This is a genomic window from Sinorhizobium sp. 6-70 (genome assembly GCF_030124375.1).
Classification (GTDB): domain Bacteria; phylum Pseudomonadota; class Alphaproteobacteria; order Rhizobiales; family Rhizobiaceae; genus Sinorhizobium.
Map to the genome: position 1 here is coordinate 227642 of NZ_JASKLS010000010.1, position 40719 is coordinate 268360.

The 40719-nt window shown below is 59.4% G+C and carries 42 protein-coding genes, 1 tRNA gene and 1 pseudogene (1 of these 44 running past the window's edge); 16 read left to right on the forward strand and 28 right to left on the reverse strand.

Annotated features, from left to right (window positions below; translation table 11 throughout):
* The 10 genes from deoC to ccoN all read right to left on the reverse strand — a co-directional run.
* Window positions 1-639, reverse strand: the 5' portion of a protein-coding gene (gene deoC, locus QN222_RS20190) for a deoxyribose-phosphate aldolase (protein ID WP_283962742.1). It extends 21 nt beyond the left edge of the window; only the first 639 of its 660 coding nucleotides appear in the window; it begins with the start codon at window positions 637-639; its stop codon lies beyond the left edge, outside the window.
* A gap of 77 nt (window positions 640-716) precedes the next feature.
* A complete protein-coding gene (locus QN222_RS20195) occupies window positions 717-1136 on the reverse strand; it encodes a hypothetical protein (RefSeq protein WP_283962743.1) in 420 nt (139 codons plus the stop codon).
* Complete coding sequence (gene ccoS, locus QN222_RS20200; protein ID WP_283962744.1) at window positions 1126-1290, reverse strand: cbb3-type cytochrome oxidase assembly protein CcoS; 165 nt, start codon at window positions 1288-1290, stop codon at window positions 1126-1128. The genes QN222_RS20195 and ccoS overlap by 11 nt, the downstream gene beginning before the upstream one ends.
* Window positions 1287-3506 carry a cation-translocating P-type ATPase gene (locus QN222_RS20205; RefSeq protein ID WP_283962745.1) on the reverse strand — a complete coding sequence of 740 codons (2220 nt, stop codon included), beginning with the start codon at window positions 3504-3506 and terminating at the stop codon, window positions 1287-1289. The genes ccoS and QN222_RS20205 overlap by 4 nt, the downstream gene beginning before the upstream one ends.
* Window positions 3503-4000 (reverse strand): FixH family protein, encoded by a 498-nt coding sequence (locus tag QN222_RS20210; protein ID WP_283962746.1) that lies wholly within the window; start codon window positions 3998-4000, stop codon window positions 3503-3505. Before QN222_RS20210 ends, QN222_RS20205 begins: the two co-directional genes overlap by 4 nt.
* Window positions 3997-5442 carry a cytochrome c oxidase accessory protein CcoG gene (gene ccoG, locus QN222_RS20215; RefSeq protein ID WP_283962747.1) on the reverse strand — a complete coding sequence of 482 codons (1446 nt, stop codon included), beginning with the start codon at window positions 5440-5442 and terminating at the stop codon, window positions 3997-3999. Before ccoG ends, QN222_RS20210 begins: the two co-directional genes overlap by 4 nt.
* Window positions 5442-6311, reverse strand: coding sequence for a cytochrome-c oxidase, cbb3-type subunit III (gene ccoP, locus QN222_RS20220; RefSeq protein WP_283962748.1), 870 nt, complete (start codon window positions 6309-6311; stop codon window positions 5442-5444). The genes ccoG and ccoP overlap by 1 nt, the downstream gene beginning before the upstream one ends.
* On the reverse strand, window positions 6308-6466 hold the full coding sequence (locus tag QN222_RS20225) for a cbb3-type cytochrome c oxidase subunit 3 (RefSeq protein ID WP_283962749.1): 159 nt from the start codon (window positions 6464-6466) through the stop codon (window positions 6308-6310). Before QN222_RS20225 ends, ccoP begins: the two co-directional genes overlap by 4 nt.
* A gap of 3 nt (window positions 6467-6469) precedes the next feature.
* Window positions 6470-7210 carry a cytochrome-c oxidase, cbb3-type subunit II gene (gene ccoO, locus QN222_RS20230; protein ID WP_283962750.1) on the reverse strand — a complete coding sequence of 247 codons (741 nt, stop codon included), beginning with the start codon at window positions 7208-7210 and terminating at the stop codon, window positions 6470-6472.
* A 40-nt stretch (window positions 7211-7250) separates the two neighbouring features.
* Window positions 7251-8744: a cytochrome-c oxidase, cbb3-type subunit I gene (gene ccoN / locus QN222_RS20235; RefSeq protein WP_283962751.1), complete on the reverse strand. Its 1494-nt coding sequence runs from the start codon at window positions 8742-8744 to the stop codon at window positions 7251-7253.
* A 198-nt stretch (window positions 8745-8942) separates the two neighbouring features.
* Between ccoN and QN222_RS20240 the strand changes: the two genes are divergently transcribed.
* From QN222_RS20240 to QN222_RS20255, 4 genes are all read left to right on the forward strand, one after another.
* Window positions 8943-9629 (forward strand): 2-dehydro-3-deoxy-6-phosphogalactonate aldolase, encoded by a 687-nt coding sequence (locus tag QN222_RS20240; RefSeq protein WP_284005567.1) that lies wholly within the window; start codon window positions 8943-8945, stop codon window positions 9627-9629.
* A 269-nt stretch (window positions 9630-9898) separates the two neighbouring features.
* A complete protein-coding gene (gene hemA / locus QN222_RS20245; protein ID WP_283964132.1) occupies window positions 9899-11122 on the forward strand; it encodes a 5-aminolevulinate synthase in 1224 nt (407 codons plus the stop codon).
* A 25-nt stretch (window positions 11123-11147) separates the two neighbouring features.
* The gene (locus tag QN222_RS20250) at window positions 11148-13160 is read left to right on the forward strand and encodes a DUF2849 domain-containing protein (protein ID WP_283964131.1); all 2013 of its coding nucleotides are present in this window, start codon (window positions 11148-11150) and stop codon (window positions 13158-13160) included.
* The gene (locus QN222_RS20255) at window positions 13144-13656 is read left to right on the forward strand and encodes a DUF934 domain-containing protein (RefSeq protein ID WP_283964130.1); all 513 of its coding nucleotides are present in this window, start codon (window positions 13144-13146) and stop codon (window positions 13654-13656) included. Before QN222_RS20250 ends, QN222_RS20255 begins: the two co-directional genes overlap by 17 nt.
* A gap of 152 nt (window positions 13657-13808) precedes the next feature.
* On the opposite strand, the gene QN222_RS20260 is transcribed toward QN222_RS20255, so the two are convergent.
* From QN222_RS20260 to QN222_RS20270, 3 genes are all read right to left on the reverse strand, one after another.
* Window positions 13809-14612: an isochorismatase family cysteine hydrolase gene (locus tag QN222_RS20260; RefSeq protein WP_283964129.1), complete on the reverse strand. Its 804-nt coding sequence runs from the start codon at window positions 14610-14612 to the stop codon at window positions 13809-13811.
* Window positions 14613-15269: 657 nt separating this feature from the next.
* On the reverse strand, window positions 15270-17852 hold the full coding sequence (locus tag QN222_RS20265; RefSeq protein ID WP_283964128.1) for an MASE1 domain-containing protein: 2583 nt from the start codon (window positions 17850-17852) through the stop codon (window positions 15270-15272).
* A 529-nt stretch (window positions 17853-18381) separates the two neighbouring features.
* Entirely contained in the window at window positions 18382-19347 is a 966-nt protein-coding gene (locus tag QN222_RS20270; RefSeq protein ID WP_283964127.1) for a GlxA family transcriptional regulator, read from the reverse strand.
* Between the two features lie 243 nt (window positions 19348-19590).
* On the opposite strand from QN222_RS20270, the gene QN222_RS20275 reads away from it, so the two are divergent.
* Window positions 19591-20427, forward strand: a complete 837-nt coding sequence (locus QN222_RS20275) for an alpha/beta hydrolase (protein WP_283964135.1) — start codon at window positions 19591-19593, stop codon at window positions 20425-20427.
* A gap of 60 nt (window positions 20428-20487) precedes the next feature.
* Entirely contained in the window at window positions 20488-21306 is an 819-nt protein-coding gene (locus tag QN222_RS20280) for an isochorismatase family cysteine hydrolase (protein ID WP_283964126.1), read from the forward strand.
* Between the two features lie 252 nt (window positions 21307-21558).
* Here QN222_RS20280 and QN222_RS20285 read toward each other — a convergent pair whose 3' ends face one another.
* The 6 genes from QN222_RS20285 to QN222_RS20310 form a co-directional block, all read right to left on the reverse strand.
* Window positions 21559-22773 (reverse strand): GGDEF domain-containing protein, encoded by a 1215-nt coding sequence (locus tag QN222_RS20285; protein WP_283964125.1) that lies wholly within the window; start codon window positions 22771-22773, stop codon window positions 21559-21561.
* A 471-nt stretch (window positions 22774-23244) separates the two neighbouring features.
* The gene (locus QN222_RS20290; protein ID WP_283964124.1) at window positions 23245-23544 is read right to left on the reverse strand and encodes a Dabb family protein; all 300 of its coding nucleotides are present in this window, start codon (window positions 23542-23544) and stop codon (window positions 23245-23247) included.
* Window positions 23545-23745: 201 nt separating this feature from the next.
* On the reverse strand, window positions 23746-24600 hold the full coding sequence (locus tag QN222_RS20295) for an intradiol ring-cleavage dioxygenase (RefSeq protein ID WP_283964134.1): 855 nt from the start codon (window positions 24598-24600) through the stop codon (window positions 23746-23748).
* Window positions 24601-24714: 114 nt separating this feature from the next.
* Window positions 24715-26316, reverse strand: a complete 1602-nt coding sequence (locus tag QN222_RS20300; RefSeq protein ID WP_283964123.1) for a 4-hydroxyphenylacetate 3-hydroxylase N-terminal domain-containing protein — start codon at window positions 26314-26316, stop codon at window positions 24715-24717.
* A complete protein-coding gene (locus tag QN222_RS20305) occupies window positions 26313-26747 on the reverse strand; it encodes an ester cyclase (protein WP_283964122.1) in 435 nt (144 codons plus the stop codon). The genes QN222_RS20300 and QN222_RS20305 overlap by 4 nt, the downstream gene beginning before the upstream one ends.
* Window positions 26747-27334, reverse strand: a complete 588-nt coding sequence (locus QN222_RS20310) for a flavin reductase family protein (protein WP_283964121.1) — start codon at window positions 27332-27334, stop codon at window positions 26747-26749. Before QN222_RS20310 ends, QN222_RS20305 begins: the two co-directional genes overlap by 1 nt.
* Window positions 27335-27546: 212 nt before the next feature.
* Here QN222_RS20310 and QN222_RS20315 point away from each other — a divergent pair, with 212 nt between their 5' ends.
* The 6 genes and pseudogenes from QN222_RS20315 to QN222_RS20340 all read left to right on the forward strand — a co-directional run.
* Window positions 27547-28500, forward strand: coding sequence for a LysR family transcriptional regulator (locus QN222_RS20315; protein WP_283964120.1), 954 nt, complete (start codon window positions 27547-27549; stop codon window positions 28498-28500).
* A 194-nt stretch (window positions 28501-28694) separates the two neighbouring features.
* Window positions 28695-29144 (forward strand): hypothetical protein, encoded by a 450-nt coding sequence (locus QN222_RS20320; RefSeq protein WP_283964119.1) that lies wholly within the window; start codon window positions 28695-28697, stop codon window positions 29142-29144.
* A gap of 43 nt (window positions 29145-29187) precedes the next feature.
* Complete coding sequence (locus QN222_RS20325) at window positions 29188-29784, forward strand: hypothetical protein (protein ID WP_283964118.1); 597 nt, start codon at window positions 29188-29190, stop codon at window positions 29782-29784.
* A complete protein-coding gene (locus QN222_RS20330) occupies window positions 29777-29968 on the forward strand; it encodes a hypothetical protein (RefSeq protein ID WP_283964117.1) in 192 nt (63 codons plus the stop codon). Before QN222_RS20325 ends, QN222_RS20330 begins: the two co-directional genes overlap by 8 nt.
* The gene (locus QN222_RS20335) at window positions 29946-30266 is read left to right on the forward strand and encodes a hypothetical protein (RefSeq protein ID WP_283964116.1); all 321 of its coding nucleotides are present in this window, start codon (window positions 29946-29948) and stop codon (window positions 30264-30266) included. Before QN222_RS20330 ends, QN222_RS20335 begins: the two co-directional genes overlap by 23 nt.
* A pseudogene (locus QN222_RS20340) lies at window positions 30232-30866 on the forward strand (SOS response-associated peptidase); the annotation flags it as partial. The gene QN222_RS20335 and the pseudogene QN222_RS20340, both read left to right, overlap by 35 nt.
* Before the next feature lie 24 nt (window positions 30867-30890).
* On the opposite strand, the gene QN222_RS20345 reads toward QN222_RS20340, so the two are convergent.
* The 7 genes from QN222_RS20345 to QN222_RS20375 all read right to left on the reverse strand — a co-directional run bounded on the left by QN222_RS20345 (window position 30891) and on the right by QN222_RS20375 (window position 36036).
* A complete protein-coding gene (locus QN222_RS20345; RefSeq protein ID WP_283964136.1) occupies window positions 30891-31109 on the reverse strand; it encodes a hypothetical protein in 219 nt (72 codons plus the stop codon).
* Complete coding sequence (locus QN222_RS20350) at window positions 31102-31806, reverse strand: hypothetical protein (RefSeq protein ID WP_283964115.1); 705 nt, start codon at window positions 31804-31806, stop codon at window positions 31102-31104. The genes QN222_RS20345 and QN222_RS20350 overlap by 8 nt, the downstream gene beginning before the upstream one ends.
* 139 nt (window positions 31807-31945) lie before the next feature.
* Complete coding sequence (locus QN222_RS20355; protein WP_283964114.1) at window positions 31946-32824, reverse strand: hypothetical protein; 879 nt, start codon at window positions 32822-32824, stop codon at window positions 31946-31948.
* A complete protein-coding gene (locus tag QN222_RS20360) occupies window positions 32821-33336 on the reverse strand; it encodes a hypothetical protein (protein WP_283964113.1) in 516 nt (171 codons plus the stop codon). Before QN222_RS20360 ends, QN222_RS20355 begins: the two co-directional genes overlap by 4 nt.
* The gene (locus QN222_RS20365) at window positions 33333-33734 is read right to left on the reverse strand and encodes a hypothetical protein (RefSeq protein ID WP_283964112.1); all 402 of its coding nucleotides are present in this window, start codon (window positions 33732-33734) and stop codon (window positions 33333-33335) included. The genes QN222_RS20360 and QN222_RS20365 overlap by 4 nt, the downstream gene beginning before the upstream one ends.
* A 156-nt stretch (window positions 33735-33890) precedes the next feature.
* Window positions 33891-35735, reverse strand: a complete 1845-nt coding sequence (locus QN222_RS20370; protein WP_283964111.1) for an AAA family ATPase — start codon at window positions 35733-35735, stop codon at window positions 33891-33893.
* Between the two features lies 1 nt (window position 35736).
* On the reverse strand, window positions 35737-36036 hold the full coding sequence (locus QN222_RS20375; RefSeq protein WP_283964110.1) for a DUF6634 family protein: 300 nt from the start codon (window positions 36034-36036) through the stop codon (window positions 35737-35739).
* A gap of 177 nt (window positions 36037-36213) precedes the next feature.
* Here QN222_RS20375 and QN222_RS30410 point away from each other — a divergent pair, with 177 nt between their 5' ends.
* Complete coding sequence (locus tag QN222_RS30410; RefSeq protein ID WP_369292080.1) at window positions 36214-36483, forward strand: helix-turn-helix transcriptional regulator; 270 nt, start codon at window positions 36214-36216, stop codon at window positions 36481-36483.
* Between the two features lie 860 nt (window positions 36484-37343).
* Here the strand turns inward: QN222_RS30410 and QN222_RS20380 are convergent.
* Window positions 37344-37428: transfer RNA gene (locus QN222_RS20380), tRNA-Leu, on the reverse strand.
* A gap of 193 nt (window positions 37429-37621) precedes the next feature.
* Between QN222_RS20380 and lipB the strand changes: the two genes are divergently transcribed.
* Window positions 37622-38368 carry a lipoyl(octanoyl) transferase LipB gene (lipB, locus tag QN222_RS20385; protein WP_283964109.1) on the forward strand — a complete coding sequence of 249 codons (747 nt, stop codon included), beginning with the start codon at window positions 37622-37624 and terminating at the stop codon, window positions 38366-38368.
* 51 nt (window positions 38369-38419) lie between these two features.
* On the opposite strand, the gene QN222_RS20390 is transcribed toward lipB, so the two are convergent.
* Window positions 38420-39313, reverse strand: coding sequence for a DMT family transporter (locus QN222_RS20390; protein WP_283964133.1), 894 nt, complete (start codon window positions 39311-39313; stop codon window positions 38420-38422).
* Between the two features lie 277 nt (window positions 39314-39590).
* Between QN222_RS20390 and QN222_RS20395 the strand changes: the two genes are divergently transcribed.
* Both QN222_RS20395 and QN222_RS20400 read left to right on the forward strand, forming a co-directional pair.
* Window positions 39591-39998, forward strand: coding sequence for a helix-turn-helix domain-containing protein (locus QN222_RS20395; protein WP_284005568.1), 408 nt, complete (start codon window positions 39591-39593; stop codon window positions 39996-39998).
* A 148-nt stretch (window positions 39999-40146) separates the two neighbouring features.
* Window positions 40147-40719 (forward strand): alcohol dehydrogenase catalytic domain-containing protein (locus QN222_RS20400; protein WP_284005569.1); only part of this gene is annotated, 573 nt, incomplete at its 3' end.

The following is a 40719-nucleotide window of genomic DNA, read 5'->3' on the forward strand; positions in this document are numbered from 1 at the left end:
GCCGGCGCTTGTGCCGATACGGGTGGCGCCAGCGTCGAGCATCTGAAGGGCAACTGATCGGGTCCGGATGCCGCCTGATGCCTTGACACCGATATTCGGACCGACTGTTCTGCGAATGAGGGCTACGTCTTCGACGGTGGCACCTCCGGTCGAAGACCCGGTCGATGTCTTGATGAAATCGGCGCCAACCGCAGCGGCGATGCTCGAGGCAGCAATCTTGCCCTCATCGGTAAGGAGGCAGGCCTCGATGATGACCTTTAGGATTTTGCCGGCGGATATTTTGCGAACTTCTGAAAGCTCGGTCTCAACATCCTTATAACGTCCGTCTGCCATTGCCCCGAGATCTATGACGACGTCGATCTCGTCGGCGCCTTGCCGTAGAGCAACGTCCGTCTCTTGGGTCTTGAGCGACGTGAGGTTCGCGCCAAGCGGGAATCCGATCACCGTCGCTGTTCGAATCCTTGTTCCTTGAAGCGCCCCTGCGACTCGCGCGACGTGGATCGGATTGACCACGACCGAACAGAATCCATGGGTAATCGCCTCACAGCAGTATCGTTCGATGTCCTCTGTCCGAGCATTCGCACTCAGGATGGTATGATCTATCAGGGAGGCAATTTCCCTGTTCGTGCCGGATTCCATTGCCGATCTTTCTCTGCTTTACTATGAACTTCATTCATGTTGGACGTTGTGGCTCCCGTCTGCAGGAGCCACGCGATTTACTTGCCGTCGGGCGCTTGAGAGTTGACCCTTGCGGGCAGCGGAATCGGCTCCGCTTCGACGTCCGGCTCCATGACTGTGACGATCAGCGTAAGGACGACGATTGGCACGCCGATCAGCGCCGCGTAAAACGCGACGGCGATGCCGAACTGCATGCTGCCGACGAGGATTGCGAGAACGACATTGACCATCGTCCACGGCAGTTGCTGCGGGACGAAGAAGTTGCGGTAGATGAAGCCCAAGGGCCGCATTCCGGTCGTGCGCGGCAGCACGACGAAGGCAATCCAGGCCGCGAAGGCCCAGAATGCCCCGGCCAGCCCCGCATAGAGCCACCCGAAGACTGCGGCGAGGCCGGTCGTCAGAAACAGCGCGAAGGCCTTGCGCCTTTTTGCCGATCGAATGAATTCCTCATGCGCCATGAAATGTCTCCGGTTTGTCATTGTCGAGGAAGATCCGCTCGGCGGCACCATCGAGATCGTCGTATTGGCCGTTACGGAGGGACCATAGGAATGCCAGGACACCGAGCGAGCCGAGTGTCAGGGCTATGGGAATGAGGAACAGAAGCGGGCTCATCGCACGGTTCCGATACGGGGTGGCTGCGCGCGAAGCGCGTTCAAGGTTACGACGATCGAACTGGCCGACATGGCGGCAGCGGCAATCAGCGGAGAGGCCAGGCCCAGCACAGCGATCGGGATGAGCGCAAGGTTATAGGCCGCAGCAAAGATGAGGTTCTGCCGGACGATGCCCGCTGCTTTCAAGGCTGTGCGGTGCGCGACGATCATCGAAGACAGCGTTTCAGCCGGAAGCACGAAGTCGGCCGCCACCTGCGTTGCCGGCACACCATGACCGAAGCTGGCGGAGACGTGAGCCGCGGCGAGCGCCGGTGCGTCGTTGAGGCCATCGCCGACCATGAGAGGCCTTGCCCCCTTTACCTTCCAGTCGGTCAGCAAGGCTGCCTTCTCGGCAGGCTTCAGCCCGCCACGGCGATCCTCTATGGCGAGTTCATCGGCGCATCGCTCGACCGCGCTAATACGATCCCCGGAGAGAATACTGATCGGAAGGCCGACCCTGCGGAAATGGTCGAGGGTTTCGATTGCATCGACGCGAACCTTGTCGGCGAAAGCGAATCTCGCCGGTGCGTTGGATCGGGAAGCCACCCAGACCTCGCTCGCTCCATCGGCCGCCTCATTTTGGATGCCGCAGAAGACGGCGCTGCCGAGCCGAGCCGGCTCGCCATCGACGAAACCGGAGACGCCGGCTCCGGGCGTTTCAACCGGGTTTTCGACTGGGGTGCCCCGTCCCAACCGGCGTGATATCGCCCGCGCAAAGGGATGCATACTCACCCAGGCCAGTGCAGCGGCGAGATGCCGAGCAGCAGGATCCGCGGGAATGGACACAAGATCCGGCCGCCCGTCGGTCAATGTGCCGGTCTTGTCAACGACGACGCGATCGATCGTTGCCAGCCTGTCGAGCGCGTCGCCCGAGCGAACGAGTATGCCGCGCCGAAGCAATCCGCCGATCGCGGCAACCTGCACCGCTGGAATGGCGAGCCCGATCGCACAGGGGCAGGCAATGATCAGGACCGTGACCGCATGCAACAACGCGGTCGGCGGGTCGGCCCCGATGAGCCACCAGCCCAACAGGGTCAGGAACGCGACCACATGGACGAGCGGTGTCCAAAGTGCGGCCAGCCGATCGGCCATTGTGGCGGCGCGTCCCTTCTGAAGCTGCGCCTGCTCGACCAGACGGAGGATTTCCGAAAGGTAGCTCTCGGCAACGGGCTTGACGGCCCGGATGTGTAGAGGGGTCGGACCATTGATACTACCTGCCAGAACGTCATCTCCCGGACCGACCTGCTCCGGCAGCGTTTCCCCCGTCACGGCGGATCGGTCGAGCGTCGTCTCCCCGCTCACGACCCGGCCATCCACAGGCACCGTTTCACCGGCCTCTACGACCACCAGCATTCCCGGCTCGACCGAAGCAGCGGGCACGACAGCCGATTGTCCATCCGCGCGCAGGATCTTGGCGTGCTCGGTCCGCATCATGGCGAGGCGCTCAATCGCTTCCCGTGACCTCGCCCGGACACGGAAATCGAGATAGCGGCCGATCAGAAGGACGAAGAGGAGCATTGACGCGCTGTCGAAATAGACATGCGCATTGTGCCGGAAGAGCTCCATCAGGCTGATTGCGGTTGCGAGCACGAGAGCGGCGACGATCGGGACGTCGATATTGGTGAGGCCGGCCTTCAGTGCCGCGAAAGCAGAGCGGTAGAACGGGCGACCAGCAACAGCGAGCGCGGGTACGGCGACCAGGGCGGACAACCAATTGAAGAACGCTTGTGTGCTTGCCGACATGCCTTGCGCCTGACCGGCCCATACCGCCCAGGCGAGCATCATGACGTTCGAGGACGCGAATCCCGCAATCGCCAGGCAACGCAGAAGCTCGCGACCGGTTCGATGGTGAGAGGCACTCAGCGACCCGGCGTCGTAGGGTGCGACTGCATAGCCGAGATCGCGAACGGTCTTGCCGATGACTTCGGCATGGTCGGGGCCCCCGACCCATTCGACGGAAAGGCGCCGCAGGGTGAGGTTGACGCGGGCGCGGGTGATCGCCGGGTCGCTCGCCAGACGCGTTTCAATCTTACGAATGCAATTCGCACAATGAACGCCCTCGACAAGAAGATCGAGTTGCTGTGCACTTCCCGTTCTCGACGCGGCGAGCGCTGACAGAAGTGCCGGCGGCGGCGTTGGCGGCATGCTGTTCAGTGCAATGTTTGGTCGCGCGGTCATGGACGGACATCGACCTCTTCAATGATGTGAACCGTCTGTCCGCCACGCGCGATCCGCGCCCGGATGAACCAGCGGCCTGCCAGCGGGACCGAGAGATCGGCGACATAGTCACCATTCGGTTGACGGTCGTACTGGACGGCTTGAATCTGCGGGAACCGGCTCATCCGTTCGGCAGTCGCGCGCACCTCGTCGGCGATTAGAAGCTGTCCGTCCGCGTCGTGGACGCGCAGCGTCAGCCGGCCACCCAGCTTTTCTCCCTCGTCGAAGGAAAGCGTGGTCTTCCAGCCGAGGCGCTTTTCTGCTTCGCGCTGTGCCAGAACCTCATTGTAGTTCAATCCGATGGCGTAGGCGTTGTCCGTGACCACGCCGGTGAAACTCCTGTTTGCCAGAGCGACAAACCACACCTCAAACCCAGCAAGGAGGATGAAGAAAAAAATGAAACAGCCGGGTATCCAGAGATCCTTCCTACCGGAGACGAACGTCCTTGGTATCATCGCGCTGGCCCCCAGAAGTAGGTTTCGACTTCTTCGAGTGTCGCCCCGTTCGCCGCATTGGTAACGACGATGCGGATGTTCGTGCGCCCCGAAGGGCCCCGTCTGGGTGCTGCCGTGATGAACAGCCGGTCACTGATCCGGCGGTTTCCCGGCACGGCCAGATGGACCGCTTCATGTCCGGTTTGCGCGTCGGCAAAGCGTAGCGTCGCTCCAGGAAGTCCCTCGGCGTGAATGGCAATGCGATCCAGCGTGGGAAGACGATGGGCGAGCCGGAAACTGAAATCGTTACGCACAGAGCCATCCGACAACTGCACGAAGGGCTGGCCACGTTGCGGATCGATATCGACAAGCACACTTTTCATGCGAAGGGTCCCGAATACGCTCGATCCGAGCGCGACCAGGCACAGGATGGCGTAAAGGAGGGTCTTGGGCCGAAGGAATCGAACCGTCGGCTTTTGAAACGATCCGGCACTGTCGGAACCTTCGACGTCGAAACGAATTAGCCCGGCCGGCCGGCCGATCCTGGCCATCACATCGTCGCAGGCGTCGATGCAGAGCCCGCAGCCAATGCACCCCATCTGCAAACCGTCACGAATATCGATCCCCGTCGGGCAGACATTGACGCAGCGCTGGCAGTCGATGCAGTCCCCTCGCCCGGCGTCGAACGAGCTGGCCTCGCGCACAAGTGCGGAGAGATCCGTCAGCGTCGAGCGCAACGGCACCTTCTTCTTGCCACGCGGCTCGCCCCGCCATCTCTGATAGGTAACGACGAGGCTGTCCTTGTCGAGCAGCGCGGCCTGAAAGCGGGGCCACGGGCACATGTGCAGGCACACCCGTTCCTTGGCGTAGGCCGCAAACAGCCACGTGGTGAGTGTCAGGACCCCAACGGCTATGTAGGCTCCCATCGGCGCTGCGCCGGTGACCAGAGCGTGAGGAAAGGTCAGCGCATCGTTGAAGTACGCGGCAAAACCGATCGCGGTCGCGATGGCGAGCGTGACCTGCACAATGGCCTTTGCCACGTTCGACAGAAGCGTATCCTTGCCGAACAGGCGCTCGCAGAGCCGTTCGATCGTGAAGAAGAGGTCGGTCCAGACCGTCTGCGGGCAGGTGAATCCGCACCACACGCGACCGGCAAGCGTCGTCGCGCCGAACAGGCCAAAGGCGCCGAGGATGAGAACGCCGACGGCGATCGGCAGGTCCTGCGGCCAGAACTCCAGTCCGAAGAGGAACAGCCGCCTTCCGGGAAGATCGAACAGGACCGCCTGATCGGGCAACTGCGGCCCGCGATCCCATCGGATCCAGGGCGTGACGAAGTAGAACGTCAGCAAAATAGCGGCCACGACGGTCTTGATCGTGCGGTAACGGCCGCGCACGGTTTGCGGGATAGCCAAGCGCGCCGGCTTGCGCGGGGAAACGGTGTCGAGGATCGTCGTGGTCGCCATTACTTTTCTCCGCCACCGAGTGTGTGGACATAGACGGCGAGCATCCGGATGGTTCCTTCGTCCAGGCGGCTCTCCCATGTGGGCATCTGGCCCATTTTCGGCTGCGTGATCTGACGAATGACGGCGTCACGCGTTCCGCCATAGAGCCAGATCGCATCGTTCAATCGCGGAGCGCCGAACTCACGGTTCCCTTCACCACCCGCACCGTGGCAGGACTCGCAATTGTCCGCGAAAAGCGCCGCTCCCGGCATGCTCGCCCTCATGGCGTCAAGGCTGCGATCGGAGAGGCTGAGCACGTAGTCGGCCGTCGCGACAATTTCTTCACCGGTCATAACGTCGCCGAACGCAGGCATCTCACTTGCCCGCGCATCGTCGCTTGCGGTGCGAATTCCATGCCGGATGGTCGTGTGGATGTCTGTGATCGTGCCGCCCCAAAGCCAGTCGTCATCGATCAGCGATGGAAACTGGCCGATTTGTCCGACGGCTCCCACCCCGTGGCAGGCTGCGCAATTCTCGTTGAAGGCGGCCACCCCACCCGCAACGGCGAACCGGCGCAACTCTTCATTGTCCTCAATCTGCTCCAGGGGCGTGGCGAGGATCTGGTTGCGCCACGCGGATTGCATATCGCGGGCCTGCTGCGTCGCCTCGCTCAAGTCGTTCCTGCTGGACCATCCGAGGATGCCCGGGGCATAGCTCTTCGTCGTCGCGAAGGACGGATACAGCACCAGGTATCCGATCGACAGAACCCATGTGACGATGAAGGTGATCAGCCACCAGTTCGGGATGGGGGTTCTGAGTTCCTTGATCCCATCCCATTCGTGTCCTGTCGTGACCTGGCCGGTCAGCGGATCGCGCTCCTGAACGCTCATCGTGTGCCTCCTTCATCCTTGAACGGGATACGGGCGTGCCGTTCCATTTGAGATCGAGCAGACGGGCTGAAGGCGTTCCAGACGATCGCGGTGAACAGGAAGCAGGCGATGACGAGCCAGCCATCGACAACTATGCTGATGATGAACTGCGACATGCGTTACTCCTTCGGCTTGTCCAGGCGGACATCCGAGAAGTCGACCATGGTGCCGAGCACCTGCAGATAGGCGATCAGGGCATCCATCTCCGTGGTGCGGTCGGGCCGGCCGTCGAAGTCGCCAAGCTTGGCGCCTGGATAGCGGGCGAGAAGCCCTTCGGTGCCCTCCCCCGTCGCCTGCGCGCGGATGTCATCGGCAGCGTCGATGATCCCCTCGCTCGAGTAGGGCACGTCGACCTTACGGAGCGCCCGCAGGTGATCCGAGATATCGTCGTATTTGAGATCGCGGTCCCACAGGAACGGGTAAGCGGGCATGACCGACACCGGCACGACGTCGCGCGGATTGATGATGTGCGCCACATGCCAGGCGTTGGAATATTTGCCGCCGACCCGCGCAAGATCGGGTCCGGTGCGCTTCGAGCCCCAGAGGAAGGGATGGTCGTACATGCTCTCGGCGGCGATCGAATAATGCCCGTAACGCTCGACCTCGTCACGGAAGGGCCGGACCTGCTGGCTGTGACAGGTGTAGCACCCCTCGCGCGTATAGATGTTGCGGCCGAGTTGCTCGAGCGGCGTGTAGGGGCGAACCCCCGTTACCGGCTTGATAGTTTCATCAAGACGGAAGAGCGGCACGACCTCGACCAGGCCGCCGATCGCGACGACCAGAAAACTCAGGACGAACAGCAATGTCGTCGAGCGTTCGATCGTTCCGTGGGTGACTTTTGTTTCAGGTGCATTTGCCATTGCGAAGCGACGTCTTTCAGCTTGAACAGAGGGGGCGGGCTTAACCTTCCGAAACGGAAGGGCGCATTGAATCGATACCGGGCCGCTCAGACTGGCGGAGATTTGCGCGTCGGCTCCTGGAGGCGGCGATTGTCATGAAGACGTTGAAGGCCATCAGCAGAGCGCCGAGCAGGTAGAGCAATCCACCAAGTGCGCGCACGAGATAATAGGGGTGCAGCATCGCGACGCTGTCGGCGAAGGAATATTGAAGGAAGCCGAACTGGTCGTAGGCCCGCCACATCAGACCCTGCGCGATACCGGCCACCCACATCGCGGTGATGTAGAGAACGATGCCGATCGTCGCGATCCAGAAATGCCACTCGACGAGCCGGTGCGACCAAAGTGGCGAGCGCCAAAGGCGCGGCACCAGATAATAGATCGAGCCGAAGACCATGAAGGCCACCCAGCCGAGCGCGCCGGAATGAACATGACCGACCGTCCAGTCCGTATAGTGACTGAGCGCATTGACGGCCTTGATGGACATCAGCGGCCCCTCGAAAGTCGCCATGCCATAGAAGGCGACCGCGACGACGAGGAAGCGCAGGATCGGGTCGCTGCGCAGCTTTCCCCACGCACCCGACAGGGTCATGATGCCGTTGATCATGCCGCCCCAGGAAGGGATCCAAAGCATGATCGAAAACGCCATGCCCAGCGTCTGCGCCCAATCGGGCAGTGCGCTGTAGTGGAGGTGATGCGGGCCAGCCCAGATATAGAGGAAGATCAGTGCCCAGAAGTGCACGATCGAGAGTCGATAGGAATAGATCGGCCGCTCTGCCTGCTTCGGAACGAAATAGTACATCATCCCGATGAAGCCGGCCGTCAGGAAGAAGCCGATCATGTTGTGGCCGTACCACCACTGGATCAGCGCATCCTGGACCCCGGCAAATTGCGAATAGCTCTTGGTTCCGACGAAGGAGACCGGAATAGCCAGGTTGTTGACGATGTGCAGGACTGCGACAGTGATGATGAAGGCGAGATAGAACCAGTTCGCCACATAGATGTGCGGTTCACGGCGCCGAGCGAGTGTGCCGGTAAAGATTGCAAGATAGGTCAGCCATACAGCGAGAAGCAGCAGGTCGGCATACCATTCCGGCTCGGCATATTCCTTGCTCTGTGTGATGCCAAGTGGATAGCCAGTCAATGCCAGGACGAGGACGAGCTGGTAGCCAAAGAACAGGAGCATCGAGAGCTGGCGACCGCCCCACAGCCCGACCTGGCACGTCCTTTGGACGACATAGAGAGAAGTCGCGAGCAGCGCATTGCCGGCGAAAGCGAGCACGACACCCGACACGTGAACCGGACGGAGCCGCCCGAAGGTCGCGTATTCCGAGAAGTTTAAGGACGGGAACGTCAACTGGAGGGCAACCAGAAGCCCTGCCGACAGGCCGACGAGCGCCCAAATGACCGTAGCCAACGTGAACCAGCGGACGATCTGCTCGTCGTAGCCTGGAATGACGACTGCCTGTCGCTCGTCCTGCGTTATTATCCCATGCATTCCGAACTCGCTTCCGTTGAGACTCTGGACAAAGACATATCCGTCTTTTAAGTATGGCCAATCGCCATACAATATGCGGTGCGTTGAATCCAGAAATATAGGCAAACTGCGACGAAATGTGCCGCGTGTGATGCCTAGGAGGCAGCGATTGGCCCAAGCTCGAAACATCTGTATGGCAGGATCGGAAGGAACCATACAATGCCCGAACACCTAACGACAGCGGCTGAGCCCCTCACGCTTGCATCGGCTCTCGAAGCGTGTCCGCTGATCGCAGTGCTGCGCTGGATCACGCCGGAAGAGATTGAGGATGTCACCGCCGTGCTCGTTGAGGCCGGTTTTCGCCTGATCGAGGTCCCGCTTAACTCGCCGGACCCGCTTAACAGCATCGAGCGCATCGCGCGGCGCTTCGGAGACGAGGCTCTCATTGGAGCCGGAACCGTCATGAAGCCTGCCGATGTCGCCCGCGTTCGCGACGCGGGCGGAAGGCTGATTGTCATGCCTCACGCGGATACCGCCGTAGTGCGATCGGCACGCGAACACAAAATGGCCTGTTTTCCTGGCGTATTCACCCCCACGGAAGGCTTTGCGGCGCTTGAAGCTGGTGCCGACGGCTTGAAAGTATTCCCCGCCGAAGCGATCTCGCCGCCGGTTCTGAAGGCATGGCGTGCCGTGTTTGCCGACACGATCCCGTTGCTGCCGACAGGCGGCATCACGCCTGACGTCGTGGCGGGCTGGGTCGCCGCAGGCGCAAGCGGCTTTGGGATTGGGGGCAATCTCTACAGGCCCGGACGAAACCCGCGAGAAATACGCGACATCGCTGCAGCCTTCGTGGCGGCATGGAGGGCAGCGGCACCCTCGATTCGAGAAAACCTGGACAAAGGCTAGCGAAATAGAGCGCCCCGATAAGGCTGGTGTGGTCGCACATCCGCTCCAAGGGCGATGATGCGCCGAAAACCGAGCTTTTCTGACCCGGTGAAGGTCGAATTCAGCGGGGCGAAGCCTCCTGGCCGGGTCAAGAGATATCGCGGTATAGCGTGGTGTGTTTTTGGAGCCGTCCTGGCAACTCTTGTAATGTATGGATCATAGACATACATTGATGAAACATGTACGGCAATATCCGGCTCTCCATCCCGGACAACTCAGGTGTGCGCCCCATGGATTATAACGAGAGATTCCACGCCCTTCTTTCGGAAATGAAGCTCGATGGTCGCTATCGGACGTTCGCGGAGCTCGAGCGCATTGCAGGTGAATTCCCGACAGCGCTGCGCCATCGGCCTGATGGCACAACGCAGCGGGTGACAGTTTGGTGCAGCAATGACTATCTGGGCATGGGCCAGCACCCTGATGTCTTGCACGCCATGCACAGTGCAATCGATCTATCAGGGGCCGGCACAGGCGGTACGCGCAACATTTCCGGGACCAATCGCCAGCACGTCGCCCTTGAGACTGAGCTTGCTGACCTGCATGGCAAGGAAGCCGCGCTGATCTTCACCTCAGGCTGGATCTCCAATCTTGCTGCCCTGGGTACGCTTGGCCGCGTTTTGCCGGACTGCGCCATTTTTTCCGACGCTCTGAACCATAACTCGATGATCGCAGGCATCCGCCGATCAGGCGCAGAGCGCTTCATCTTCCGACACAACGATGTCGCGCATCTGGACGAGCTGATGAGCGCCGTTGATCCGAACCGCCCGAAGATCGTCGCTTTCGAGAGCGTCTACAGCATGGACGGCGACATCGCTCCGATTGCGGCGATCTGCGACGTCGCTGAGAAGCACGGTGCCATCACCTATCTTGATGAAGTGCACGCAGTTGGCCTCTATGGTCCGGATGGCGGCGGCATTGCCGATCGAGAGGGACTCGCCCATCGTCTCACGGTGATCGAAGGAACGCTTGCCAAGGCGTTCGGCGTTATCGGCGGTTACGTCGCCGGCCCCGCACTCCTGATCGATATCATCCGCAGCATGGCGGACAGTTTCATTTTCACGACTTCGCTCTGCCCTCATCTGGCAGCAGGTGCCCTGGCCGCTATTCAGCACGTCAGGGCGCATCCGGAAGACCGGGCAAAGCAAGCTGCGAATGCCGGGAAATTGAAGGCGATGCTCGTCGACGGCGGGCTGCCGCTGCTCGACAGCCCGAGTCACATCCTTCCGGTGATCGTCGGTGACGCGCACCTGTGCCGCCGGATCAGTGAACGCTTGCTGGATGAACACAGCATTTACGTTCAGCCGATCAACTACCCGACGGTCGCGCGCGGACAAGAGCGACTGCGCATCACGCCCACTCCCTTTCATAGCGAAAACCACATGCGAGCCCTTGTTGCCGCGCTTCTCGACGTCGGCGGCGATCTCGGCTGGGTCGCTGTCAAGAAGGTTGCCTGATGTCCGGACAGTTCAGGAGTAGTCAATGCCTCGAAGTGTAATCACAGCAAATCGCTTAACCGATGGCGTCGTTGTCTGGCATACTTCAAATGGAGGCTGGAGCGAACGGCTCGACAATGCTGCGGTCCTTTCGGATGAGGACATTTGTGGCCAGGTTGACAAGCTGCAGAACAGCGCCCGCAGTGTGGCGGTCGATATCAGGTCGATCCCCGTCAATGAGGTCGGAGGTAAGCCCGTTCTGGTGGCCAGACGTGAGCGATTGAGGGAGATTGGCCCGAGCGTGCGAGCCGACCTTGCTGCCACGCCCCCGCAGGAGCGATGGGCTCCCCGGCCATTGCCAGAGCCGCCTTCAACCACATCGAGATCGCCCTTTGCCGGGATCTATCGCTATGACGAATATGATCGGCAGTTCCTGCGGGATCGGGCCGAGCAATTCCGGCGGCAGGTTCAGCGGCGTATCAGCGGGGAACTTACCGAAGAGGAATTCAAGCCGCTCCGGCTGATGAACGGCCTCTATCTCCAACTCCACGGCTATATGCTGCGGGTTGCCCTTCCCTACGGCGTTCTCAGCGCATCGCAAATGCGTCAGCTCGCCTATATAGCGCGCTACTACGACCGGGGTTACGGACATTTCACCACACGCCAGAACATCCAGTTCAATTGGGCTCGACTCGCCGACGCGCCAGAAATTCTGGCTGTTCTCGCTGAAGCGGATTTGCATGCGATCCAGACTAGCGGCAACTGCGTCCGCAACGTGACAACAGACCATTTCGCAGGGGCGGCCGCCGAGGAAGTGGTTGATCCTCGGCTATTTGCAGAGATCCTTCGGCAATGGTCGACCGATCATCCTGAATTCACGTATCTCCCGCGCAAATTCAAGATTGCCATTACTGGCAGCCCGCAAGATCGGGCGGCGGTACGGGTCCATGACATCGGGATTCTTGCTAGTCGCAGCCGGACGGGCGAACCGGGCTTTACGATTTATGCTGGCGGCGGTCTGGGCCGCACGCCTGTTGTCGGCACCAAAGTCCGTGACTGGCTGCCGGTGCGCGAGTTGTTGCGATATGTCGAAGCCATTTTGCGGGTCTATAACGCCCTCGGCCGACGCGACAATATCTACAAGGCGCGCGTCAAGATTTTACTTCGCGAGATGAAGCCCGAAAACTTCATCAGCATGATCGAGGACGAGTTCGCCGGTATGGCAAACAACTACAATGTTCTCGAGGAAGACGTCATCTCGACGATAGCCGCTCGTTTCAGCGAGCCGCCTTTCGAGCCGTTGCCGTTGACGAGTCCCGTGCTTGAGAACGCAAAGCGTATAGATCGCGCCTTCCGCGCCTGGTTTCGGACAAACACCCATCCTCACCAGAAGAGAGGTTACGTGTCCGCGGTCATCTCGCTGAAACCGGTCGGGGGGATTTCTGGCGACGTCAGCGCCGACGAGATGGACCTGATTGCCGAAGCAGCCGATCGGTTCTCTTTCGGGGAAATTCGCGTATCCCATGACCAGAACGTGGTTTTGCCCCATGTGCGACAGGATCAACTTCACGAGCTTTGGCAGACCCTCGTGGAAGGTGGACTGGCATCGGGCAATGTTGGTCTCGTCACCGATATCATCGCCTGCCCCGGGATGGACTATTGCAGCCTGGCGACTGCGCGCTCGATCCCGATCGCGCAGAAGATCGCCGAACGTTTCGCAGATCCGGAGAGGCAGGAGCAAATCGGACCGCTGGATCTGAATATCTCGGGTTGCATCAACGCCTGCGGCCATCACCATGTGGCCCAGATCGGCTTGCTCGGCGTCGATAAGAACGGTGAGGAAGTCTACCAAATCACGCTCGGCGGTTCGGCAGACGAAGAGGCCTCGATCGGGAGTATAATCGGTCCGGCGGTACCGGCGGAAAAGGTGCCCGAGGCAATCGAAGCGATCGTCGATGCCTATATCGCCCATCGTGCAGAGACAGAGGCATTCATCGAGACTTACAGGCGCCTCGGAGCCGCGCCATTCAAGGAGGCCGTGTATGGCGCTCATCGATAGTGCGGGTCAGATCCTCGACGACAGATGGACCTATCCCGATTGCGAAGGCGACGGTAAGGTAGGTCCTAACTTCGTGCTTTCGATCGAGAGCCTGACAGCCTGGGGAGCCGAGCCACCGGCGATAAGTCCGCTTGGTGCGTACGTTGGCGAAGGGACAACCGCCGACGAGGTCGCTCCGTTCCTTGATCGCGTCGATCTAGTCGTGGTGGCTTTTCCGAAGTTCAGGGACGGTCGCGGTTTCACCGTTGCTCGAACGCTGCGCGAGAAGTATGGCTTCAAAGGCGATATTCGGGCTATTGGCCACGTCCTGCCGGATCAACTCGCTGCACTTGTGCGATGCGGATTTTCTACCATCGTCACACCTCGAGAGCACCCACCGTCGCAATGGGCGTTTAACGCAGCTTCCAAGGACGAAAGTGCCTCGGCAGGCCCCCTACTGAGGCGACTGATTGCCAAGCGAGCTACCCAAGAAGAGGATGTCGATGAGGCCGAATGATCATGCAAATCGAACATGATTGTTTCGCCCCCATTGCCATCCTTCCAGGCAGCCAGGCGGGTACAGGGGGCGGTGGGAAGCGACTGTCGAGCTCCCGGACTCGATGCCATCGGGACGGGCAGCCGGACCGGCTGCCCCGGGACGGCCATGCCTCATTGCGTGATCATCATCTTTACGGCATCATCGGTGGTCCAAAGTCCGTTCGCCATATATCGGAAATTGACCAGCGCCGCCTGATAGCCATCGCCCTCAGGCAGTTTAGTTGCGGCTATCGCGTCTCGTATGACCGCTACTTCAAATCCCTCTTCGAGGAATTCGCGAAGGTGTGATTCAACACACATGTTCGCAAGCATTCCTGCGAGAATTATCTGAGTGACGCCCTGCTTGCGGAGCTGGAAGGAGAGGTCGTTTAGCTGGGGACCGTATAGCTTGTGCGGCGAGGCAATGATCGTTTTGTCGTCTTCGATATACTTCTTGAAATCGGGTAGGAAGTCTGCGCCAGATCCCTCGAAGCCGTCCAATGTATAAGGACCCTTCCGGTCGAAGACGCCGACATCATGCTGAAAGATCTCGAGCGGACCCTGTACCTTCCAGGTGTGATCCCAGTGGTAATAATGATGGGGTGATATCGCGACCACCATTCCTGCCTGTTTTGCGGCGGCGAAGAGCTGATCCAGGTGGGGAACAACTTGATGTTCGGTGACACTCTCACCCACGACGGACCAAGCAAGCCCCTTGGGGCTCATGAAATCATTCTGTGGATCGATAACGACGAGCGCCGCTCTTGAAACGTCAAGCTTCATGTTGCCCTTGGTCAGTGCTGGATTGGCCGGATCTTTGTACAAATCGGCGGCTGGCTGTGCATTGGCGGGCGCGCCGAGCCCAATAAGAATAACTGCTCCAGTCAGAAATGCTGCTCCGACCTCTCGAAGTGTTTTCAACTTGCGGCTTGACATTGAACTGTCTCCTGTTGAGGCGATTGTTCATTTGCGCCCGAGTCGGAACAGCACAGCCGCAAGTGTATTACTTTGCAGCCGATCAAGTACTCGGGTTTTTCGTAATGATTTTACGCTAAACCAGCAGTCACGAGGCGACAACTAAACTTTGGTTTGGGTACACCGGAGAGAACGTTTTCTATCACAACTTGAAAATCCCGGGCTTTGACCTGCCATCGCACCACATGCTGCGTTTGACGGAAACTTGAAGGGACTCGAAGTGCAGACGCTTATCTATTGTCTCCAGCAAGACGCTCGTAGGAAGGACGGCAGCTTCCTCCGCCACACGGGCGTCAGTCTTGGTGAGGTGAGCAAAGCGTCAAAAACCGGAATTGAACGTCGCCGACGTCAAGGCGGATACGCGGCCCCTCGGTCTGCATCCTATCTCTTGTCAACATGAGCGGTGACCCGGAGCAGGAGAACTTCAACGACGATATCACAGCCAAACAGAAAGCCCCCGCCCGCAATCGCCGCCCCAAAGAACGCCCCCAGAGGTAAGCGGGAGAGGAAAGATAACTGCCCCCCGAAACAGGCTGCGCGCGGACGCCCTCGATCTGTGGCTGCGACGAGTCCCAGGTTGGAGGCTATCCGCGATGATTACGGTGTGGTCGTCCGTCGTTATTGCGGTGCCGTCGCTTCGACCGGCAATGTGAAGACGAACGTCGCTCCATTCGGCTCGTTTTTCTCCGCCCACAAGCGTCCGCCGTGCGATTCGATGATCGAACGGCAGATCGCCAATCCCATGCCCATGCCCTGCTCTTTGGTCGTGAAGAACGGTTCGAATATTCTGTCGGGAAACTCGATGCCCGGGCCGCAGTCGCTGATTTCGGTCTGGATCACAGCATCCACCGATCGCACCCTTATCAGCAGAACTCGGTCGCCCGTGACAGGGGTCATCGCGTCCATGCCGTTGCGGATAAGGTTGACCAGGACCTGCTGAATCTGGATGCGATCAAGTGCGATGGGCGGAAGGTCCCTTTCGATGTCGATATCCATGCGGACACGCCGCCGCGCCGCTTCGTCGGCCACCAATTTCAAAGCTTCGGCGATAACGCCGCTGAACGCGGTAGAGCCCCTCGTCCCTACGGATTGTTTGAATAGTGCACGGATTCGGCTAAGGACATCGGCGGCGGATTTCGCGGAGCTAATGGTACGCTCCGCCGACTTTCGGGCCCGCTCGAGATTTGGTGGGTCTGCGGCGAGCCAACGCTGGCAAGCATGAGAGTTCGCCACAGCAGCCGCCAGCGGCTGGGTCACCTCGTGGGCGATCGAAGCCGAGAGCTCCGCGAGGCTGGCGGCCTGTGCCGCCTTGGCGAGCCCGTCGAAGGCTTGCCGCAGCGCCGCTTCCGCGCGCAACTGTGCCGCTTCCGCGCGCTTGCGTTTGGTCAAATCGAGAATGTAGGCGACCCCTTGCCCCGAGTCTCCCTCGAAGCAAGCAGCCCCGATCAGTACAGGCACCCGGCTGCCATCCTTCCTGAAATACTCCTTCTCGCGGGGCTGCATCTTGCCCGTCGTCTTGAGCTCTTCAGCCTCTTCGCGCGTATGCGCTTCTTGCCATTCCGGAGGAGTCATATCGAACCACCGAAGTCCGGCGTGCAAATCCTCGCGGTCGTACTGGACCATGCGGAGAAACGCATCATTGGCGTCGATAAGCCGTCCGTCCAGGTCCCAGATAACGATCCCGATAATATCTGAATCGACCAGTCGCCGAATCTTCGATTCGCGTTCCTTAATGTCACTGTAAAGGCGCATCTGATCGTCTATGTCGAGAGAAACCCCGTACCAATGCAGAATCGCTCCGTCTTGACCTCGCAGCGGCTCAATACGGTCTTCCACCCAGCGATACAGGCTGTCCGCGCGACGCAGGCGATATCTTCTGGAAAAGGGCTCACCGGTGAGGAGAGAGTGGTTGAGCGCTTCCTTATACCCGGCCGCGTCGTCGGGGTGGACGGCGGTCGCGACGGCTGCCGCCAGTCGGCTCCTACCTGGCTCTTCCAGATCCGTTATGCCCAGTCCGAGAAAATCAATCAGGCGCTTGTTGAAGAACATCGGATTGCCATCGGGCGCCAGACGCGCGATGGCAACTGGGACCACGTCGACGAGTTCTCGCAGTTCCCGCTCACTATGCGACAACGTAAGCACCGCCTGCTGGTGCTGGCGGGAGATGGCGGCCACGATGAGCACGGAAAATGCCGAGATGGCCAAAAAAAGCTGCAGCGCGTACTGCAATTGCCTCTGGAACTCAGGATCGCCGACAAATTGGCTGGCGCCCGATATCGTGAATACCACCGTGATCAGGACCAGGAGGGTCAAGGCGACGGCAGCCCCTTTGAACTCGAAGCGGACCGCGGCCCAAAGAAGCGGTGGCAAGACGACGTAGGCGGAGGCCAGATGACCGCTGAGGGAAAGGGCGGCGACACCGAGAAAGATCACCCCCAGGATGCAGGCTTCAATCCAACGTGTGACCGAGAGCTGGGTCCTGCCGCCCCAGTTCTGGAACACGACCAGCGCCAGTGGGGCCACGATCAAGACTCCGGTCGCGTCCCCGAGCCAGAATAGAGGCCAGGCCGCCGTGAAGGTTTGCGATTTTATCCCGAACCACGCGAGTGTCGCACTTCCCACCGTCGCGCTTACAACCGGCGCAATTCCGGCGCCGAGCACGACCAGTGCCAGAACCTCACGCAAGGTTTCCAGCCGAACCGGGCGCCCGCACGCCCAGTTCACGAGCCATGCGCCGACCACCGCTTCAAGAGCGTTGCCGGTATAGATCAGGAAGGCCGCAGGTAGCGGACTGAAGAACCACAGGGAATTGCTGAACATTTCAGCAAGACAACCTGCCACCAGCCACCACGGCCAAGTGTACCTGGAGGTGTAGACAAGCGTAGCAATGCAGAGCCCGCTCGGGGGCCAAATGGAAATGCCTGTTCCAGGTACGATTGCGAGCGCCTGCGCAACTCCGGCCCCCAAGACGTAGGCCGCAGCAAAAAGCCCCAGATACAGGAGTTTGGGTCGGTGCGACCAGACGCAAGACCACCAGCTTCTTTCAAGATCGGTCGCCTTATTTTCGCGGGCTAAGCTCAGTTCGTCTGAGATGAGAGGTCGAGCATCGGTTTGCAATCCCCGATCGGGTCGCTCCAGGTCATGTAGTGCGCGCGTCGCAACGGACTCGGTTTCGCCAAGCGAGTCGGACGCTGTCGTCATTGGCTTGATCCCCCGGACCGCGAAAGCCAGCCGTATGCACCGTGCTGAATGGCGGGCTCACAAACGGAAGTCCGTAAGATGCAGCGAACTGACCTGTGCGCACTAGTTTGGGGAGATTCCACCTAAACCGCTTGATTGTAAAGAGCCGGCGGCGATCCGGCATCCTCGATAGGTCATATGGCTCGATGCTGTCCGGACGCTCCCTGCGTGAACGGGCGACCTCCTCTTGATGTGCGGCTTGACTATAGCCACGACGCTTTCGGTAATGCGATCCCGAAAGTCAAAAATATCCTCCTCCGATCCATCACTGTGCTAGGCCCAGAGATATGCGCCGACACCGACGTTAGGCCGTATCCTTCATTTCGCCGTCCTTTCCGCTTCGTGGCTCGTTTGACCACGTACTTATGGCACTCTCGATGCTGCCGGGAAGGCGGCAACCATCCCATCTGCCAAGCGACATCCGGCCGTTTCCCGAACGAAACGCACACCGAATTATCGAGACGTTGGGACAATGCGACACTTCAGTTGATCATGCCGTCCGCTCTGTAGCAGCAGCCTGTCTGGCCATACGCCGCATCTCCTGCGGCGTGTGCCCGAAGATCCGGATGAAGCTCTGGGCCAGGCGATCCGGATCGGTGAACCCGACAAGACGGCCGATCTCGTCGAAGGACAGCCGACCCTCCTCGACCAGGGGACGCGCCGCCTCCACGCGGAGCCGCTCGACCGCCTTGGCCGGGGTCATGCCGGTGGAAGAGGAGAAGGCACGCCCGAACTGGCGGACGCTCAGGTGCGCGACGTCGGCGAGGCGCTCCACCGAAAGGTTTTCGGCCAGATTTTCCCGCGCGTAGCTCAGCGCCTTGCGGATGCGATCGGAGCCGGGATCGAAGTCGAGCAGCGATGAGAACTGATACTGACCGCCCGGTCGCCGGTAGTAGACCACAAGCATGCGCGCGACCGCCTGCGCGGTCTCCTTGCCGAGATCTTCCTCAACGAGGGCGAGCGTCATATCGATGCCTGCCGACATGCCTGCCGACGTCCACACGCCATTATCGCTGGTGAAGATGCGGTCGCCATCGACCTGAAGCGTCGGATATCGGGCCTGCAGCTTCGGCGCGTAGAACCAATGGGTCGTCGCGGCGCGCCCGTCCAGGAGTCCGCTTTCCGCCAGCAGGAAAGCACCCGTGCAGACGCTCGCGGTGCGGCGGGCCTGCGCGGATACGCCGCGAACGGCATTCGCGATCTCGCTCACCCACACCCCTTCCGGCGGTTCCCGCCCGCCGACGACAATGAACGTGTCGGTCGCCTCGATCGTAAGCGCTACCGTCGCAACCTCCACACCGCAGGTGCTGCGCACCAATCCTCCTGTAACGGACGCAACCCGCAGGCCATAGGGCTTCCCCGATATCGCGCCGGCATTGGACAGCACCTCAAGCGGGCCGCTGAGATCGAGCAGCACGAACTCCGGATAGACGAGAAATGTCACGTGACGGGGCATGGCCGAAATCCCGGGATTAATGTCGTTTGAGACATTGATGCTTGCTCGTATTGTGCTGTCAATCCCATTGAGCAACGGAGCCGCCAGGTGAGCACGACATTTTCCAAACCTATCGATCCGGTCCGCCGCGACCTCCTGCTGTTCGGCCTCGGCGCGACGGTTTTGTCGGCTCTGCCAATCCTGCCGGCTGCTGCCTCTCAGCCCTCCATTCCAGGCAACACGCAATCTGAAAGGATCAACAACATGAGCACTGTTACGACCAAGGACAACGTCGAGATTTTTTACAAGGACTGGGGTCCGCGCGACGCTCAGCCGATCGTCTTTCACCACGGCTGGCCGCTGAGCGCGGACGACTGGGATACCCAGATGCTCTATTTCCTCGGGCAGGGCTATCGCGTCGTCGCTCATGATCGACGCGGCCACGGCCGCTCCGCCCAGGTCAGCGACGGTCACGACATGGATCACTACGCGGCCGATGTCGCCGCCGTGGTCGAACATCTCGACCTCAGAAATGCAGTCCATATCGGCCACTCAACCGGTGGCGGCGAGGCGGCGCACTACGTGGCTCGCTACGGCCAGCCCCAGGGCCGCGTCGCCAAGCTGGTGCTGATCGGCGCCGTGCCGCCGATCATGGTCAAGACGCCAGCCAATCCCGGCGGCCTGCCGATCGAGGTGTTCGACGGCCTCCGACGGCAGCTCGCCGCCAATCGTGCGCAGTTCTACCTCGATTTCGCGAGCGGACCTTTCTACAGCTATAACCGGCCCGGAGCGGAGAGCTCGCAAGCTGTGATCCAGAACTGGTGGCGCCAGGGCATGATGGGCGGCGCCAAGGCGCATTACGACGGCATCAAGGCGTTCTCCGAGACCGATTTCACCGGGGATCTCAAGGTCATCGACGTGCCGACGCTCGTCATGCACGGCGATGACGATCAGATCGTACCGATAGAGGATTCCGCTCCGCTCTCCGCCAGGCTCCTCAGGAACAGCACCCTCAAGATCTACAAGAATCTCCCACACGGCATGTGCGCCACCCATGCCGATGTCGTGAACCCCGACCTGCTCGCCTTTGTGAAGGCCTAGCATTTTAGCCGGCGCGGCAAGCGCGCCGGCAACCATCGCCCAATGCGAAACTGACGATCAATGAAAGGAGATATCGAAATGTTGGGTCGTGAAATGAAATTCATTCAGAAATTGAGCGCAGCGATCCTCGCTGGCGCGGTTATTCTCGCTGGGGCCGGCGCTTCCATGGCCGCGCAGCCGCTTGTCGATTATTACCAGGACCCCGCCAAACCGGCACTGACCAAGGGGAACATGAAACTTGACGTCTCGAAGGCGGCGCTCGTGGTTATCGACGCGCAGAACGACTTCATGAGCCCTGAAGGGATTGCCTGGCCGGTCCTGGGCGAAGCCGTCACCGAACGCAATGTCATTCCCCACCTTGATCAGCTCTTCGCCGCAGCAAAGCAGGCAGGAATGGTCGTCGCACTATCGCCTCACCATTACTACAAGTGGGATCACACGTGGAAGGTGCAGGGGCCTCTCGAAATATTCCAGCATGAGCTTGGCATATTCGATAGAAAAGACCCCTATTCGCTGGAGGGTTTCGAGGGTTCGGGGGCAGACTTCCTGCCGCGGTTCAAGAAATACATAGAGGATGGCAAGACTATTATCGCCTCGCCACACAAGCTGTACGGGCCGCAGCAAAACGATCTTTCCTTCCAGCTCCGCAAACAGGGCGTCACCCAGATCGTCCTTGCCGGGATGCTCGCCAACATGTGCGTTGAATCGCATCTCCGCGAGTTCCTTGAAGAAGGATTTGAAGTCGCAGTTGTTCGAGACGCCGTAGCCGCGCCCAAGTTGCCTGAGGGCGACGGCAATCTCGCCGCACTGATCAACTTCCGATATATGGCAAACGGACTTTGGACGACCGATGAAACGGTCAAGATGATGGCGCCGTAATCCAAAGGTCGGGAAATCGGATGGGAAGCCGCCCCATCCGATTTCCCAAAGAAATACGGCCGGCCTCATTGCGGCCGTTGAGTTCCGGTTGTTGGCGCAACGCCGCCCTTTGGCACTGTCGCAGCGAAAGTCCACAGTCCACCCAACGGAGACATTGGCGCCAGACGCGATGTACGGCTCGATTTATCCGAATGCGGAAATTGTTTCCGGTATCCCACGATGAGCAGCGAGTTCCGACTGCTTTTGTCATGCCTAAGCAGCAGCGCCATTACGTGTTGTGTCTATTGACTGAGCCAGGACGGGCAGGTTCCGAGAGTCGCGCAGGTCCGCGGCCCGTGTGATCTCCGCCATCACCCGATTTCGACCGGCCGATTTCGCAGCATAAAGAGCGCAATCAGCACGGTCGATGGCGCTATCCAGTGTCGTCTCCCCGTCTCGCACCGCCGACACACCGCAACTCGTCGTGACATTCCGGTTTAGCTCATCCTGATGCCAGTCCCTATTGGCAAACGAAACACGAAGCAGTTCTGCGAGCGCAACGGCCTCTTGTAGCGACACGTTCGGCAGAAAGGCCATGAACTCTTCGCCACCGTACCGCGCAGCGCTGCCGCGCCCGGCCACCAGGCCCCTGATCTCCTCGGCCAAGCCTGCAATGACCGTGTCGCCGACAGCATGCCCGAATGTGTCGTTGATCCGCTTGAAGTGATCGATGTCGCAGACGAGCAGTGAGCCGCTGAGACCGCCTGTATTGAAGTCTCTCTCCAACGCCTGTTTAAAGCCGCGGCGATTGAGGAGCCCCGTCAGCTCATCCGTTTCGGCGGCAGCTCGATGCCGCTCGATTGCAGCAGATGCACTCGCACCCAAAGCGGTGAACGGGAAGAACATGCAGACGGTTATGGTGGAGACACTTACCTCGAGATTATAGAGCGAGGTGGCGAAGTCACCGAAGTCATCGCTTGAGTTCGTGAAAAAGGTGAAGAAGACCGCCCGCGTGAGGGAGTCCAAGACAACGATCGAACTTGTTACGACGAGTGCGATATCAATGGGACGAGATGCTCTCCGCGTCACGATCAATACAGCTACTCCGAGTAAAAGCGCGAAGCCGACGTCGGTCAGGAACAATTGCTGGACCAGACTTTGCTCAACGAAAACGATGTAGGTGAGGACAACTGAATAGGCGGCTGCAAACAACACTCGCGGTATCCGAAGCCTTGGCGCATTGAAATGCACCAACAGGCCACTGCCGTAGCAGTAGGCCGCTCCGATGAAAATCAGACCGGACGCGAACGCCGCGGAATACGGCTCCGTCAAAAACGTTGAGACGACGAATCCGGCGGCAGTCTGGGCAAATCCCGCGCTCCATTGCCAAGCCGGCGTGATCTTCATCTGCCAGAGCAAGACAAAAGCCAGTGTTACAATGCTGAACAAGACCGGCGGGACGTAAAAGATAAGGTCGATCTCGCCCATGTCGGCATCCTGAAGCAATAAGTGATTTTATATAGATTGACGTTAGTTGCCTTCGTTTAACGGATGTTGAATCGTGCCTCAGCACGGCTTGGTCTTACGGCCTTTCGGCGGACCGCGCGTTTCGACCCATTGCTGTCTTTGAAAGCAGGCGAAGTGAGTGTCTGCCATCTCGCCATGCTCTACTGTTGTGAAACCCCATAGGGCTGCCGGAATGGATGCAAGCGTGATCCATGAACAAGTGAGTCCAGCGACCCACACCAATTTGACGAATTTTATAAGTTCTGCAATCATTTGGCGATTGTTCGCCTTGCGTTCATCCAAGGTTTAGAGCAGGCTGCTTCATACGGAAGCATAGCCTGAGCTTCCCGCTCAATCTCTTCGGAGATCCGGACAACGGTTCCTGATCCAAAAATTACGCGAGATGGGTGACCGTTGTTTATGAAAGCTTTCATATCCTTCGCCTCTCTCACCCTAGACCTCGTAATCGACCTGATAACGGGCCGTTCGAACGCCCTCTAGCTCCTGTCTAACCCTCAGATGGGCGGGGTGTTCGGCGTAGGCGGCCAACGATGCCTTGTCAGTAAACTCTGAATACAGAACGACATCACAGGCGTAGGGTACACGGCTGAAGTCGATGCCAACTTCGAGGCTGACCAGCCCAGGAACCTCGCCAATAAGCCCCTCGAAGCGTAACTTGAGATTGAGAGCCGATGCCTTTCGCTCTTCTTCACTCTCACCGCGAACGTTCCAAATCACGATGTGCTTGATCATGGACGCACCCTTACTTGCTGATTGTCGTCCGCCACATTGTGGTTGCACAGCACTCGCGCCGGTACACGCGATGCACTTGGTTGCAGCCCGCAGTGCCTCATTGGCGGATCTCCTTAGTGTGCCACCCCGATCAAGATCTTTTGGCTCAAATTAGTATTCTGCGCGGTGGTGTTTGCGGGTTCGGCCAGCAAGGGGTCGCCCCTACCTGTTCTCGCCCGACCGCGCCAACACGAAATCATACTCGGATCGCCATGGGGTTTGACCGTCCATCAACCGCTCGAATGGGGCAACAAGCGTTCGCTTCACCCCAAAGACTGTATCTGACGCCAAATAGGGGTCGCCGCCCACGAAGGTGTGTGTCACCAGCTTTTGAAATCCGTCCGCGTGAACCATGTAGTGCATGTGCGCAGGTCGGTATGGGTGTCGGCCGAGCGCCTGAAGCATATTCCCAACCGGGCCGTCGTCCGGAATTGGATACGAAACAGGCTTAATCCCGATAAAGCGGTAGCGCCCATCAGGACCGGTGAAGAACGTCCCTCGATTGTTCCATTTCGGCTGCAGGTCGGGTTGCTGGATGTCGTAGTAGCCATCGGCATTGTCTGACCAAACGTCAATTCGTGCCCCCTCGATCGGTTTCCCATCAAGATCAACGACTCGCCCTACGAAAAGACATCCCTCTCCCTTTCCATCGAGGGAGATCCTGTCGCCGGCTTTTCTAACCGGCGCGCCCGCGACAAAGAACGGGCCGAGAACTGTGTTTTCGGTCGCCCCTTCCGGCCTCCGATTGTTGATCGCGTCAACGAGCATGGATAGACCGAGAGTGTCCGATAGGAGGATAAATTCTTGGCGTTCGTCCGTACAGATCTGACCGGTACGCGTGAGGAACCTAATGCCGGTTTCCCACTCCTCATGCGATAGATTGATTTCGCGAGCAAATGCATGAAGGTGCCCTACTAGACACGCCATTACCTCGGCCAGCCGAGGTGAGGCGTCCGCCCCAATTTTAGCATTCACGACTTCCACAGAATTCGCCTCGGTGAAGAAGGCTTCTGGCAAATCTGCTGCGGCTGAAGAATGTGTCATCAGTAAATCCTCGTGGAGCAGCGGCAGCTACGGCCGCCCTGGGTAAAATTGCCGCGTCGACGACCGGGAACGCCGACGCGGTCGTTGTCAGGCAGCGCCGACGCTGACACGTTCACCCGACGAGCCAATGTAACCGTCATGCACATCCTGAGCGCGTGCGTACTCGGGTTGGAAACGCACGTTGGCGTAGTGGGAATTCTTTTCAGCTTCCTGTGCACGCTTACCCAGTTCTGCTGTGTCCCCGAAGCCGAGCACCTCGCGGGCCAGTGCGGTCAACGGCCCATCGACGTGATATTCGGTTCGCTGCATCGTTAGCAGGTTGATCAGGTACAGAGGTGTTCCGTTGAATTTCTCGAACATTTCGTGACGAGTGCCCCATTCAGTCAGGAAGCGCTCACTGATCTGCCGGAAGATCTTGATGCGGTCGTATGCGCTGATCTCAGGCCCGCGCAGCGCCTCGGCGAGCTTCGGACCGATGTAAGGATCGTCAAGCTCGCGCTTCGTCGGTTGCAGCACAATCCCACGACCGCAGAACTCGATCAGCAGGTTGACCATCTTCGGCTGGTGCTCAAGGTAGTGAGCACGTCCGAAATCGATGTAGATATTGTTCGGCTTGAACAACCCGCCCGGTGTCGCAAAGCCAGTTTCTTCAGCGGCTAGCATGAAGGCCGTGCAGGTCTCACGGAACCTGATCAGCTCGGCAAGTTGCGACTGGACGACCGGATTGCTACTCGTGCCCAGAGATTGAGTCAGCAGCAACGCCAACCCGACCATCAATTCGGCGTGAACGCAATGGCGAATCTGTGTCTCAAGATGGACCCAGTCAAACTGACGCTGGGGATACCACTTGGCGTGATCCGGATTGCCGATGTGCTGGACCTGCGACCAGGGTATCAGGACATCGTCGAAATACACCATAGCGTCGAGTTCGTCGCCGATCGTTGCCAGTGGACGATCATACGGATCTGCATCTGGTTGCACACGTGACTCGCGCGCGACGATAGAGATCCCCTTGGTGGCGATTGGGACGAGAGCGTAGACGGTCTGCTCAGGGGTCTGACCGGGACGCCAAAGGTTGCCAATCAGAAGGTGATTGACGAAAGGAACGGAAGTTCCGATGGCTTTCCAGCCCTTTACGATGATGCCTTCGGCCGTCTCTTCGACGATGCTTAGCATCGGAGTTTCGCCGAGGGCGTCGCTTCTACTACGGTCGAACTGCACGTCGACGAACATCGGCGAAATCGCGAGGTCCTTGCTGGTGACTTCATCCCACTGACGTTGGATATTTCCCGAAAGATCTCGATGACCATTCTTGAACCGCGAGTTCTTTGCCCACGGTTCCTGATCATCGACCTGCGTGAACATTACGCAGTTCATCCCCATTGGCGGCCGGGTAAAAATGCCGCCCTTGAAATGGCGAAAAATGAAATCGGCGTACTTGCGTCTGCGGACGGTGTCCTCCTTCGAACGCGGCAGGAACCAATGCATCGACTGGCGGTTGCCTCTTTCGTCGATGAACGTCGCTATTTCCTGGTTCTTGGGATCGAGATGCAGGTCGTAGTAATCGGCGATCGCCTGGGCGTAGCCGCGGGTCTTCGGATGCGTGGTGACATCCTCGATGAGTTCACCACCAACGTAAACCCGACGATTGTCGCGCAATGACTCGAGGTATTCCTTACCTGTTCTCATGATCTTTCCTCCTGGGTGTTGAAGTTGAGTTGCTTGTGGAACGTTGTTGCGTCCCAGTAATCTTCACTGCGCTGGATCTTGCCGTTCGTGATTTTGAGAACCTGGATTCCACGCAACGAAATCCTCTGACCGCGTGGCGTCACGGGCCCCATTTGCGTCTTGAGCGTGCCGGTGAGCGTGTATGCGACGGCGACTTCATCGCCCTGCCCCACGATCCTGGACGTAACCTCCCATGCTGCATCGGGAAACCAGCCAAGAAACTTGCGCAAGCCGTCCGCGATCGCAGCCGCGCCAATCTTTGGCCTGCCATGCGCTACATCTTCGTGTGAGGCGTCATCGGCGTAGTGTTGCGAGACAATGTCCAACTGGTGATCGTTATAGGCAGCGAAAAGCTGCTCCGCGATCGATGCTGATTCGACGGGGATTCCCATTACGCCACCGCCATTTGCAGCGAGACGCCGTGCATGTACTGCCCTTCCCCATAGAGCAGCGGCTTTTTGGCAGTTGGGGCGAGAACTGACGTCACCCGACCCATCACGACCAAATGGCTGTTGACTACCAACGTGGCCGTTGCAATGCAGTCTAATGTGATGAGGGAATCCTTCAGGACAGGCATGAGGATCCTGTCAGGATAATCGCTTTGAGGAACGGCGAACTCTTCGACGAATTTGTCTTCGCGCGGGCGAGAACAAAACTGCGAGATTGCTAGCTGATCCTGGCTAAGGACATTTACGGCAAATCGCTGCAGTTTTGTGATGCAACTTGCTGTGACGGTTTCCCGGTTCACACAGACCAGCAAAGTTGGCGGATCCATGCAGACGGGGGTGAATGCACTTACAGTCATGCCCCACGGACGATCCTCATGCACCGTCGTGATGACAGTGACGCCACCAACTACCTTGCGCATCGCTGATCGGAAAGCTGCCGCGTCAGTCCCTGCGTCAAGCTCCCAGTTTCGGCAATAGTCTTGAGCAAGATCATCGCGAACGGCTTGATCTTCATTCGTAAAATTGCGCATAACTCCTCCAATTGCGCGGACGTTACGCGTCTCGCACATGTGCAATTTTGGCGTTACTTAGAAAACCGTGAGCCGAACAGATGAACTATTTCGGCCCGCATTCCCGCTGCTGTTATTTTTGTTGACAGAGAGCTTAGCGTTCTGTCGTAATGTGTCCAATCGATAATTCGTAAGCCATCTATCCACCACATCAATACATAGCGGAATGTGCGATGAACCTTCGCGGTATCGATCTGAACCTCCTCGTGGTCTTGGAGGCGCTGCTGAGAGAGAAGAATGTCAGTCGCGCGGGTGAAATCGTTGGACTCAGTCAGTCTGCGACCAGCGCTGCCCTTGGCCGTCTCCGGGACATCTTTCACGACCCCTTGCTTGTGAGGGTTGGACGACAACTCGCGCTTACGCAAAACGCGGAAAATCTTATCGAGCCACTTCGCGACGCGCTCAGCAAAATCCGGCAGACGCTTATGCAGCAAGGGGGATTTGACCCGCTAACAGATAAGCGAACATTCACAATTAGTGCGTCCGACTACGCCGTTCTGGTGCTGCTTGGGCCGCTCGTGAAACGATTGGAAGCAGAGGCCCCCAATGTCACGATACATCTTCTTCCGCGATCCAGAGAAACCGAAAAGATGCTGGTCGAAGATCGCGTGGACGTGGTCATCGAACCCAGCGAGCTGTTGCCTGGTAGCGAATTCCCATCGGAGGCCCTGATCAGCGACAGGTGGCTGTGCGCGGCAGATTTCGAGAATACGCTCATCGGTGGAGAGAGAACGCTCTCGCTCCAAACATTTCTTACCGCTCCGCACCTAACCTATGGGATTGGGCTGGACCGCCAGCTTAATTTGGCGGACCAGCACCTCGCGCGGGAAGGTGTAAATCGCAGGATCGCGGCAACGGTGGAAAGCTTTGTCCTCGTCCCCTTTCTCCTGCGTGGCTCCAATCTGATAAGTCTAGTTCTGGAGCGAGCAATAAAAGAGCTCGCCGTGCCCGGCATTGGTGGCTTCGAGCCCCCATTGGTCCTACCGGACATCCACGAGAGGATGTATTGGCATCCCCGGCACACGAGCGATCAAGCGCATATTTGGCTTCGGGGCCGGATATCGGGCTTGGCCAACAACATCTCCATTAGCGGTACACAAGTGGAGAGAAACTGGGTTCCCTCCTAGTAGGTGTCACGGACGTCACCGCCCGAATGGCTTAGTGCATCTGACAACGTCGCGGCTTCAGACCACCCCTGGCAACACAGCATTGACTCCTCGTCGAATGAGAACATAATAAGAACATTCATCGGCGCTGCGGCGCGCCACCACGAAACCTGAGGGGACCGACAACCGCTGCCTGCGGGCAGACAAGGTGCGCCATGCGAACATTTGAAGACGAAATTAGGAATTTGATCGCGGTCGACATGGCCGTTCTTGCCCCACATCGAAGGCGCGGTATCGCCGGTCTCGATCAATATCGCCGCACCGTCGAGGTCCACGGCGTGCAGGACGTAGCTGTCAAGATCGCCGAATCCTTCTGCTCCTTTGCCATCTTCGATGGCGAGCAGGTGCTGCGTTATCCAGCGATCACTCCCTTCATCACCGAAACGCTGTATGCCCTGCCGATTGAGCTGCGACGGGAGGCATGCGACCGGGACCGATTGAAGGCCGATCGGGCGCGCGGCCACATGGCGCAGATGATATCGTCAGCATTGTTGAAGCGATATCGTTTCGAGCAATTGAAATGTGGCGTGGCGCCGTCGAGCACTGACTGGGACGGCGCCTTCGAGCGGCAGTTCGGCAACGGCCAGAAGGCTGCTGAAGGTTGAAGCCGTCGAACGGTGCCATAATATTCAGCCAGGAGGAATGAACATGCATATGATCAATCCACCGAAAGAGAACAGAAACCTCTTTGACCGGCTGCTCGATCTGGAAGAAGCGCTAGAGCCCCCCTTCCGCGAAATCACGGCGTCCGCGGAGGATGCCGGCTGGACCAGCGTCGAAATCCGCAACGCGCTTGTTAGCCTGGCAGAGCACTACTCGGACGAGGGTGGCGGACGCGCGCCCAGTTCGGATGAGCATTCGAGCATAGCCGGATACTGCTCAAACCCGAAAAGGATCGACAGAAACAATCTCCACCCTCTCCTCTTCCATGAGATACAAAGCCGGGAGGATTTCTTCGATTTCGAAGGCTACAGGGCAAGTGTCCTTTGCTATCCGGGAAAGGAGCCGGCGGGTTGGATCGAGATGGCGATCCAGCAGAAAACCGGTGAGGTTTGCCTGCTGCATGCCGTCATGGCTAGAGCCGGTCCGGAACTCTTGAAGCTCGAGGTAAAAACCACTTGTCCGATATGGGGATCCGGCAAGGCGGACGGCCCAAGGCACGCCGCCATGCGCTTTTACGAGACTCTGCTCGAAGCCGGACACCTGAGCTTCGAAGTCACCAGCGAGGTCGGCTTCGATGAGTGACGAAAGGACAGCGGGCACCGAGCCGCACCGCGATCACGGGCTTTACGTCCACTATTGCGAGCACCCTGGCTGCACGAAGTGGGGCGGCTTCGGCTTCGCGGCCGGCAAGGCCGAGCCCAACTGGTTCTGTGCCGAGCATCGACCAGAGTGGAATCCGCGCCATGAGGCACGCACGCGGAATTGATCTGATGGGTGGGCGCGCGATCGACCCCGAACGCGGAATCGGCCACCTGCGCCTGGCCGACCTCGATGAGGACCAGATCCTCGGTGCCCGCTGCGCCGCATGCGATTACAACAACTGGGTTAACCGCTGGGACATTGGCCGCAAATATGCCAGTGGCGCCACCCTCGACGACTTGCGGCCGCTGCTGCGTTGTACGCGCTGCGGGAACAAAGGCAACAACGGCTGGCGGATCGGCCGGATCAACCGAGACTCGGAGTGGGTGGATGTGCAACCGGTATCGCATCGAGGTGGAATTTGACGAGCTGTGGCGCGTTGCGAGGCCGCATCGGGACATGACCAACCGGGCGAACCCCACGACGGAGGTGTTTCCGGACAAGCCGGGCCTGGTCGTCCGCAACAGCCCCGATGGCGAGCGTGAGCTGGTCAATCTCACCTGGGGCATGCCGTCTCCGCCGACAGTCACGAACGGAAGGCCGGACTACGGCGTCACCAATATCCGCAATCTCGATTCTCCCCATTGGCGCGGCTGGACCGGCGTCAACAACCGCTGCATCGTCCCGTGGACGGCCTTCTGCGAGTACGAAGACACCAAGCCCAAGAAGACGGCCCGCTGGTTCGCGATCGATGACAGGCAGCCGCTCGCCTTCTTCGCCGGCATCTGGACACCATGGAAAGGCGCGCGGGGCTCGATGAAAAACCCACGCACCGGAGAGCACGAGCTGTTCGCCTTCCTCACCTGTGAAGCAAACGCGCTGGTCAAGCCGATCGTCCGAAGGCCATGCCGGTGATCCTCACGGATCCAGCCGAGATCGAACTGTGGCTGACGGAGGAATGGAAGGTTGCGAGAGCACTCCAGCGGCCGTTGCCGGTGGACGCAATGAGGTTGTTGCCGGTGGAAACGTGCCCAGCAGGAACTTCTGCTCTAGGCGCCGGGAGGAGAAAAAGCCGCCCATGCCTTGGGCATAGACCGACAATAGAGCTCGGTTGCGATGCGAACTTCCTTGTCGACACCCATCTCCGTTATCACTCGCGGCAAGGAGTCCAGCGTTGGCACCTGATTGTCGTGACGACGGATCTGATCTCGCGGAGGGGCAGCGTCGCCGTGGCTGGCGACGAGATAGCCGTATTCTTCGTCAATCATGGAACCTCCATGATTCGTAGCACTCCATGCAGAGGAGACGGTCGCCGAATTCGACGTCGGGACCTGCCAGGCGTGCTTCCAGGCCAGCTTTCGCGATGATCGCGCCGCCGCGACCGCAATGCTCGCAGCACTCCGAGAGCCGCTCCTGCGTCTTTTCGAACGCGAAATCGAGCGAGATACGATCGTCTTCGTAGATGCCGGGCTTGTAGCGAGCGTCGATGACGACGAAGGCCGCCGAGCGAGTCTCGATGCCGAGGATATCGACCGCGTCGAGCAAGCCGTGAAGGGAGAGGAATTCGTACATCTCGGTGACGATAGTCTGCAGGCCGCGCCGAAAGCCCAGTTGATCCACCGACGGAACGGCATCGCCGTAGCGCGCGACCATGGCTTCGTGCCAGTCGCTGTCGGGGTGCAGCGGAAAGCGCGCGCCCTTCAGGACCTTGTCGGCTGCGTCTTCCGCGTCGTGTATCACGTCATCAAGTCCGGCAAGACCGACGTCGACGGCGACACGGAGCTTGCCGTCGATCCAGATGCGGAGAACGCGCAGCGTGGCATTGGGATCGAGGACAGACAGCCGTTCGAAAAAGTCGGCAACAACCTGCTCAAGGTTTGCCGGGATGTCGATGGATTCGGCCGCGGAGGGAACGCGGACACCGAACTGCTCTCGGAGCTGTGCGTGGAACTCATCCTGCATCATCGAGGGTCTCCTGAATTTCGGCGAAGGTTGCGGGTGCGGATCCGGCCCTTTGGTGTCGGATACCAATTTGAATGCCAGCGCCCGCAGCACCCTCTCATCGAGGGAGGCGCCGCGCCATTGTCACCGGAGGTGGAGAGGCTCAGCCCCGGTTGAATTTCTGGCACTCCTGCTCTGCGCGGTAGGCCTGTTCCATGCGGTCGATCTTCGTCGGTCGGAGGCGGCCAGTGGAACGGAGGAAGATGAGCATCGCCTCGATGTCGTCGCTGCCCCCGGGAGGCTCGCCATGGACGACAGGACGCCGGGCCAGCTTCTGCACCCAATAGCGAATCTCGCGCTCGGACGGAGGGTAATAGATGCCTAAGCGGTAAAGCCGGTTGTCCGTTCGAACCCAGCGCGGGGGCACCATCTCGTCCATCTGCACGATGGGAGACGTGTGCCCATGCTCGCCGTCGCTGATATCAGGTTGGCCGAAGAACCAGCCAAATAGCCATGAGCGCGGGCCGCTCTCGCTCTGGTCCTCGATCAGCCATCCTTCAATGATCGGAGCAGCGTTGAACTCCGTAACGGTCGGCCGAACTGCTACGAACGGATCCGCCTCAGGGGAATAAGGATCGTCAGGATTGGAGGGGCCCTCGAACGGAACGCCCTTGCCGAGCTCGCCGTCAGCATGCTCGCTGCAGGCAACCTTCCACAGGCCATTGAAGTTGTTGAGCCGCCCACGGCGTCCGCAGCTCTCGCAGATATGGAAGGATCGCGCCGTGGCCAGCCGGTAGGCATCATCGATCGCGCGGCGAGCATCAGGTGCGACGTCTGCCACAGCATAGTGGATGGTCAGACCACCCATCTTCTCTTTCACCCGCTGCAGCGTGAACATGCCTCCTGCAGCCATGGCTTTGTTCGCGTCGGCGAAGAATGCATGCAGGATGCCCAGCCAGCCATCATCGCAAGCGATCGCCAATGGTCGGCCGTCGAACCCCAAATGCGGGTATCGATCGCTTAACCCGGTAATCAGGCTCATGGCTCGGATCCCTGTTTGCTTCCGCTTCGCCCAGGATTTCCTCGGGCCAATTGGCCGAGCTCACGCTTGCGGCCTTGACCGACGACGATACTGCCGCCTGTATACGGTTTGAAGCCGATAGCATCGAGAGCCTCCCCGAGGGTCTCACCCTGCCTTGCAGCGGTAATAAGTTCGGCAAGATCCTTGAGAGAGATCACCACCGTTATGTCTTCGGACTCCTTCCGATTGCCGATAAGCTGAGGCATGCCGTTTCGGGCCTTCCCGAGCACTGCGCTGAGCTCGTCTCGTGCCTTTCTGACGGTTAGGGGATCCCCGCCGATCCGAACGATCGTCTCCACCAGGCTATCGGCTATGTCCTCCCTGCTGGCGTTGCGGGTGTCTTGCACCTGCTTGAGTATTCTGGCGTCCATGTTCTCTGAACTTTCGGCGGGGATTGGCGGCGTGGCCATGACCTCTAGAGACCGTAGCTTTTCACCGCTGTCTGACGGTTGCCAAATCGACCCAGCGCTCATGATTTCCTATCCTGCTTGGTCCGTTCCGGTATACGCCCCTTCATTCCGAGAACGGCGGCGTCGACCACCTCAGCGATGGGTCTCGATTTATGGATCATTCCATTGCGACCGTAGTGACCCTCTGGCCACTGGGTATCATAGAAAATCGGGACGCACCTGTCGTCGTCGGCTAAACGAAACGCGAGCGCGCGCAACTTACGATCGGCAATGATCCCAGGATCCATCACGGCGACGTCTGGCACAAAGCTCGGGTCCAGCCTGGGGCTTGACTCGAGATCGCTCACGACGAAAACGGTCGCCCCTGCCGCCGTAAAGGCCTCCTCGAGCTTTGCCGCGGTTTCTGCAACGTCAATGATGACGACGGTCACATCACTAAGATCCGTCTTCAGAACACTCATTGAACCCCCATTTGAATCCTTGATCCAGGACACGCTCTATTCGGAGGCGGTTTCTACGCCGTTACGAGCAATGCCGTTCAAGGATTCAATCGTGCGGGCGGACAGGATTGCCGTTGCAATATAGGTGCCTGTCGGCGTTTTGAGACACCGTGTTCGCTATCCTCCGCGCTCGATCTTGAGGGCGCGATGGTTGACCGCCTCCGTCGCAAGGGCGAGGACACGATCCCGCTCGTCAGCGAGCATTTTCAGGACTCGATCATACTGAACGCCGACAATATCAAGGGCCTCGTTCTCGAAGCGTTCAGGCAATGGCGCGTCGACCAAATCTTGGACGGTCCCCAGAAACACAGGTTTCGAGCCGAATCCGTAAGTCCCGACCATCCGTCGAGCGAGTGACGTCGCGCGCTCGATATCGCTGCCCATGATGCCGCCCGATCCGACTGATCTATCGCCGAACACCGCGGCCTCTGCCGCCATACCGGCAAGAGCCACCGCAATGCGATTGAGAAGGCTCGTTTCTGTCGGGAGATGGTCCTCTGTCAGCTCGTAGGAAGCCATACCACCAAGGTATCCTGGAGCCGATGGATCGAACGAGTCCTTGATTTCGATCGTGGCGCTCGTCGCGTATCCGACTGAAAGTGAGACCAAGGCATGACCGGCCTCGTGCACCGCAAGGCGAAGCAGCTCTTCCGGCGTGTAGCTTATCCTTTCCGGAAGCTGAGCTCTGAGGTCTCTCAGTTCCAGCTCTCGATTCTCGTCCCGTGCTTTCTTCCGTGCATCGCGCACGAGCTGTTCCAGCGCCGAACCGGACTTGCCTTCCAAATCTTCGGCAATCTCCGCCAAGCATTCGAGCGGAAAGTTTCCTTCCGCGTGGTAGTTCAAGATCTCGGCCCGCGTGACTTTGTCCGGAAGCGGCAGTGTGAAATGGTGCTCCAGCCGACCGGCGCGCTTGACTGCCGGGTCTATGTACTCCGGAAAGTTCGTGGCGCCGACCACAATGACGCCTTCGCCCAGCCTGGATAGAAGGTTCAGAAACTCGTTCAGAACATTCCGCCAATAGTGATTGTTGCTGTCGCCGGCGGAACTGACCGACCTCGTGCCGATGCTGTCGAGTTCGTCTATGAAGAGGACAGCGCCTCGACCGTCGTTCGCCTCCTCGAAACAGGCCCTCATTGCTTGCAGGGTGTCACCGAGATGTCCCGCCGACTGCCATTCTCCAATGGTCGTGCCGATCAGCCTCATTCCCAGTGCTTTCGCAAGTGCGGATGCAAAGAACGTTTTTCCTGTACCCGGGGGGCCGGAGAGAAGCGCACTGCTGCCGACTTCCTTCCACCGCAGCTCGCCTCCTCGCCAGCGCGCGACGTCGGAACGAAGTCCTGTGGCCCAGAGCTTCGCCTCTTCATACCCCGGCAACTCGAAAAGGTTTGGTCCCTCTATGTGCGGGCGTTCCAGGTCTTCGAGGACGGCAATCTCCTGAGCGCGGAAATCCCTTCTTAGGATTGCCGCAACCACGATGCTTTGCGGTTTCCCGACGAGCAGAAGAGCGTGCTCTTCGGATATCGGAGGCTTTCCCGAAAAACGGCGCGCCGCATGAATGTGACTAGGAGCCGGAGGTTCGACAAACATCAGTGCGGCAGCCGCGAACCGAACGTCCTTTGGAACCTCGTCGATATTCCTGGCGATCAAGACCGCCAATCCGTGAAGGCCGAACACTGTTATGGACTCGTTGGAGCTGCCCTTCTTCCTGGGCGGATTGGCAAGGCACACGCCGGGACGCGGCGCCCACTCATCACTGTCGGCTCCAATCAACGCATAGGCTGCGAGTTCATAGTCCTGTGCGCGATATCCTCCAGGAACCACGAAGATAACAAACCCATCGGAAACCGAACGCAGCGATTGGCCGGCTTCCATCAGAGCCGCGCGCAAGCCCCGGTAGGCTAAGTATGTCGACGGCGTTTTGACCAGCTTGCGGAAACGGTCGCGCGTGTCTCGCCTACCCATGTCACTGCACCCCATGCCGGGAGCCGCCGAGCCGGTACCAGCGGTTCATGGTCCGCGCGAGTCCTAGTTGCGGATCGAGATAAAAAAGCTGGCTCGTGACGATCTTGTTCCCGTCCTGCAGACGAGGATGACCATGAACCACTCCACTGAGAGCGTGCGACCAGCCAAGGACCAGTTTATAGCCGCTGATCGTCGGCGCCTCGGCCAGGACGGCGGATACATCCAGCGTGCCATCATCAAGGCGTCTCAGAGCCTCAAACAATTGCAGTGCTATTGCCGGGCTGTCGAATCGAAAGGTCAAAGACTCATCTCCTCTTGGTTACGTTCTGGAGGAGCCCTATACCACGCGAGTAATTTGGCGTCACCTCTGACGCCTTGGGCGTCGCAATTTTTTTGAGTCCTTGAATTTGTCGTCGTGAGAAGCGCGCTGGCAGGATGAAATATTGCTTGGCTCCGTAACACGTGCGATCTGAAGCAAATGATCGCTCCCCCCAACGTCCTGCGCGCGGCACGTGAGTTGCTTGGCCTGAAACAAGTGGATGCCGCCAACGCGGCAGGTATCTCGAGGCGTACAATTCAGCGCCTGGAGTCGGGTGAACTCGATCGGACGCATGCCTCGATCTTGCTTCAAACCTCCTACGAGCAACAGGGTATCGTGTTCGTTCGACCGGCCAGTGGGCAAGGTTGGGGGCTAATCGATAATTCGAAGGCAAGTGAAGCTGGCAGACAGGATTCGATCGAAGGGTAGCGGTGAGCTTTCAACCGTGAGCTCCCGACTAGGCTGGAGCCAAGCCGAGTTGGCTGGGAAGTCGGGCGAGCATACGATCTCTAACCCGGTTCGAAAACGGGGATGAAACTGCTTCTCCGAAAGTCAGGGATAAACTCTACGGCGCGTTCGTAGTCGCCGATATTCCGTTCATAGCGGCCAACAACGATACGGGAGTGCTCGACGGTGTGGGGTTGCGATGGAAGCAGCCATGTCATCCGCACCAAGGCATCAAGATCATCTGAGCTTGTTTGGCCTCAGGGACGTCCGTGCACGCGTTTGGTCAGTGAGCGACAGCAGAAAACCACAGACATTTCCGTGACGACGGCGTGACGACTTGTGGCAAATTTGATCGGACTGACAAAGCGGGCAGTATCTCCCGCGGGACACGCTAAACCGCTAATTTTGCTTTATATCTGAATTGGTCGCGGGGGCAGGATTTGAACCTGCGGCCTTCAGGTTATGAGCCACAATCGACCCCGACCTCCGGATTACGAAGACGATGACACGCAGCCCAGACGAAGGCACAGCCACCATCAAACCGATTGATCCTCGGCTTTTGACTGCGGCAACGCGCAATATTGGCCGGCATGAAGCCCTTCCTGTAGGGCCGAAGCCGAACAAATTTTGATTGGGAAAACAGAAGCCCGGAGTCCATTGGTCCGAGAACCTAACCCAGGCCCGACGTAGCATGAAAGAAAGGATCGGTCTGTGGAGCCGTCTGTGGCTTTATTCTGCAGTCGGTCGGATGCGCAGTGGGACACAAACTGGGATCAGTCCGGGCCACAAAGGACTCGTCAACAATCGAAAAAGTAAATAAAATCAGTGGCGCCTAAAAGGCATGGTGCGGTCGAGAAGACTCGAACTTCCACGGGTTGCCCCACAGCGACCTCAACGCTGCGCGTCTACCAATTCCGCCACGACCGCATCGTGGTAGGTGCCGATTGCGTCGGCGGGGCTGCATGTAGCAAAAGCATTTGGGGTGCACAAGGGCAAGAAGACAGAAATTTGACGAGAAAAGGAACTATTTCAACAGCACCCTCGCGAAGCGCTGGAAATGCTGGACTCTTGGCGCGCGCCATCCCATTTACGGAGGCGGAAAAATCAGGAATACGGCCTCATGCAGCGCGACAATCTCGACCGGAACATGTTTGCACCGCCAGGATCGCCCGCAGTGCGCTGGCGCATTGCCCCCTCCCTCGTCGACTATCCACAGGCGGTCGAAACCATGGAACGGGAAGCCGCGGCCATTGCCGCCGGCACCGCGGACGAACTGGTCTGGCTGGTCGAGCACCCGCCTCTCTATACGGCAGGCACAAGCGCCGACGCTTCGGACCTCGTGATGCCTGACCGTTTCCCGGTCTTTGCGACCGGTCGGGGTGGCGAATACACCTATCACGGTCCGGGCCAAAGGGTCGTCTATGTGATGCTTGACCTCAAACGACGCCGCCAGGATGTGCGCGCCTTTGTCGCAGCACTCGAGGCGGTCATCATCACGACGCTCGAGTCGATGAACGTCAAAGGCGAGCGCCGCGAAGACCGCGTGGGCGTATGGGTGCGCCGCCCGGAAAAACCGGCACTGCCCGACGGATCAGCGGCCGAAGATAAGATCGCCGCGATCGGAATCCGGCTGCGCAAATGGGTGAGCTTTCATGGCTTCGCACTGAATGTCGATCCGGACCTCGATCATTTCGGCGGAATCGTACCCTGCGGCATCCGCGGCCACGGTGTCACCAGCCTGGTCGATCTTGGCCTGCCGGTCATGATGCCCGACGTCGACATCCGACTGAGGGAGGCGTTCGAAACAGTCTTTGGGCCGACACGCGTCGAAAGCGACTGTCCCCAACCATTGGCGCCGCTCACCTGAATCGGGCTATCGGCGCATAAGTCCGTATATTTGTAATGGTGGCCGGCGAAGTTACGCCCGCTTTCGCTTCTGCACCTGCCGCTCGCGCCAGATGATGTACAGCCCGGATGCGACGATCACGAGAATCCCGAGCCACTTCGAGGGCGTCGGGAAATCTCCAAAAACGATGTAGCCGAGCGCCGTCGCCGAGACGATCTCGAAATAATGGAACGGTGCCAGGAGCGATATCGGCGCGGCCTGAAATGCCTTGACGACAAGGAGATGTCCCCAGCCGGAAATGGTCCCGAGCGCAACGACGAGTACCCAGCCGAGCGCCGATTGCGGTAGTGACGGTTCGAAATCGACCGCACCGAATCCATTGCCGACGGCGATTACTGCCGCCATGAACAGCGTCCCGCCTATGCCGGCGACCGTCTGCATCGTCAGCGGCGAATCGGCGTTGCCAAGGGCGCGATTCAGGAAGAGGTAACAGGCAAAAAGGAAGGCGCAGGCGACCGGCAGCAACGATTTCAGGCCGAAGACGGCAAAGCTCGGCTGGATGACAACCATCGCGCCGCCGAAGCCGACGGCGATCGCCGACCATCGCCGCCATCCCACTTTCTCGCGCAGGATCAGTGCCGAAAGGCATGTCAAAATGAACGGCTCGACGAAGTAGATGGCGAACACATCCGCGAGCGGCATGTATTTCACGGAAACGAAGAAAAAGAGCGCCGCCGCGGCGAGCAGCACGCCGCGAAGAATGTTCGGCCAGGGCCGCTTCGGATAAAACGCCCGCAGCCCACCCGCCGAAAACAACAACGGCGCCGTCGATACGAGTTGAAAGAAGAAGCGGTAAAAGGTCACTTGACCGGGCGACATGCCCTCGTAGACCGCCATGTATTTCGCAATCGCATCCATGCAGGGCAGGATGAGCATGGCGAAGAGCATGATCGCCACGCCGCGCATGACTGCATTGTTCGGCGCAGCGACCGTTCGAAGATGTTCATTCACGGTGAGATTTCCGATGTCGACGCCGAAACTTAACCTGTTTCGTTGAGGTTTCAATGTGCCTTGGCGACGCGACGGACAGTGAGCCGCATTTGACCGCGTTTTTGACGTTCCGAGGTGGTCCGTCGACACGACAATGCCTATAAGCTGATTTCACCTCGCCGCAGCTGGAAGCCGGGGGTGCTTCCGGCAACCATCCGGGTCCTTGAACGCCACCGCGCCAAAGGAGAAAACGATGCGCCTGTCCACCGAAACCATGATCGCGCGTCTTCGCGAAACAGGAGACGGCGACACGCTTGGAGGACGCATCTGGAGAGCGCGTGACGCCGCGAATCTTTCCATGACGGAACTGGCGGATCGGCTTGGCGTGCGGTGTGAAACCGTCGCTGCATGGGAACGCGACCGTGCCGAACCTCGCACCAACCGCCTCTTCATGCTGGCTGGCGTGTTGGGCGTCACTCCGGCTTGGCTGATTGCCGGCCTTGGCCGCGCCCCCGACGACGATCCCTCCCTTAGCTCGAAGGAGGCACTCCGGGAGCAGCTCGATCTTGTCAAGAAATTGCACGCTCAGACCGGCGAGGCCATCGCCGCGCTCGAAGCGGAACTCGATCGCATCCAGCCGACCATTCGTCCGCGACGATAAGCAAGGCCGAAGCGCGTTTTCCTCCCGCATTCCAGTTAACGTAGTAGAATAGTTTATCGCCGATTCCAGCTGATCGCACCGATTGCCGCGTCATGACGGGAGCAATCCAGCACCAGCAACCATTCGCAATTCAAGGGAGGATCCGACAATGGACGTACGCGCCGCCGTCGCCACTCAGGCCGGCAAGCCACTGGAAATCATGACGGTTCAGCTCGAAGGGCCGAAGGCCGGCGAGGTGCTGGTCGAGGTCAAGGCGACCGGCATCTGCCACACCGACGATTTCACCCTGTCCGGCGCCGACCCGGAAGGGCTGTTCCCGGCGATCCTCGGCCACGAGGGCGCCGGCATCGTCGTCGACGTCGGCCCCGGCGTCACCTCGGTGAAGAAGGGCGACCACGTCATCCCGCTCTACACCCCGGAATGCCGTTCCTGCCCGTCGTGCCTCAGCCGCAAGACCAATCTCTGCACCGCCATCCGCGCCACGCAGGGCCAAGGGCTGATGCCCGACGGCACCTCGCGCTTTTCGATCGGCAAGGACAAGATCCACCACTACATGGGCTGCTCGACCTTTGCCAACTTCACCGTGCTTCCGGAGATCGCCGTCGCCAAGGTCAATCCCGAGGCGCCGTTCGACAAGATCTGCTACATCGGCTGCGGCGTGACCACCGGCATCGGCGCGGTGATCAACACCGCCAAGGTGGAAATGGGGTCGACCGCGATC

Excerpts from the sequence above, each read along its gene's own strand:
- QN222_RS20195 (WP_283962743.1), bottom strand. The coding sequence starts at position 1,136 with ATGGCGCATGAGGAATTCATTCGATCGGCAAAAAGGCGCAAGGCCTTC.
- QN222_RS20330 (WP_283964117.1), top strand. The coding sequence starts at position 29,777 with ATGAGTGACGAAAGGACAGCGGGCACCGAGCCGCACCGCGATCACGGG.
- ccoP (WP_283962748.1), bottom strand. The coding sequence starts at position 6,311 with ATGAGCGTTCAGGAGCGCGATCCGCTGACCGGCCAGGTCACGACAGGA.
- QN222_RS20355 (WP_283964114.1), bottom strand. The coding sequence starts at position 32,824 with ATGAGCCTGATTACCGGGTTAAGCGATCGATACCCGCATTTGGGGTTC.
- QN222_RS20205 (WP_283962745.1), bottom strand. The coding sequence starts at position 3,506 with ATGACCGCGCGACCAAACATTGCACTGAACAGCATGCCGCCAACGCCG.
- hemA (WP_283964132.1), top strand. The coding sequence starts at position 9,899 with ATGGATTATAACGAGAGATTCCACGCCCTTCTTTCGGAAATGAAGCTC.
- QN222_RS30410 (WP_369292080.1), top strand. The coding sequence starts at position 36,214 with ATGATCGCTCCCCCCAACGTCCTGCGCGCGGCACGTGAGTTGCTTGGC.
- QN222_RS20345 (WP_283964136.1), bottom strand. The coding sequence starts at position 31,109 with ATGATTGACGAAGAATACGGCTATCTCGTCGCCAGCCACGGCGACGCT.
- QN222_RS20315 (WP_283964120.1), top strand. The coding sequence starts at position 27,547 with ATGAACCTTCGCGGTATCGATCTGAACCTCCTCGTGGTCTTGGAGGCG.
- ccoN (WP_283962751.1), bottom strand. The coding sequence starts at position 8,744 with ATGCATGGGATAATAACGCAGGACGAGCGACAGGCAGTCGTCATTCCA.
- QN222_RS20325 (WP_283964118.1), top strand. The coding sequence starts at position 29,188 with ATGCATATGATCAATCCACCGAAAGAGAACAGAAACCTCTTTGACCGG.
- QN222_RS20350 (WP_283964115.1), bottom strand. The coding sequence starts at position 31,806 with ATGATGCAGGATGAGTTCCACGCACAGCTCCGAGAGCAGTTCGGTGTC.
- ccoS (WP_283962744.1), bottom strand. The coding sequence starts at position 1,290 with ATGAGCCCGCTTCTGTTCCTCATTCCCATAGCCCTGACACTCGGCTCG.
- QN222_RS20240 (WP_284005567.1), top strand. The coding sequence starts at position 8,943 with ATGCCCGAACACCTAACGACAGCGGCTGAGCCCCTCACGCTTGCATCG.
- QN222_RS20250 (WP_283964131.1), top strand. The coding sequence starts at position 11,148 with ATGCCTCGAAGTGTAATCACAGCAAATCGCTTAACCGATGGCGTCGTT.
- QN222_RS20390 (WP_283964133.1), bottom strand. The coding sequence starts at position 39,313 with ATGCGCGGCGTGGCGATCATGCTCTTCGCCATGCTCATCCTGCCCTGC.
- QN222_RS20370 (WP_283964111.1), bottom strand. The coding sequence starts at position 35,735 with ATGGGTAGGCGAGACACGCGCGACCGTTTCCGCAAGCTGGTCAAAACG.
- ccoO (WP_283962750.1), bottom strand. The coding sequence starts at position 7,210 with ATGGCAAATGCACCTGAAACAAAAGTCACCCACGGAACGATCGAACGC.
- QN222_RS20360 (WP_283964113.1), bottom strand. The coding sequence starts at position 33,336 with ATGAGCGCTGGGTCGATTTGGCAACCGTCAGACAGCGGTGAAAAGCTA.
- QN222_RS20300 (WP_283964123.1), bottom strand. The coding sequence starts at position 26,316 with ATGAGAACAGGTAAGGAATACCTCGAGTCATTGCGCGACAATCGTCGG.
- QN222_RS20275 (WP_283964135.1), top strand. The coding sequence starts at position 19,591 with ATGAGCACTGTTACGACCAAGGACAACGTCGAGATTTTTTACAAGGAC.
- QN222_RS20270 (WP_283964127.1), bottom strand. The coding sequence starts at position 19,347 with ATGCCCCGTCACGTGACATTTCTCGTCTATCCGGAGTTCGTGCTGCTC.
- ccoG (WP_283962747.1), bottom strand. The coding sequence starts at position 5,442 with ATGGCGACCACGACGATCCTCGACACCGTTTCCCCGCGCAAGCCGGCG.
- QN222_RS20310 (WP_283964121.1), bottom strand. The coding sequence starts at position 27,334 with ATGCGCAATTTTACGAATGAAGATCAAGCCGTTCGCGATGATCTTGCT.
- QN222_RS20365 (WP_283964112.1), bottom strand. The coding sequence starts at position 33,734 with ATGAGTGTTCTGAAGACGGATCTTAGTGATGTGACCGTCGTCATCATT.
- QN222_RS20335 (WP_283964116.1), top strand. The coding sequence starts at position 29,946 with ATGAGGCACGCACGCGGAATTGATCTGATGGGTGGGCGCGCGATCGAC.
- QN222_RS20280 (WP_283964126.1), top strand. The coding sequence starts at position 20,488 with ATGAAAGGAGATATCGAAATGTTGGGTCGTGAAATGAAATTCATTCAG.
- QN222_RS20260 (WP_283964129.1), bottom strand. The coding sequence starts at position 14,612 with ATGTCAAGCCGCAAGTTGAAAACACTTCGAGAGGTCGGAGCAGCATTT.
- QN222_RS20320 (WP_283964119.1), top strand. The coding sequence starts at position 28,695 with ATGCGAACATTTGAAGACGAAATTAGGAATTTGATCGCGGTCGACATG.
- QN222_RS20305 (WP_283964122.1), bottom strand. The coding sequence starts at position 26,747 with ATGGGAATCCCCGTCGAATCAGCATCGATCGCGGAGCAGCTTTTCGCT.
- QN222_RS20225 (WP_283962749.1), bottom strand. The coding sequence starts at position 6,466 with ATGTCGCAGTTCATCATCAGCATAGTTGTCGATGGCTGGCTCGTCATC.
- QN222_RS20255 (WP_283964130.1), top strand. The coding sequence starts at position 13,144 with ATGGCGCTCATCGATAGTGCGGGTCAGATCCTCGACGACAGATGGACC.
- QN222_RS20285 (WP_283964125.1), bottom strand. The coding sequence starts at position 22,773 with ATGGGCGAGATCGACCTTATCTTTTACGTCCCGCCGGTCTTGTTCAGC.
- lipB (WP_283964109.1), top strand. The coding sequence starts at position 37,622 with ATGCAGCGCGACAATCTCGACCGGAACATGTTTGCACCGCCAGGATCG.
- QN222_RS20265 (WP_283964128.1), bottom strand. The coding sequence starts at position 17,852 with ATGACGACAGCGTCCGACTCGCTTGGCGAAACCGAGTCCGTTGCGACG.
- QN222_RS20210 (WP_283962746.1), bottom strand. The coding sequence starts at position 4,000 with ATGATACCAAGGACGTTCGTCTCCGGTAGGAAGGATCTCTGGATACCC.
- QN222_RS20290 (WP_283964124.1), bottom strand. The coding sequence starts at position 23,544 with ATGATCAAGCACATCGTGATTTGGAACGTTCGCGGTGAGAGTGAAGAA.
- QN222_RS20395 (WP_284005568.1), top strand. The coding sequence starts at position 39,591 with ATGCGCCTGTCCACCGAAACCATGATCGCGCGTCTTCGCGAAACAGGA.